At 64.0% G+C, this 56339-nt stretch carries 54 protein-coding genes and 1 riboswitch (2 of these 55 cut by a window edge); of the genes, 17 read left to right on the top strand and 37 right to left on the bottom strand.

Annotated elements, in window-relative coordinates; all coding sequences use genetic code 11:
* Nucleotides 1-95: the 5' portion of a LysR family transcriptional regulator gene (locus EN861_RS04250; protein ID WP_135862538.1), read on the bottom strand. Its footprint begins 796 nt before the window's first position; 95 of the gene's 891 nt are visible here — the first part of the coding sequence; its start codon is at nt 93-95; its stop codon lies beyond the left edge, outside the window.
* Nucleotides 96-191: 96 nt separating this feature from the next.
* On the opposite strand from EN861_RS04250, the gene EN861_RS04245 reads away from it, so the two are divergent.
* The gene (locus EN861_RS04245; RefSeq protein ID WP_127873317.1) at nt 192-1187 is read left to right on the top strand and encodes an aldo/keto reductase; all 996 of its coding nucleotides are present in this window, start codon (nt 192-194) and stop codon (nt 1185-1187) included.
* 211 nt (nt 1188-1398) lie between these two features.
* On the opposite strand, the gene EN861_RS04240 is transcribed toward EN861_RS04245, so the two are convergent.
* From EN861_RS04240 to infC, 7 genes are all read right to left on the bottom strand, one after another.
* On the bottom strand, nt 1399-2001 hold the full coding sequence (locus tag EN861_RS04240; RefSeq protein WP_135862536.1) for a nucleotidyltransferase family protein: 603 nt from the start codon (nt 1999-2001) through the stop codon (nt 1399-1401).
* 39 nt (nt 2002-2040) lie between these two features.
* Nucleotides 2041-4449 (bottom strand): phenylalanine--tRNA ligase subunit beta, encoded by a 2409-nt coding sequence (gene pheT, locus EN861_RS04235; protein WP_135862534.1) that lies wholly within the window; start codon nt 4447-4449, stop codon nt 2041-2043.
* A 43-nt stretch (nt 4450-4492) separates the two neighbouring features.
* Nucleotides 4493-5545: a phenylalanine--tRNA ligase subunit alpha gene (gene pheS / locus EN861_RS04230; protein ID WP_245511840.1), complete on the bottom strand. Its 1053-nt coding sequence runs from the start codon at nt 5543-5545 to the stop codon at nt 4493-4495.
* Nucleotides 5546-5850: 305 nt separating this feature from the next.
* Nucleotides 5851-6252 carry a 50S ribosomal protein L20 gene (gene rplT / locus EN861_RS04225; RefSeq protein ID WP_006201247.1) on the bottom strand — a complete coding sequence of 134 codons (402 nt, stop codon included), beginning with the start codon at nt 6250-6252 and terminating at the stop codon, nt 5851-5853.
* Between the two features lie 19 nt (nt 6253-6271).
* Nucleotides 6272-6475: a 50S ribosomal protein L35 gene (rpmI, locus tag EN861_RS04220; RefSeq protein ID WP_006201248.1), complete on the bottom strand. Its 204-nt coding sequence runs from the start codon at nt 6473-6475 to the stop codon at nt 6272-6274.
* A gap of 183 nt (nt 6476-6658) precedes the next feature.
* Nucleotides 6659-7285, bottom strand: coding sequence for an isoprenylcysteine carboxylmethyltransferase family protein (locus tag EN861_RS04215; protein WP_127873321.1), 627 nt, complete (start codon nt 7283-7285; stop codon nt 6659-6661).
* Nucleotides 7286-7526: 241 nt separating this feature from the next.
* On the bottom strand, nt 7527-8063 hold the full coding sequence (gene infC / locus EN861_RS04210) for a translation initiation factor IF-3 (RefSeq protein WP_010912915.1): 537 nt from the start codon (nt 8061-8063) through the stop codon (nt 7527-7529).
* Between the two features lie 220 nt (nt 8064-8283).
* Here infC and EN861_RS04205 point away from each other — a divergent pair, with 220 nt between their 5' ends.
* The 4 genes from EN861_RS04205 (at nt 8284) to EN861_RS04190 (ending at nt 11654) form a co-directional block, all read left to right on the top strand.
* Entirely contained in the window at nt 8284-9051 is a 768-nt protein-coding gene (locus EN861_RS04205) for an alpha/beta hydrolase (RefSeq protein ID WP_135862532.1), read from the top strand.
* A 2-nt stretch (nt 9052-9053) separates the two neighbouring features.
* The gene (locus EN861_RS04200) at nt 9054-10196 is read left to right on the top strand and encodes a benzoate/H(+) symporter BenE family transporter (RefSeq protein WP_135862529.1); all 1143 of its coding nucleotides are present in this window, start codon (nt 9054-9056) and stop codon (nt 10194-10196) included.
* 117 nt (nt 10197-10313) lie between these two features.
* Entirely contained in the window at nt 10314-10796 is a 483-nt protein-coding gene (locus EN861_RS04195) for a DUF2852 domain-containing protein (protein WP_015314375.1), read from the top strand.
* A 99-nt stretch (nt 10797-10895) separates the two neighbouring features.
* Nucleotides 10896-11654, top strand: coding sequence for a M48 family metallopeptidase (locus EN861_RS04190; protein ID WP_135862527.1), 759 nt, complete (start codon nt 10896-10898; stop codon nt 11652-11654).
* Nucleotides 11655-11693: 39 nt separating this feature from the next.
* Here EN861_RS04190 and EN861_RS04185 read toward each other — a convergent pair whose 3' ends face one another.
* On the bottom strand, nt 11694-11912 hold the full coding sequence (locus EN861_RS04185) for a hypothetical protein (RefSeq protein ID WP_135862525.1): 219 nt from the start codon (nt 11910-11912) through the stop codon (nt 11694-11696).
* 112 nt (nt 11913-12024) lie between these two features.
* Between EN861_RS04185 and EN861_RS04180 the strand changes: the two genes are divergently transcribed.
* The 5 genes from EN861_RS04180 to EN861_RS04160 all read left to right on the top strand — a co-directional run bounded on the left by EN861_RS04180 (nt 12025) and on the right by EN861_RS04160 (nt 17381).
* Nucleotides 12025-12684 carry a phosphoribosylanthranilate isomerase gene (locus tag EN861_RS04180; protein ID WP_127279845.1) on the top strand — a complete coding sequence of 220 codons (660 nt, stop codon included), beginning with the start codon at nt 12025-12027 and terminating at the stop codon, nt 12682-12684.
* A 91-nt stretch (nt 12685-12775) separates the two neighbouring features.
* Nucleotides 12776-14026: a tryptophan synthase subunit beta gene (trpB, locus tag EN861_RS04175; protein ID WP_135862522.1), complete on the top strand. Its 1251-nt coding sequence runs from the start codon at nt 12776-12778 to the stop codon at nt 14024-14026.
* 62 nt (nt 14027-14088) lie between these two features.
* Nucleotides 14089-14928 carry a tryptophan synthase subunit alpha gene (gene trpA, locus EN861_RS04170; protein ID WP_135862519.1) on the top strand — a complete coding sequence of 280 codons (840 nt, stop codon included), beginning with the start codon at nt 14089-14091 and terminating at the stop codon, nt 14926-14928.
* Between the two features lie 48 nt (nt 14929-14976).
* Nucleotides 14977-15903, top strand: a complete 927-nt coding sequence (gene accD, locus EN861_RS04165; protein ID WP_135862517.1) for an acetyl-CoA carboxylase, carboxyltransferase subunit beta — start codon at nt 14977-14979, stop codon at nt 15901-15903.
* A 152-nt stretch (nt 15904-16055) separates the two neighbouring features.
* The gene (locus tag EN861_RS04160; protein WP_135862515.1) at nt 16056-17381 is read left to right on the top strand and encodes a folylpolyglutamate synthase/dihydrofolate synthase family protein; all 1326 of its coding nucleotides are present in this window, start codon (nt 16056-16058) and stop codon (nt 17379-17381) included.
* 89 nt (nt 17382-17470) lie between these two features.
* Here EN861_RS04160 and EN861_RS04155 read toward each other — a convergent pair whose 3' ends face one another.
* The 15 genes from EN861_RS04155 to EN861_RS04080 form a co-directional block, all read right to left on the bottom strand.
* On the bottom strand, nt 17471-17884 hold the full coding sequence (locus EN861_RS04155; RefSeq protein WP_127280588.1) for a type II toxin-antitoxin system VapC family toxin: 414 nt from the start codon (nt 17882-17884) through the stop codon (nt 17471-17473).
* On the bottom strand, nt 17881-18129 hold the full coding sequence (locus EN861_RS04150) for a plasmid stabilization protein (RefSeq protein WP_127280589.1): 249 nt from the start codon (nt 18127-18129) through the stop codon (nt 17881-17883). Before EN861_RS04150 ends, EN861_RS04155 begins: the two co-directional genes overlap by 4 nt.
* 132 nt (nt 18130-18261) lie before the next feature.
* Nucleotides 18262-18543, bottom strand: a complete 282-nt coding sequence (locus tag EN861_RS04145) for a cupin domain-containing protein (protein WP_127280590.1) — start codon at nt 18541-18543, stop codon at nt 18262-18264.
* A gap of 131 nt (nt 18544-18674) precedes the next feature.
* Nucleotides 18675-18998 carry a thioredoxin gene (trxA, locus tag EN861_RS04140; RefSeq protein ID WP_015314366.1) on the bottom strand — a complete coding sequence of 108 codons (324 nt, stop codon included), beginning with the start codon at nt 18996-18998 and terminating at the stop codon, nt 18675-18677.
* 74 nt (nt 18999-19072) lie between these two features.
* A complete protein-coding gene (gene addA, locus EN861_RS04135; protein WP_135862512.1) occupies nt 19073-22579 on the bottom strand; it encodes a double-strand break repair helicase AddA in 3507 nt (1168 codons plus the stop codon).
* Nucleotides 22576-25710, bottom strand: coding sequence for a double-strand break repair protein AddB (gene addB, locus EN861_RS04130; RefSeq protein ID WP_135862510.1), 3135 nt, complete (start codon nt 25708-25710; stop codon nt 22576-22578). The genes addA and addB overlap by 4 nt, the downstream gene beginning before the upstream one ends.
* On the bottom strand, nt 25707-26429 hold the full coding sequence (locus tag EN861_RS04125; protein ID WP_189343573.1) for a nucleotidyltransferase family protein: 723 nt from the start codon (nt 26427-26429) through the stop codon (nt 25707-25709). Before EN861_RS04125 ends, addB begins: the two co-directional genes overlap by 4 nt.
* A 2-nt stretch (nt 26430-26431) precedes the next feature.
* Nucleotides 26432-27943: a tRNA (adenosine(37)-N6)-threonylcarbamoyltransferase complex ATPase subunit type 1 TsaE gene (tsaE, locus tag EN861_RS04120; RefSeq protein WP_127279619.1), complete on the bottom strand. Its 1512-nt coding sequence runs from the start codon at nt 27941-27943 to the stop codon at nt 26432-26434.
* Between the two features lie 8 nt (nt 27944-27951).
* Nucleotides 27952-30507, bottom strand: a complete 2556-nt coding sequence (locus EN861_RS04115; protein ID WP_135862505.1) for a PAS domain-containing sensor histidine kinase — start codon at nt 30505-30507, stop codon at nt 27952-27954.
* Nucleotides 30508-30695: 188 nt separating this feature from the next.
* The gene (ahcY, locus tag EN861_RS04110) at nt 30696-32096 is read right to left on the bottom strand and encodes an adenosylhomocysteinase (protein WP_127279621.1); all 1401 of its coding nucleotides are present in this window, start codon (nt 32094-32096) and stop codon (nt 30696-30698) included.
* A 173-nt stretch (nt 32097-32269) separates the two neighbouring features.
* Nucleotides 32270-32566 (bottom strand): HPr family phosphocarrier protein, encoded by a 297-nt coding sequence (locus EN861_RS04105; protein WP_127275650.1) that lies wholly within the window; start codon nt 32564-32566, stop codon nt 32270-32272.
* Entirely contained in the window at nt 32563-32964 is a 402-nt protein-coding gene (locus EN861_RS04100; protein WP_010912939.1) for a PTS sugar transporter subunit IIA, read from the bottom strand. Before EN861_RS04100 ends, EN861_RS04105 begins: the two co-directional genes overlap by 4 nt.
* Nucleotides 32965-33128: 164 nt before the next feature.
* Nucleotides 33129-33590 (bottom strand): HPr kinase/phosphorylase, encoded by a 462-nt coding sequence (locus EN861_RS04090; RefSeq protein ID WP_135862503.1) that lies wholly within the window; start codon nt 33588-33590, stop codon nt 33129-33131.
* Between the two features lie 19 nt (nt 33591-33609).
* Entirely contained in the window at nt 33610-35394 is a 1785-nt protein-coding gene (locus EN861_RS04085; RefSeq protein WP_127275653.1) for a sensor histidine kinase, read from the bottom strand.
* Nucleotides 35395-35418: 24 nt separating this feature from the next.
* Nucleotides 35419-36120 (bottom strand): response regulator transcription factor, encoded by a 702-nt coding sequence (locus EN861_RS04080; protein WP_010912942.1) that lies wholly within the window; start codon nt 36118-36120, stop codon nt 35419-35421.
* A 345-nt stretch (nt 36121-36465) separates the two neighbouring features.
* Between EN861_RS04080 and EN861_RS04075 the strand changes: the two genes are divergently transcribed.
* From EN861_RS04075 to EN861_RS04060, 4 genes are all read left to right on the top strand, one after another.
* Entirely contained in the window at nt 36466-38076 is a 1611-nt protein-coding gene (locus EN861_RS04075; RefSeq protein ID WP_135862499.1) for a phosphoenolpyruvate carboxykinase, read from the top strand.
* A 97-nt stretch (nt 38077-38173) separates the two neighbouring features.
* Nucleotides 38174-38611: an alternative ribosome rescue aminoacyl-tRNA hydrolase ArfB gene (gene arfB / locus EN861_RS04070; RefSeq protein ID WP_127275655.1), complete on the top strand. Its 438-nt coding sequence runs from the start codon at nt 38174-38176 to the stop codon at nt 38609-38611.
* Nucleotides 38612-38780: 169 nt separating this feature from the next.
* Nucleotides 38781-39410, top strand: coding sequence for an alpha-ketoglutarate-dependent dioxygenase AlkB (locus EN861_RS04065; protein WP_135862497.1), 630 nt, complete (start codon nt 38781-38783; stop codon nt 39408-39410).
* A 55-nt stretch (nt 39411-39465) separates the two neighbouring features.
* A complete protein-coding gene (locus tag EN861_RS04060; protein ID WP_245511985.1) occupies nt 39466-40689 on the top strand; it encodes a glycosyltransferase family 87 protein in 1224 nt (407 codons plus the stop codon).
* Between the two features lie 96 nt (nt 40690-40785).
* Here the strand turns inward: EN861_RS04060 and EN861_RS04055 are convergent, their stop codons facing one another.
* The 8 genes from EN861_RS04055 to EN861_RS04020 all read right to left on the bottom strand — a co-directional run bounded on the left by EN861_RS04055 (nt 40786) and on the right by EN861_RS04020 (nt 48583).
* Nucleotides 40786-42270 carry a nucleotidyltransferase family protein gene (locus tag EN861_RS04055; RefSeq protein ID WP_189343550.1) on the bottom strand — a complete coding sequence of 495 codons (1485 nt, stop codon included), beginning with the start codon at nt 42268-42270 and terminating at the stop codon, nt 40786-40788.
* Nucleotides 42270-42947, bottom strand: a complete 678-nt coding sequence (locus EN861_RS04050; RefSeq protein WP_135862493.1) for a glycosyltransferase family A protein — start codon at nt 42945-42947, stop codon at nt 42270-42272. Before EN861_RS04050 ends, EN861_RS04055 begins: the two co-directional genes overlap by 1 nt.
* A complete protein-coding gene (locus tag EN861_RS04045; RefSeq protein ID WP_135862491.1) occupies nt 42947-43699 on the bottom strand; it encodes a glycosyltransferase in 753 nt (250 codons plus the stop codon). The genes EN861_RS04050 and EN861_RS04045 overlap by 1 nt, the downstream gene beginning before the upstream one ends.
* A gap of 55 nt (nt 43700-43754) precedes the next feature.
* The gene (locus tag EN861_RS04040; RefSeq protein ID WP_189343549.1) at nt 43755-44507 is read right to left on the bottom strand and encodes a glycosyltransferase family A protein; all 753 of its coding nucleotides are present in this window, start codon (nt 44505-44507) and stop codon (nt 43755-43757) included.
* Nucleotides 44504-45553, bottom strand: coding sequence for a serine kinase (locus tag EN861_RS04035; RefSeq protein WP_135862489.1), 1050 nt, complete (start codon nt 45551-45553; stop codon nt 44504-44506). The genes EN861_RS04040 and EN861_RS04035 overlap by 4 nt, the downstream gene beginning before the upstream one ends.
* Nucleotides 45554-45586: 33 nt before the next feature.
* Nucleotides 45587-46018, bottom strand: a complete 432-nt coding sequence (locus EN861_RS04030) for a PqqD family protein (RefSeq protein ID WP_127873344.1) — start codon at nt 46016-46018, stop codon at nt 45587-45589.
* A gap of 139 nt (nt 46019-46157) precedes the next feature.
* Complete coding sequence (locus EN861_RS04025; protein WP_127873345.1) at nt 46158-47258, bottom strand: hybrid-cluster NAD(P)-dependent oxidoreductase; 1101 nt, start codon at nt 47256-47258, stop codon at nt 46158-46160.
* A 77-nt stretch (nt 47259-47335) separates the two neighbouring features.
* Nucleotides 47336-48583, bottom strand: coding sequence for an aromatic ring-hydroxylating dioxygenase subunit alpha (locus EN861_RS04020; protein WP_127873346.1), 1248 nt, complete (start codon nt 48581-48583; stop codon nt 47336-47338).
* 114 nt (nt 48584-48697) lie between these two features.
* Nucleotides 48698-48900, bottom strand: a riboswitch (cobalamin riboswitch).
* 494 nt (nt 48901-49394) lie between these two features.
* On the opposite strand from EN861_RS04020, the gene EN861_RS04015 reads away from it, so the two are divergent.
* The 3 genes from EN861_RS04015 (at nt 49395) to EN861_RS04005 (ending at nt 50188) form a co-directional block, all read left to right on the top strand.
* Nucleotides 49395-49595, top strand: a complete 201-nt coding sequence (locus EN861_RS04015; protein ID WP_127275665.1) for a DUF680 domain-containing protein — start codon at nt 49395-49397, stop codon at nt 49593-49595.
* A 73-nt stretch (nt 49596-49668) separates the two neighbouring features.
* Nucleotides 49669-49875, top strand: coding sequence for a DUF680 domain-containing protein (locus EN861_RS04010; RefSeq protein ID WP_127275666.1), 207 nt, complete (start codon nt 49669-49671; stop codon nt 49873-49875).
* A 64-nt stretch (nt 49876-49939) separates the two neighbouring features.
* Nucleotides 49940-50188 (top strand): DUF680 domain-containing protein, encoded by a 249-nt coding sequence (locus tag EN861_RS04005; RefSeq protein WP_127275667.1) that lies wholly within the window; start codon nt 49940-49942, stop codon nt 50186-50188.
* A 79-nt stretch (nt 50189-50267) separates the two neighbouring features.
* On the opposite strand, the gene ugpC is transcribed toward EN861_RS04005, so the two are convergent.
* From ugpC to EN861_RS03980, 5 genes are all read right to left on the bottom strand, one after another.
* Nucleotides 50268-51380: a sn-glycerol-3-phosphate ABC transporter ATP-binding protein UgpC gene (gene ugpC, locus EN861_RS04000; protein ID WP_127275668.1), complete on the bottom strand. Its 1113-nt coding sequence runs from the start codon at nt 51378-51380 to the stop codon at nt 50268-50270.
* Nucleotides 51381-51409: 29 nt separating this feature from the next.
* Nucleotides 51410-53074 carry an alpha-glucosidase gene (locus EN861_RS03995; protein WP_135862487.1) on the bottom strand — a complete coding sequence of 555 codons (1665 nt, stop codon included), beginning with the start codon at nt 53072-53074 and terminating at the stop codon, nt 51410-51412.
* Nucleotides 53075-53078: 4 nt separating this feature from the next.
* On the bottom strand, nt 53079-54233 hold the full coding sequence (locus EN861_RS03990; protein ID WP_127275670.1) for a carbohydrate ABC transporter permease: 1155 nt from the start codon (nt 54231-54233) through the stop codon (nt 53079-53081).
* 1 nt (nt 54234) lies between these two features.
* The gene (locus tag EN861_RS03985; RefSeq protein ID WP_127275671.1) at nt 54235-55248 is read right to left on the bottom strand and encodes a sugar ABC transporter permease; all 1014 of its coding nucleotides are present in this window, start codon (nt 55246-55248) and stop codon (nt 54235-54237) included.
* Between the two features lie 168 nt (nt 55249-55416).
* A protein-coding gene (locus EN861_RS03980; protein ID WP_127275672.1) for an ABC transporter substrate-binding protein crosses the window boundary here: on the bottom strand, nt 55417-56339 show its 3' portion. 433 nt of this gene lie beyond the right edge of the window; 923 of the gene's 1356 nt are visible here — the last part of the coding sequence; its start codon lies off the right edge, out of view — the gene reads right to left on this strand; it ends in the stop codon at nt 55417-55419.

Genomic DNA, 56339 nt, shown 5'->3' with positions numbered 1-56339 from the left:
GGCGCGATCGCCAGTTCCCTGGCCGCGCCGCGAAAACTGCCGCATTGGGCAACGGTTGCCAGCACCGCAAGCTGTGAGAGATGCGCTCGGTTCATTGATCTATTTCTTGGAACGACCCGTACTAAGAAGAGCCGATTATCGAACGGACCGCAAGGCATTATTTCTGCCGCATCACAACAAGGAGACGCGTGATGAAAACCCGCAAACTCGGTACTGAACTCGAAGTCTTTCCGGTCGGCCTTGGTTGCATGGGCATGAGCTTTGCCTATGGCGGCCAGCCGGAGGCCGAGGCGATCGCCACCTTGCACCGCGCCGTCGAGATCGGTGTCACCTTCTTCGACACGGCGGAGGTCTACGGCCCCTTCGAGAACGAGATCCTGCTCGGCAAGGCGCTGAAATCGGTTCGCGGCAAGGTGACGATCGCGACCAAATTCGGCTTCAAGATCCTGGAGGAAGGCACCGGCATGGATCGCATGGCCGGTGTCGACAGCCGTCCCGAGCACGTCAAGGCTGTTGCCGAGGCGTCGCTGAAGCGGCTTGGCACCGATGTCATCGACCTCTACTACCAGCACCGTGTGGATCCGAACGTGCCGATCGAGGATACGGTCGGCGCCATGGCAGAGCTGGTGCGTGAGGGCAAGGTGCGGGCGCTGGGCCTGTCGGAGGCGAGCGCCGCCACCATCCGCCGGGCACACGCCGTACACCCGATCGCGGCCGTGCAGAGCGAATATTCGCTGTGGAGCCGCGACCCTGAAGACGATGTCTTCGCTGTCTGCCGCGAGTTGGGCATCGGCTTCGTGCCCTACAGCCCGCTCGGCCGCGGCCTGCTCACCGGCACCATCGCCAAGCCGGAGACCTTGAGCGACGATGACTGGCGCCGTGTCCTGCCGCGCTTCCAGGCCGATGCCATGGCCGCCAATGCCGAGGTGATCGCCACGCTGGAAAAGATGGCGGCCGACAAGGGCGTCACCTCGGCGCAACTGGCGCTGGCCTGGGTGCTGCACCAGGGCGACTTTATTGTCCCCATCCCTGGTGCACGAAAAATCCGCCATCTCGAGCAGAACACGGCGGCGGCCGCGATCGAGCTAAGTGCGGCCGAGGTGGCGGCGATCGGCGATGCGCTGTCACCGGATAAGGTGATGGGCAAGCGCTATACGGAGGAACTGCTGACGCTGGTGAATGGGTAGATTTTTCGGCATCCGCTAGCTTTCAGACGCTGGCGCGAGGCGCCCCCTCTGTCCTCCGGGACATCTCCCCCACCAGGGGGGAGATTGGATGTCATTTCGGCCTTCGCCAATCGCCGACGTCGAAAGAGGGCGAGACCGCCAAGCTGCCGATCTCCCCCCAAGTGGGGGAGATGGCCGGCAGGCCAGAGGGGGGGCGCCTTGCGCCAGCGCCCTACCAAGGCACCACCGTAATCTCCGGCCAGTTCTCCTTTGCCCGCGCACCCTTCACTTCATGCGTCCGCTGGTTGTCCATCACCCGGTTCGGCGTGATGCGAAACGAGAAGAGGTCGTCGAGTCCGAACGGCGCCACCAGCTCCAATTGCCCATCGGCGCCGTAGCGCACCCCGACCGCATGTGTCTTCGAGGCGAAATAGCTGACGGACTCACTGGAACTCGTATAACGCGGGCAGGGCTGTCCGAACTTCTGCGGATACCACAGATGCACGCGGGCCTGGTTGCGCACTTCGACCGGCAGCGGCAGTCCCTCGAAATACCGAGCCGCCCGGCGGATCACCGCGTCCTCTGCCTCATAGGACAGGTCGGAGTCGTCGAAATAGAAGAGGTCGACATCCCTGATGCCGTAGCCCGACGACTTGCCGGTCAGCTGGTTCCAGACGCTGTTGTAGAGCGCGCCGGAAACCACCAGCCAATCCGGCAAGGCAAACGCGCGCACTCGTGCCAGCGTTTCGACAAGCAGCGGATCAGCCTCGACGATGCCGAGAAACGCACTTCGTTGTTTCTCAAACGGGAGCCCGGAATGACGCAGATGGTTCATCACCCTTTGGAGGGCGATTCGCCATCTACCCGCAATCCTTTATCCCCGCAGCACGCCACCCGTTTGCTTGCCGACATTCTCGACGATGCGCTTGGCCAGCGCCTCGAAATCCTCGTCGGTCAGTGTCTTCTCGACCGGCTGGATAGACACTTCGACGGCAATCGATTTTTTGTCGGCTCCGAGCGACCCACCCTCGAAAATATCGAAGACCGAGACGCCGGTGATCAGCTTCTTGTCGGCGGCCAGTGCGGCGCGAACAAGCGTGCCCGCCTCGACCGCCTTGTCCACGACGAAAGCAAAATCGCGCTTCACCGCCTGGAAGGCGGAGAGTTCCAGCTTCGGCTTGGTCTTGGTCGGCTTTGCCTTCGGCTCGGGCACGGCGTCGACGAACACTTCGAAGCCGCATAGCGGCCCGGAGACATCGAGCCCTTCCAGCGTCTTCGGATGGAACTCACCGAAAGTGCCGAGCACGGTCTTCGGACCGAGCTTGATGGTGCCGGAACGGCCGGGATGATACCAGGCCGGTCCGCCGGCCTCGATCTGCAGCCGTTCGACCGGCGCGCCGCAGGCTTCGAGTGCGGCGACCGCGTCGGCCTTGGCGTCGAACACCCCGACCGGACCGGAATTGCCGGCCCAGTTGCGGCCGGAGCCGTCGAGCTTGGCCGTGCCGCGGCGCACGCCGGCGGCGACGCGCCGCTGCTGGTCGGCGCCATCGCCCTCATAGGTGCCCGAGACCTCGAACAGCGCCACGTCGCCGATGCCCTTGTCGGCATTGCGCTGCGCAGCCGAAATCAGCCCCGGCAGCAGCGAGGGCCGCATGTCGGACATGTCGGCGGCGATCGGGTTGGCGAGTTTCAGCGCCGTCTGGCCGCCGCCGAACAGTTCGGCGTGCCTGGCCGGAATGAACGACCAGGTGACGGCCTCCATCATGCCGCGCACGGCAAGCGAACGCTTGGCGGCACGGGTGCGGATCTGCAGCGTCGTCAGGATCTTGCCGTTGACCATGTCATGCGCGCCAAGCGGCTGCGGCGCGATGTTGTCGACGCCATGGATGCGCATCACCTCCTCGACCAGATCGGCCTTGCCGTCGACATCGGGACGCCAGGAAGGCACGGTCACGTCGACGACGTCGCCCGATCCCTGCGCGTGGAATCCGAGACGCGACAGGATGTCGAGGCTCTCCGCCTTTGGCACTTCGATGCCGGTCAGCCGCTTCACTTCCGACAGCGGAAGGGAAACGATCTTTGGCTGATGCCCGGCATAGCCGGCCACCTCGGTCTCCGTGGGCGTGCCGCCGCAGAAGTCGATCACCAGCTTGGTCGCCAGTTCGACGCCCGGCACCATGAATTCAGGGTCGACGCCGCGCTCGAAGCGATAGCGTGCATCGGTGATGATGCCGAGCGTCCGGCCGGTGCGGGCCGTGGTGATCGGGTCCCAGAGAGCGGATTCGATCAGCACGTCCGTCGTGTTCTCGTCGCAGCCGGAATGCTCGCCGCCCATGATGCCGGCAATGGATTCGACGCCATTATCGTCGGCGATCACGCACATTTCCGGCGTCAGCGTGTACTCGCGCCCATCGAGCGCCTGGACCTTTTCGCCATCCCTGGCGCGGCGCACGACCAGATTGCCGGCGACCTTGGCGGCGTCGAAGACGTGCAGCGGCCGGCCGCGGTCGAAGGTGACGTAATTGGTAATGTCGACCAGCGCGCTGATCGGCCTCAGCCCGATGGCGATCAGCCGCTGCTGCAGCCATTTCGGCGACGGCCCGTTCTTGACGCCCCTGACCAGCCTGAGCGCGAAGCCCGGGCAAAGCTCCGGCGCCTCGATCGTCACCTTCACGGGGCACATGCCGCTGCCGACGTGCGGCATGATCGCGCCGCCGACGAGGCGGCCGAGGCCGCTCGCCGCCAAATCCCGGGCGATGCCAAAGACGCTGGTGGCATCGGGCCGGTTCGGCGTCAGATTGATCTCGATGACCGGATCGTCGAGATGGGCATAGGACGCAAAGCTGGTGCCGACCGGCGCATCCGCGGGCAGGTCGATAATGCCATTATGTTCGTCGGACAGTTCCAGCTCGCGCTCGGAACACATCATGCCGTGGCTTTCGATGCCCCTGATCTTGCCGACCGCCAAAGTGACGTCGATGCCGGGCACATAGGTGCCGGGCGCGGCGAAGGCGCCGATCAGGCCGGCGCGAGCGTTGGGCGCGCCACAGACGACCTGCACCGGCGGCTTGGCGTCACCGGTATCGACGGTCAGCACCCGCAGCCGGTCGGCGTCGGGATGCTGCACTGCCGTCAACACCTTGGCAATGACGAAGGGTTTCAGGCCTGCCTTGTCGTCGACATGCTCAACCTCGAGGCCGATCGAGGTCAGCCGCTCGACGATCTCGGCCAGCGTGGCGTCGGTTTCAAGGTGATCCTTGAGCCAGGAGAGGGTGAATTTCATTGGGCTGTTCCGTAATGGCTGGCGGCAGGAGTCTTCAGGGGTGTCACGCGCTCAAGCCTCCGAACAGCGTCGGCATGTCCAGCGGCCGGAAGCCGTAATGCGACAGCCAGCGCACATCCGCGTCGAAGAAGGCGCGCAGGTCCGGCATGCCGTATTTCAGCATGGCGATGCGGTCGATGCCCATGCCCCAGGCAAAGCCCTGGTATTCGTCGGGGTCGAGCCCGCCGGCCCTGAGCACATTGGGATGCACCATGCCGCAGCCGAGAATCTCCATCCAGTCGGAGCCTTCGCCGAAGCGCACCTCGCCTGGCCTTGAGCGGTCGCACTGGATGTCGACCTCGAGGCTCGGTTCGGTGAACGGGAAGAAGGACGGCCGGAAGCGCATCTTGACTTGCGGCACTTCAAAGAAGGCCTTGCAGAACTCTTCCAGCACCCACTTCATGTTGGCGACGTTGGCCGACTTGTCGATCACCAGCCCCTCGACCTGATGGAACATCGGCGAATGGGTGGCGTCGGAATCCTGGCGGTAGGTCTTGCCGGGAATGACGATGCGGATCGGCGGCTTCTGCTTCTCCATGGTGCGGATCTGCACTGGCGAGGTGTGGGTGCGCAACAGCTTGCGTTCGCCCTTCTCGTCCGGCTGGAAGAAGAAGGTGTCGTGCATCTCACGCGCCGGATGGCCCTCCGGGAAATTCAGCGCGGTGAAATTATAGTAGTCGGTCTCGATGTCGGGACCTTCGGCGATGGCGAAGCCGAGATCGCCGAAGATCGCCGCGATCTCGTCGATGACCTGGCTGATCGGATGGATGCGGCCGCGCTCGGCCGGCGACTGCCGCACCGGCAGCGTCACGTCGACCTTTTCGGCGGCCAGCCGGGCGGCGATCGCCACATCCTTCAGATCAGCCTTGCGGGCCGTCAGCGCCTCGGTGACGCGGTTCTTGAGGCCGTTGATGGCGGGGCCCTTGACTTGGCGCTCCTCGGCGGTCATGGCGCCAAGGGTTTTCAGCATCTCGGACACGGTGCCCTTCTTGCCGAAGGCAGCGATGCGCACGGCCTCGATGGCCGGCTCATCGGCGGCCGACGCGATCTCAGCCATCAGGGAATTTTCGAGCGTATCCAAGCCGGTAGTTGCGTCGTTCACGGTCAAACTCGCTACGTTGGAAGTCAGCTTTAAAGTGAAAGTCACTTCTAAGTTGAAAGTTCAGGCATCAGAGACAAAAGAACCCGCGCCGGCCGTGCCAGCGCGGGTTCCCCAAATCAGAATTGCGAATGCTTGGGAAGCGCTGGGCTCGGAGCCCGATCCCGAAAAGTTGCAGACTTTTCGGAAAAGATCGCGCTCCTCGCTAATTTCCCTGGAGCATGATGTTGTCCAAAAAGTCAGAAACTTTTTGGCATCATGCTCTAGGCGACAGCGCTTTCAAAAGCGTTCGGCGTGGTGTTCTTCAGGTATTCGAGCGCGACCTTGGCCTTGGCGACCAGGGCGGCGAAAGCCTGAGGCTCGTGGATGGCCATGTCGGACAGGATCTTGCGATCGATCTCGATGCCGGCCTTGTTCAAACCGTCGATGAAACGGCCATAGGTCAGGCCGTGCTCGTGGGTCGCGGCGTTGATGCGCTGGATCCACAGCGCGCGGAACGAGCGCTTGCGGTTCTTGCGGTCGCGGTAAGCGTACTGCAGCGACTTTTCCACCGCCTGCTTGGCGATGCGGATGGTGTTCTTGCGACGGCCGTAAAAACCCTTGGCGGCTTTCAGGACCTTCTTGTGCTTGGCGTGCGAGGTGACGCCTCTTTTTACGCGTGCCATGTCATGATCTCCTTAAAACTTAAAGGCCGTTCGGAAGAAAATTCTTGATGACCTTCTTGCCATCCGGTTCAGCCAGAACCATCGTGCCGCGGGCATTTCGAATGAACTTGTTGGAACGCTTGATCATGCCGTGACGCTTGCCGGCCGCAGCCGACAGGACTTTACCCGTACCTGTGATCTTGAACCGCTTCTTGGCGGCCGATTTGGTCTTCATCTTGGGCATTTTGCTACTCCGTATTGTTGGCGCACGATCGCGCTTCTTGTTCGCTCCGGGCCGACCAAAGCCCGAAAAGCAAATGAAACCGCCACGGCATGCCCTGCCGGGCGGTTTTCTTGGAACGGCGGTGCTATAGATCAAAGATGGCGCGGGCGCAACACCTCAGGCCGTGCGACGCACTGTCCCCTCTCAGGGCAGCCTGAACCACACCGGCAGCACGCCCGACAGTTGCGCGCCGTCGATCAGTTCGAAAGCCGGCAGCGCAATGAGAAACACCAGCCCGTCGAGCAGTGTGGTCAAAAGCAGGCGCGGCTTGAAGCTGCCGGTGTCGCCTTCCTGGTAGAGCGAAAGCTTGGGGAAGAAGCGCGGCACGCGCGCCAGATAGTCCGCATAGGGTGCGCCGAGCGCCTCCTTGAGGAATTTTTCTTCGCGCAGGATGACGATATGGAAGGCACCGGCGCACAGAACCGCGAAAAGGATGATGCCGGAGAACGAGCCGATCTGCGCGCCGACGCCGGCGGCGGCGACGGTTGAGAACACGTAGAGCGGATTACGGGTGATCGAGTAGGGGCCGCCGGTCACCACCTCGGACGACTTGCGTCCGCCTATATAGAGCGTCGCCCACAGGCGCCCGACGATGCCGAGGAAAATCAAGAGCACGCCGAACATCTCGATCGATTCATGGACCGGCGTGTCCGGCGGGAAGGTCGACTGGCCGAAAAGCAATGCCAGAAACAGCACCACCACGAGCACGGCAAGCACCAGCCGGCGCATCTGCTGGTAGTTGCCCAGCCCGTGTTTGTATTCTGTGTCCAAGATTGGGATCCGATCGTCGAGGAGCCTGGCCGGCGATCGCAGCTCTAGCCAGGAATAGGCGTCCCGCCGGTCGTCGGGACGCCTCTGTAGCACAATTCAGGCGGATTTTGGCGCGATGACGAGGCCTGACGTCATCGTGATCCAAGCGGGTTCCGCAAAAGTGCCCACGGTTTTGCGGTGAGAACCCGCGACAACCATGGAAACTATGCAGACGACGCGTTGCGAAGCGACCGGAGTCTGCTTAGCGCGGCGCCAACACCATCATCATCTGGCGACCTTCGAGCTTCGGCTCGGCTTCCACCTTGGCGATGGTCGCCACTTCCTCGCGCACCTTGTTCAGAAGCTGCATGCCGAGTTCCATATGCGCCATCTCGCGGCCGCGGAAGCGCAGCGTCAGCTTGACCTTGTCGCCTTCCTCGAAGAAGCGGCGAACCGCCTTCATCTTGGTCTCGTAGTCATGGCTGTCGATGTTCGGGCGCATCTTGATCTCCTTGATCTCGATGACCTTCTGGTTCTTGCGCGCCTCGGCCGCCTTCTTCTGGTTGGCGTATTTCAATTTGCCGAGATCGAGGATTTTTACGACGGGGGGCACCGCGTTGGGCGATATTTCGACCAGATCGAGCCCGGCCTCTTCGGCGAGCAGCAATGCGTCGTTGATGGAAACATCGCCGCGGTTCTGGCCTTCGGCGTCGATAAGCTGGACCCGGGGAACCCGGATGTCACGGTTGGAGCGCGGCCCATCCTTGGTCGGCGCCGCTGCTTTGAAAGGTCTGCGAATGGTCGTGGTCTCCTTGGCCGTTTCGTTCAGGGTTCGTATGAATCTGTGTGCGGACGCGCCAATGTGGGAAGCGCGCGGCGCAAGTCAATAGCACAGCGTTCTCAAGAAATCACCTGATCACGAGCCTGTGCCAAGCAAAGAAACATCGCGAGCACTTTCCGCCTTGCCTTTGGCCGTGCCAAAAGCGAGGCGTGAAAAAAACCAGGACCGCCCCACAGCCATGACCGCCGCTCCGACCTTTCTTGATGTTGATGGATCCGATATCGCCGTGCGCCATGCGGGTGGCGCGACGCCCGGCATCGTCTGGCTCGGCGGCTACAAGTCGGACATGCTGGGCACGAAGGCCGAGACGCTGTCGGACTGGGCGGCACGGGAAGGCCGGGCCTTCCTGCGCCACGACTATTCGGGCCATGGCGAATCCGGCGGCGCCTTCGCCGACGGTACGATCTCGAAATGGCTTGCGCAAAGCCTTGCGGTTTTCCGGCATTTCGCCAAGGGCGATCAGGTCCTGGTCGGCTCGTCGATGGGTGCCTGGATCGCGCTGCGCATGGTGCAGGAGTTGCGCAAGGCGGGCGATGCAAGCGTCGTCGGCCTGGTGTTGCTGGCGCCGGCACCCGATTTCACCAGCGACCTGATCGAGCCGGTGCTGACCGAGGCGCAGAAACGCGACCTCGCCGAAAAGGGGTTCTTCGCGGAGCCGTCGGACTATTCCGCCGAGCCTTACGTCTACACGCGCGCGCTGATCGACGACGGGCGCGAAAACCGGGTGATGACCGGGCCGATCGACACGCATTGCCCGGTTCACATCCTGCAGGGGCTGGCCGATGCGGACGTGCCATCGAGCCACGCGTTGAAGCTCGCCGCCCTGCTGCCGGCCGACGATGTCACGCTGTCGCTGATCCCCGACGGCGACCATCGCCTGTCGCGCCCGCAGGATCTCGACATGCTGGTGCGGGCGGTCGGCGACATCGCCGGACGAGGCAAGTGACGATGCGCCTTTCCATCCCGATCTCCGCTTTTGTCGCGGCAATCGTCGGTTTCGGCGGCACGCTGGCCATCGTCATCGCCGCCGCCAAGGCGGTCGGCGCGACGCAGGTCGAGACGGCGAGCGGTGTGACGGCGATCTGCCTGGCCATGACGGTCGAGTGCCTGTTGCTGTCATGGCGCACGAAAATGCCTGTCATCACTGCCTGGTCGACGCCGGGCCTGGCACTGGTCGCCGCCTCGAGCGGCTTTTCGATGGGCGAGGCCGTCGGCGCCTATATCGTCACGGGCGTGCTGTTGGTCGCGACCGGCCTGTTTGGGCCGCTGACCCGGCTGATATCGAGAATACCGGCTTCGGTCGCCTCAGGCATGCTGGCCGGCATCGTCGTCACGTTCGCCATCAATGCCATGAAAGCCATTCCGGCGGACCCCTGGCTCATCCTGCCGCTGATCGCGGCATTCTTTGTCATCCGGCTGTTCAATCCGGCGCTGTCGGTACTGGCGGTGCTGGTCGGCGGCGGCCTTGCCGCCTTCCTTACCGGCCGTGTCGGCGGCTTGCCCGCGCCCGAACTGTCGACGCTGACGTTTATTGCTCCCCATTTCACCGCCAAGGCGATTATCGGGCTGGCGCTGCCGCTTTATCTCGTCACCATGGCCTCGCAGAACCTGTCGGGGCTGGCGGTATTGCGGGCGGCCGGCTACCACCCTGAACCTGGGCCGCTGATCGGTATCACCGGCCTGTTTTCGCTGCTGTCGGCGCCGTTCGGGGCCGGAACCACCAATCTGGCGGCCATCTCGGCGGCCATTTGCACCGGACCTGACGTTCATCCCGACCCCGCCGAGCGCTGGAAGACGGGTCCGTTCTATGCGCTTGCCTATCTGATCTTCGCGATTTTCGGCGCTTCGCTGGTGGCGATCTTCGCCGTCCTGCCGCAGAGCCTGATCGTGCTGGTGGCGGGCCTGGCGCTGATGGCCTCGCTGGCCAACGCGCTGGCGATTGCGCTCAAGGACGAAGGCAACCGCATGGCCGCCACCGTCACCTTCGTCGTCACCGCCTCCGGGCTGACGCTGTTCGGCGTCGGCGCGGCTTTTTGGGGCCTTGTCGCCGGGCTGGTCGTGCTTTTCCTCGATATGCTCAAAAAGCGATAATCATTTCAGAACCTTGTTCGGTTTTGGCGGACATTGTCTTGAATCGCCGTTTTCGCCTTCCCATTTCGATTCCACGCAGCCGGTCCTGGCTGTCTCCAACCGAAGGAATGGGAGAAAATGAACACATCTGCATTGATCCGCCCGGCCTGGACGCCGGCGACCATCGCGTTGATGGTGATCGGCTTCATGGTGTTCTGGCCGCTCGGCTTCGCCATGCTCGCCTACATCATCTGGGGCGACCGGCTCGAGGGCTTCAAGCGTGACGTCAACCGTGCGACCGACGGCATCTTCGCCGGCTGCCGCCGTGGTTCCGACAAGGCCGCGCGCTGGGGCAATGGCTCCGCTCGCACCGGCAACGTCGCTTTCGACGATTGGCGCGAAAAGGAGCTTGAGCGTCTGAACGAAGAGCGCCGCAAGCTCGACGAGATGTTGACCCAGTTCGACGAATACGCTCGTGAATTGCGCCGCGCCAAGGATCAGGACGAGTTCGACCGGTTCATGGCCAACCGCAACAAGTCGACGGCTCCGGCGAAAACCGACCCGAGCACCGGAACGGCCCCCACCAAGCGTGGCAAAGGCTCGAACCTGCTCGACGACTGAGGCCCAGCGACAGGGCCAAGGTATGATGACGGCGTCGCGCGAGCGGCGCCGTTTCTTTTTTGTTCTATTCGTTTTCCTCGAATCGCGTATCGTCCGGCCATGACCATCGGGTTCTTCCGCAATCTGACGAAGCCCAAGCCCACGCCTGCCGTGGAACGGGAATACTGTGTCGCCGGGCGCACGCTGCCGCTCAAGATCGTCGAGAGCGCCAGAGCAAAGCGCCTGACGCTGCGTATCGATTCCGGCGGTCAGGGCCTGCGCATCACCGTGCCGCCGGGCCTGCGCCGCGGCGAGGTGGACAGGTTCCTCGACCGCCACCAGGACTGGCTGGAGCAGCGCCTGGCCAAGGTGCCTGCTCGTCCTCAAGTAAGACCAGGTATCAAGATCCCGGTGCGCGGCGTGCCGCACCGCGTTGTCCACGAACCGTCAAAGCGCGGCACCGTCACCATATCGCGCGACGAGCGCGGCCCGCTGCTGATCGTGCATGGCGAGCGCATCCATCTGCCGCGCCGCATCGCCGATTTTTTGAAGCGCGAGGCCAAGAAGGATATCGAGAAGCTGGTGGTCAGGCATACGGAAGCGCTCGGCAAGCGCGCCAAGGCGATCCGCTACAAGGACACTTCCAGCCGCTGGGGCTCCTGCACCTCGGAAGGCAATCTGTCCTTCTCCTGGCGCATCATGATGGCGCCGCAGCCTGTCATAAACTACCTCGTCGCGCATGAAGTGGCGCATCTCAAGGAGATGAACCACGGCCCGAAATTCTGGAAATTGTGCGAAAAGCTCTGCCCCGACACGGACCGCTGCAAGGATTGGCTGAAGCGCAACGGCGGCGCCCTGCAGGCGATCGTTTTCGAATAGGGATAGCGGACGGCGGCGTTTCAGCTACCGGCCACGCACTCAATCGTCATTCGCCGCATTGAGCTCATCCGGCCGCAACCCTTCATCGCCATGATGCGGCCAGGGCAGAAAGTTGCGGTCGAAGGCATCGCCGCCAAAATAGTCCAGAGCCCGATGTGCTTCGGCGCCGTTGAAGGCGGCCTTGTCCATGAGATGCGCGATGACCTCGCGCGCCTGCGCGATCTTCTGCTTCAGTTCGGCAACGGTCTGGTCGGCCATGGCTGTGCTCCCGCCTTGCATGCTGTCCATCCATAGGTAGCGCCTTTGGCCTTGCCGGCAAACAGCATGCTTTTTCTCGACTCTTGGCGCTTTTCATGTCAATTCCCGCGCCATGGCGCTCGATATCAAGATCTGCGGCTTGAAGACCGACCAGGCAGTGGCTGCGGCCCTTGCCGGCGGCGCCAGCCATGTCGGGTTCATTTTCTTCGCCAAAAGCCCCCGCTATGTCGAACCGGCCGAAGCCGGCCGTCTGCGCGAAGCGGCGCGCGGCAAGGCCCTGGCGGTTGCCGTCACCGTCGACGCCAATGACGCCTTCCTCAATGAAATCGTGGAAAAGATGCGGCCCGACATGCTGCAATTGCACGGCTCCGAAACCCCCGAGCGAGTGGCCGAACTGAAAGCCCGCCATGGCCTGCCGGTGATGAAGGCGTTGCCGCTCAGCGAGGCTGCCGATCTCGAACGGATAAAGCCGTTCGTCGGCATCGCGGACCGCTTCCTGTTCGACGCCAAGCCGCCGAAGGGCTCGGAACTGCCGGGCGGCAATGGCGTCGCCTTCGACTGGCGTATCCTTGCCGGCCTTGACGCCGGGATCGATTACATGCTTTCCGGTGGGCTCAACGCCGCCAACATCGGCGATGCCCTTCGGCTTGCAAACCCGCCCGCAATAGACATTTCCTCGGGCGTGGAGAGCGCGCCGGGCGTCAAGGATCCGGCGCTGATCGAACAGTTTTTCCGGGCCGTCAGGGCCGCGCGGGACGACCGCGCCGCCTGAACAAATTTCGAACCCTGAGCATGTCCCGGAAAAGCGGGAACCCGGTTTTCCGACAGGGACATGCTCAAAGTACAGATCTAGGAGATCGGCGATGAACAAGCCGGCGACACCCAATTCCTTCCGTACTGGACCCGACGAGCAGGGCATGTTCGGCATTTTCGGCGGCCGTTTCGTTGCCGAAACGCTGATGCCCCTCATCCTCGACCTGGAGAAAAACTGGAACGAGGTCAAGAACGATCCGGATTTCAGGGCCGAGCTGACCGATCTGTCCACCCACTATGCCGGGCGGCCGTCAAAGCTGTATTTCGCTGAAGGCCTGACGAAGCATCTTCGTGACGTTTCCTCGGCGAAGGGCCTCGGGGGCGGCGCGAAAGTCTATTTCAAGCGCGAGGATTTGAACCACACCGGCTCGCACAAGATCAACAATTGCCTCGGCCAGATCCTGCTGGCCAAGCGCATGGGCAAGAAGCGCATCATCGCCGAGACCGGCGCCGGCCAGCATGGCGTGGCGTCCGCGACCGTCGCCGCCCGCTTCGGCTTTCCCTGCGTCGTCTATATGGGCGCGACCGACGTTGCCCGCCAAAGCCCCAATGTCTTCCGCATGAAGCTGCTAGGCGCCGAAGTGCGGCCGGTGACCGCGGGCCACGGCACGCTGAAGGACGCCATGAACGAAGCCCTCCGCGATTGGGTGACCAATGTCGAGGACACCTACTACCTGATCGGTACCGCCGCCGGCCCGCATCCCTATCCGGAACTGGTGCGCGACTTCCAGTCGGTAATCGGCACCGAGGCACGCGCGCAGATCCTCGAACAGGAAGGCCGGCTGCCCGACACCATCATCGCCGCCGTCGGTGGCGGTTCCAATGCCATCGGCATGTTCCATCCCTTCCTCGATGACAGGCAAGTCCGCATCATCGGTATCGAGGCCGGCGGGCGCGGTCTCGACGGCATCGAGCATTGCGCCTCGATGAATGCCGGCTCTCCCGGCGTGCTGCACGGCAACCGCACCTATCTCCTGCAGAACGCCGACGGCCAGATCATGGACGGCCATTCGATCTCGGCCGGCCTCGATTATCCCGGCGTCGGTCCGGAGCATTCCTGGCTGCGCGATTCCGGCCGTGTCGAATACGTGCCGATCCTCGACGACGAGGCGCTCGAAGCCTTCAAGCTGACGACGCGCGTCGAAGGCATCATCCCGGCGCTGGAATCGGCGCACGCCATCGCCCATGCGGTCAAGATCGTACCCGCCATGGACAAGGACCAGATCGTCATCGTCAACCTGTCCGGCCGTGGCGACAAGGACGTGCACACGGTGGCCTCGATGCTGGGCATGGAGATCTAGGCCCTTTGGACAGTTTCGATTTGGGAGTTGATTATGAGCAAAATTCGTCCAAAGGGCCAGACATGACCACCCGCATCGACCGCCGCATGGCGAAGCTGAAGACCGAGGGCCGCCCGGCGCTCGTCACCTATTTCATGGGTGGCGACCCCGACTATGAAACCTCGCTGTCGATCATGAAGGCGCTGCCCAAGGCGGGTGCCGACGTGATCGAGATGGGGATGCCGTTCTCCGACCCGATGGCCGACGGCCCGGCGATTCAGGCCGCCGGCCTGCGCGCGCTGAAGGGCGGCCAGACGTTGGTGAAGACGCTGAAATTGGCGTCCGACTTTCGCGCTGGCGATGACGAAACGCCTATCGTGCTGATGGGCTATTACAACCCGATCTACATCTACGGCGTCGACCGCTTCCTCGTCGACGCCAAGGCGAGCGGCATCGATGGGCTCATCGTCGTAGACCTGCCGCCGGAGATGGATGAGGAGCTGTGCATTCCGGCGCTGAAGGCCGGCATCAACTTCATCCGGCTGGCGACGCCGACCACCGACGACAAGCGCCTGCCCAAGGTGCTGCAGAACACGTCCGGCTTCGTCTACTACGTCTCGATGACCGGCATCACCGGTGCGGCACTCGCCGAAACCGGCAAGGTGGCGTCGGCGGTCAAGCGCATCAAGGGTCACACCGACCTGCCTGTCTGCGTTGGCTTCGGCGTCAAGACCGCCGAACAGGCGCGCGTCATCGGCGCCAACGCCGACGGCGTCGTCGTCGGCACGGCGATCGTCAACGCGGTCGCCAATGTGCTGGGGCCGAAGGGCGAAAAGACCGCCGATCCGGCCGAGGCCGTCGCCACGCTGGTCAGCGGCCTGGCGCAAGGCGTGCGCTCGGCCCGCCTTGCTGCTGCCGAATAGTTTTCCTACGTCTTTACCCAACTCTTCGTCAGGACAGGAGCCGAAGCGATGAACTGGATCACCAATTACGTTCGCCCGAAGATCAACTCGATGCTCGGCCGGCGTACCGACATGCCCGAGAATCTCTGGATCAAGGATCCCGAGACCGGCGAGATGGTGTTCCACAAGGATCTGGAATCCAACCAGTTCGTCATCCCGTCCTCCGGCCATCACATGAAGATCTCGGCCAAGGAGCGGCTGAAATTCTTCTTCGATGACGGCAAGTACGAGACCCTGGACAACCCCAAGGTCATGCAGGATCCGCTGAAATTCCGCGACGAGAAGCGCTATGTCGACCGGCTGAAGGACGCCAAGGGCAAGACCGGCCTGGAAGACGCCATCATCAATGCGCTGGGGACCGTCGAGGGCCTGCCGGTGGTGGTGACGGTGCAGGATTTCGCCTTCATGGGCGGCTCGCTCGGCATGGCGGCTGGCGATGCCATCGTACATGGCTTCGAGGTCGCCTTGCAACGCAAGCGGCCGCTGATCCTGTTCGCCGCTTCCGGCGGCGCCCGCATGCAGGAAGGTATTTTGTCCCTCATGCAATTGCCGCGCACCACGGTCGGCGTCGACCGGCTGAAGGAAGCCGGCCTCCCTTATATCGTCGTGCTGACCAATCCGACCACCGGCGGCGTCACCGCCTCCTACGCCATGTTGGGCGACGTGCACATTGCCGAGCCCGGCGCGCTGATCGGCTTTGCCGGGCCGCGTGTCATCGAGCAGACCATCCGCGAGAAATTGCCGGACGGCTTCCAGCGCGCCGAATATCTGATGGAGCATGGCATGGTCGACATGGTGGTGTCCCGGCTGGAGATGCGCCAGACGATCGCGCGTCTGCTCAAGATGCTGCTCAAGATGCCGGAAGAGCAAAAGCCGCTGGAACCGGAAATCCTGCCGCCGGCCGTGCTTGCCGCCGAAGCCCGGCCACAGGCTTGACGCTACGATGGCCGGAGGTGAGCCCGGCCTGGCGCGACATTGGCCGCCGCGAACAGCGATTGCGCGCCGCCCATGACGCGCTGTAGCCTTTTGATAGCCGTGGTCATTGCGGGAGCGATTCTGGCTCTCGGGCCATGCGCCGGGATTGTGCCATGACGACGCTTGCCGCCGACCGCGAAATCGAAGCCCTGATGGCGCTTCACCCGAAAGGCTTCGACCTTTCGCTCGATCGCATCACGCGGCTGCTGGAGCGGCTGGACAATCCGCAGGATTTGCTGCCGCCGGTCATCCACATTGCCGGCACCAACGGCAAGGGCTCCTGCGCCGCCTTCTCGCGGGCGCTGCTGGAAGCTTCCGGCCGCCTCGTCCACGTCCACACTTCGCCGCATCTGGTCAGCTGGCACGAGCGCTACAGGCTGGCCGCCGAGGGCGGCGGCAGGCTGGTCGACGATGACATCTTCGCCGAGGCCATCGCCCGAGTCGCCAAGGCCAATGCAGGCCAGAAGATCACCGTCTTCGAAATCCTCACCGCCGTCACCTTCATCCTGTTCTCGGAACATCCGGCCGATGCCGCCATCATCGAGGTCGGTCTTGGCGGCCGCTTCGACGCCACCAACGTCATCGCGCGGCCGGCCGTGTCGGTGATCATGCCGGTGTCGATGGACCACGAGGCCTATCTCGGCGACCGTGTGGAGCTGATCGCCGCCGAAAAGGCCGGCATCATGAAACGCGGCTGTCCCGTGGTCATCGGCGCCCAGGAAAGCGAGACGGCGCTGCAGGTGCTGATCGACACCGCCGAGCGGCTGGAATGCCCGACCCTCGTCTATGGCCAGGATTTTCTCGCTTTCGAGGAAAACGGCCGCATGGTCTACCAGGACGATGATGGCTTGATGGACCTGCCGTCGCCGCGCCTGCCCGGTCGCCACCAGTTCGCCAATGCCGCCGCCGCGATCGCCGCGGTCAAGGCCGCCGGCTTCGAGATCAGCCACCGCGCCGCCGAGAAGGCGATGACCAGTGTCGCCTGGCCCGGCCGCATGCAGAAGCTGGGGCAGGGCAGGCTGGCGGAACTGGCGCCGAAGGGCGCCGACATCTGGCTCGATGGCGGCCACAATCCGGGCGCCGGCGTGGTCGTCGCCGAAGCGCTGGCCGAGCAGGAAGAAAAGAACCCGCGCCCGCTGTTCCTCATTTCGGGCATGATCAACACCAAGGACCAGAGCGGCTATTTCCGCGCCTTCAAGGGCTTGGTCAGGCATGTCTACACGGTGCCAGTGAGCCAGAGCGATGCCGGCGTGCCGAACGACGAACTGGCGGTCCGCGCCACGGAAGCCGGACTGACGGCCGAACCGGTAAGCTCCGTCGCCAGCGCGCTCATGCTGCTGCGCGACACCTGGGACGGCCCGCCGCCACGCATCCTGATTGGCGGGTCCCTCTATCTGGCCGGTGCGGTGCTGGCTGAAAACGGCACGCCGCCGACCTGAGGGCGGCTACAGTTTCGACGCCTTGCATCTTTAGACGCCTGCGGCGGAATTCTGCTATCTCGCTTTTGACCGAAAGATCCGAGGGCGGTTCAGAAGTCCCACGGCGAGATTAGGTCAAGGCTGGTGGCACTAAAGTCATTGAGATTGCGCGTTGCCAGTCGACCACCATTCACCCGCGCTATTGCCGCGATCATGCCACCGGGAGCTGACATGCCGCGGCCTTGGCGCGTGGCGAACCCCATGATCTCGCCATAAGCCAAGGCAGCTTCTTCCGTCAGCCCAAAAATCCGGTCGGCAAATCGATGGCGCCATCGTGAAAGTCCCTGCTCCAGCCGATCGGCTCGCTCATCGGGCCGTATCTTTTGAATGCCAAAGGCGATTTCCGCAATCGTCACCGTGGGAAGGGCCAGTTCGGCGTCGTTGCGGACGAGCCACGCCAGCACGGCCGGGTTCGGCGCCTTCTTGAAGGACTCCGAAATCACGTTGGTATCGACGAAAATCAAAGCTCAAGCCCTGAATGAACCTGGCGAGCTTCGTGAATAACTTCCTCCAGATCGATGTCGACGCCGGCGCTCGCGATCAGGCTGGCATAGAAGGTTGATGCGGGTTCGCGGCCCGCTTCACGGATTTCGTATGATTCAAGCGCACGTTCGACCACATCGGCTATCGAACGATTTTCGCGACGAGCCAGTCTGTGAGCCAGGTCGCGTGCTTTTGCGCTGCGGACTGAGAGCTGTGGTTCGGCCATGTCAAACTCCCGTTTGGAAAGAGATATAGACCGATCAGCACCTGCCATCAAGATGGCAGGGGATGGCATGCCAGCACATCGTGCCGATCAGTCGATGAATCTCCCGGTGTAACTATCGGCGAGCGAATGGCCCTATTTCAGCTCGATCTCGATAAAAGCGTACTCGCCGTCATTGGCGCTGATGACGTCGTGTTCGACGCCCTCCTTGCGGAAATAGGGGGAACCTTTCTTCATATCGGCGAAGGTTTCACCGTCCTTGGTCACCAGCTTCAGCTTGCCGTCCATCAGCGGCACCACGACATAGTCGTGGCCGTGGCGATGCCAGCCAGTGTTGTCGCCCGGCTGGAAGCGGTATTCGGTGACGATGACGCGCTCATTGTCGATGAAGACTGTGGCCTTGGCGGATCCGGTCATTTCTCTCTCCTGCTTCTGCCGCCAACAGAAGACATGGAGGGCGCCGATGTGAGTGCCAGAGCGGCGCACCGATGGCGCCAACAAAAAGCCCGGCGCGATGGCCGGGCTCAATGCTTCGAATTCAAATGGTATCAGGCGAGATTGCCATTGACCCAGTGCGACAGCGCGGTCTTGGGCGCGGCGCCAACCTTGATGTCGGCCACTTCGCCGCCCTTGAAGATCATCAGCGTCGGGATCGAGCGCACGCCAAACTGGGCGGCAAGCTCGGGATTCTCGTCGATGTTGAGCTTGGCGATCTTGACCTTGGCGCCGAGTTCGGTGGCGATGTCCTCAAGCGCCGGTGCGATCATCTTGCAGGGGCCGCACCACTCCGCCCAGAAATCAACCACGACCGGTACCTGGGCATTGAGCACATCGGCCTGGAAATTGTTCTTGTCGACCTTGACGGTGGTCATGCGGAAATCCTTTCGAAATTTTTCGTCGCACCAAATGTGGTGGTTGCCGCGCCCTTCTTCAAGCAGTTCTTGTGTCACGCTCCCGTGAGTCGGGCAAGGGCGTCGTCCATGGCCCGGGCCGGGAGCTCGATCAGCCTCGGCGCTTCGGTGAACAGCAGGGCCGCCTTGATTTCCCGCCCTGGATAAAGCGGCTGCAGCAGGGCGCGATAGAGCGCGAGCTGAAGCAGATAGGCCGGGGGGACCTCGGCCGGGGAGGCGGGTGCGGGCCGGTTGGTCTTGTAGTCGACGATCGAGACCGTATCCGGCGTCACCGCCAGCCGGTCGATCTTGCCGGAGATGGAGCGAATTTTGCCCTTGACCTCCAGGCTGCCCATGATCGCGACCTCTGCACGTGACGAGGGCGCGAACAGTTGACCGAGGCCGGGGTCGGCAAGGATGGCCATGACCGACGCCAGGGCCTTTTCACGCTCGGCTTGCGGCCACCCCGCACCCGTTCGCGAGAGGTAACGCTCCGCCGCACTTTGGCGGCCGCTCTCGGCCATGCCGGGCAGCATCTGCAGCAGTTTGTGCAAGGCGAGCCCGCGCATCACGGCAAAACCCGGCTCGGCATCGGCGTCTAGCACCGGCGAGGCCTTGTCGACAACCGCTTCCTTGCCTTCCTCGATCAGCGCCGAGGCGCCCGATGGCGACAACGGTCGCGGCAGGTCCTCGAAAGGCGGCAAGGGCCGGAACAGGGTCGCCGGCAGCGGGCCGAAAGCATCGGCTTGCCGCGCCTGTTCACTGACGCCTGGCGCGACCGGCGGCAAGTTGGTGACATGGAAACGATGCACCGGCTCGCCGCCGGCGGGGTGCGGACGCTGTTCGCTTTCCGGCGCACCGATCAGCGCGCGGCTGACGATCGAATGCCAGGTTCCGGTGTTCGGCGCCCGCTTGCCGTGATAACCGCAGACGATCAGCCGGTCCTCCGCGCGCGTCATGCCGACATAGAGCAGCCGGCGGTATTCATCGTCGGCGAGTTCGCGGGCGCGAGCAGCCGCCGTTTTCGAAAAGCCGTTGGCGACGTCGCTGGCCGAACGCCAGAGATAGCCCTTGCCGTCCCAATGCCTGCCCGATCCCTCGAAAGGCATCAGGCGCGGCAAATGCTGGTCGCTGAAGGGAGCGGAACCGCCGTCGACCAGGAACACCACCGGCGCCTCCAGGCCCTTGGCGGCGTGCACGGTCATGACCCGGACCTCGTCGCGGGTCTGATCCATCTCGCGCTTGATCTCGGGGCCGGCGTTTTCCAGCGTCGACAGGAAGGCTTCCAGCCCGGGCAGGCCGGTCCGCTCGTCCGCAAGGCAGAAGCTCAGGAACTCATCGAGAATATCGCCGGCTTCCGGCCCGAGCCGGGCGACCATCTTGCGGCGCACGCCATCGCGCGCCAGCAGGCCGGCATAGAACTCGAACACCGGCTTGAAGGCGGCCTCATCAGCCCAGAGGTCAAGCTGAGCGACGACCTTTGCGAGGGCTTCGTCGTCGCCGGCTTGCTGGCGCAGCGATGCCGCCAGCGACACGCCGGCCGGCCTCTGCGCGGCGAGCGTGAACAGCCTCTCCTCCGGCAGGTCGAAGATCGGGCTGCGCAGGACGGCGGCGAGCGACAGGTCATCCTGCGGCTGGATCAGCAGATGGCCGAGCGCGATCAGATCCTTGACCGCGATATGGCCGGGCAAGCTCAGCCGGTCGGCGCCGGCGACCGGAATGTCGCAACGCTTGAGCGCGCGGGTCAGCGCGTGGACGAAACTGTCGCGCTTGCGCACCAGCACCAGCACGTCGCCCGGCCGCAGCCGCTTGCCACGGCCCTCGATGATTTCGCCCATGCCGATCCACCCGGCAATGGTGGCCGCGACATTCTCGGCGACGCGCACCGCCGGCGCATGGGCATGGTCGATCGCTTGCGTCCAGTCGTCGGGCTCGTCGACGGCTCCGGCACCGATCGACGGCCACACCTCGACATAGCCCGGCGCATCGGTGCGGATCGCCTTGTGGTTCAGCGGATCGGGGTCGTGGCTGATGCCGCGCCGCACGGTCGGATCGGCAAAGACGCGGTCGACGGCGGCCAGCACATCGTCCGTGGAGCGGAACGACCAGGTCAGCTTGAGGTCGGCGAAGGATGCATCGGCCTCGCGCACCCGCCCGGCGAACAACAGCCGGCTGTCGGCGAAGGAGTCCGGGGCGGCACCCTGAAAGGAATAAATCGACTGTTTCTCGTCGCCGACGGCAAAGACCGTGCGGTGGACCCGATCGCGCGCACCGAAGCCGGCAAAGAATTCTTCCGCCAGCCGCTTCACCACTTCCCATTGATCCGGGCTGGTGTCCTGCGCCTCGTCGAGCAGAATGTGGTCGATGCCCTGGTCGAGCTTGTACTGTACCCACGGGCCGGCATCGGGCCGCGCCAGAAGGTTCACCGTGCGCGTGATCAGGTCGTTGAAGTCGAGAAAGCCGCGGCTGCGTTTCAGCACTTCGTAGCGCGCGATCAGCCAGTCGGCGATGGTCAAGGCCGCGCGTGTGCCCTCCAGCATCCGGAACAGCGCCAGCCGGTCGACGGTCTCCATGATGGCGCCGGCCGCCGAGAGATAGCGCTCGGCCAGGTCCGGCAGCCGGTCGGCCAGCGCCTTCTTGAAGGCCTTTGCCGGATCATAGGGATCGCCATCGGTCTTGAGGAAGGCTCTTGCCAGGAGTTGCAGCCGACGAACGGGATCGCCCTCGGCGAAAGCCTGGCGCGCATAGGGCAGGATGTTGTTCAGCACCGATCTGGCGTCGGTGGCTTCGGCTGCCTGGACAAAGCCGGCAAAATAGTCCGGCAGGAAGCCGGGCAGCGGCCATATCGACGCCGCTATGCCTTCCGCGGTCTGGCCGGGGCGGAAATGGAACTCATCGAACAAGGGCTGGAAGCCGTCGCGCCCGACGGCATCGAGGAAATCGCGCAACCCGTCGCGCTTGCGCACGATCTCGCCGAGCAGGGCGTCGAGACCAGCTTCGCCGCCGCGCTCCAGGACAGTGGCGAAGGCCTCGGCCAGGGCCCTGTCGCCGGCGGCCGAGATCATCTCGCGGCGCGCGGCGGCAAAAAGCGAGGCCTCCATCTGGCTGTCGAGCATTTCGAAATGGGCGGGGATATTGGCTTCCAGCGGGAACTGATGCAGCACGGATTCGCAGAAAGCGTGGATCGTCTGGATCTTCAGCCCGCCGGGCGTTTCCAGGGCCTCGGCGAACAGGCGGCGGGCTCTGCGCATGGTGCCGCGATCGGGCCGGCGCCCCTCCAGCGCCTCGACTTTGGACGCCAGCTCCGCGTCGCCAAGCGTCGTCCACTCCGACAGCGTGGAAAAAACCCGGTTCGACATGTTGGCGGCCGCGGCGCGCGTATAGGTCAGGCACAATATCTTCGACGGGTCGGTGCCGTTGAGCAGCAGCCGGATGACGCGCTGGGCAAGCACATGGGTCTTGCCCGATCCCGCATTGGCCGACACCCAGGCGGAATTGCCGGGATCGGCGGCGCCGGCCTGGCTCGAAGCCGTGTCGGTCGGGATCGGATAGGCTTTCTTCATGCCTCTCCGCCCTCGTCCCCGGCGTCTCCGCCGGCGGACCATTCGAGTACGCGGGCGAGGTGGTCGTAGTCGCCGTCGGTTTCGCCTTCGCGAAACGGCAGCGCGCGCGACAGATAGCCGGTCGCCGGGTCGGCATAATGGATCAGCAGCTTTTCCAGCCGCGCCCAGGCCTCTTCGGCGAGGTCGGCCGCGGTGCGTGGCTGGCGGTTGTGTTCGAGTATGGACTCCTCGAATACCTCGCCATTCGGCTTCAGCCTGATGAAGGCCAGTTGCGACGGCTCGCGCGCCCCCAGATCCTTGAACGCGCCACGCCTCAGCAGCGCGCCTTCCAGCGCCAGTTGCGGCGCCAGCAGCGTATGCGCCTGGGCCTTCGAAGGCGAGGAACCCGTCTTGTAGTCCAGAATGTCGGCCATGCCGCCGGCCAGCAGGTCGACCCTGTCGGCGTAACCGGACAGCGTCACCCCGGACTGTCCGACGACGGTTTTCCCAGCCCTCTCCTCGGCATGCCGCTGGACCACCGCATCGGCGCGCGTGCGCTCCCATTCGATGATGTTGGCGGCGAGCTTTTCGAAACGCGGCCACCACACGGCCTCGACATCGGCCGGAAGCGCCGCCTCGGCAAAACAGGCACGGCCGGCGGCGATGAGCCCGGCCAGCGCGTCCGGCGCGCGCGGGTCGGCCACCTCGGAGGAGAAGAGATGCAGGATGGCGTGAAACAGCGTGCCGCGCTCGGCCGCGCCCGGATCACGGATGAGCGGATCGAGCGGCATCAGGCCGAGGATCCTTCGGGCGTAGATGGCGTAGGGGTCGCGGCGCAGCGTCTCGATCTCGGTGACCGAGAAATGGCCCGGGCGAACCGGCAATGGCGGTTTCGGCTGCGGCCGCGGCGCGAAATCCCGCTTCGGCCCTGTGTCGAGCGCGCGTGCCCAGGCAAGCAATTCATCGCCGCGCCGGCGCAGCGCTGTCGCCTGGTCGTTGCCGATGAAGGTGAGCAGCCGCTGCAACCAGCGCGACGGCACGGCGGGCGCGTCGCCGGCGCGCGCCGAGCGCGCCAGCAGCACCTTCCTGGCACCCATGGCCATCTGGAAGTCATGCGCGGCGAGGCCGATGCGCCGCTCCGGCGGTTCGAGATCGATGCCGGTCTTCATCAGCCGCGACATGAAGCGGTCGCTCTCCGGCTTGCGCGGCCAGACCCCTTCGTTGAGCCCACCGATGACCAGTGTGTCGACATGCTGCAGCCGGGCTTCCAGCGCGCCCCAGATGGCGATGTTCCTGTCGGTGCCTTGCGCCGGCTTGACGGTCTCGGGCGCGATCAGCGCCTCCATCACGTCAGGCCATTCGATTGCCGCGAACGACAGCGGCGCCGAAGCCGCGACCAGCCCGCGCAAAAGGTCGGCGAGCTTTTCGCCGGCATCGCCGGCGTAGAGTTCGCCAAGGCCGCCATCGGCGGAACTGCCGAGATTCTCCAGGGCAACGACGCTGGTCTCGACCAGCGCGGCAAGGCCGGCTTCCGCCTGGCCCCGAAAGGCTGAAAGCGGCGCCAGCGCTTGCTTGAGACGTTCAAGCAAATTCCGCGCGCCTTCGATGGAGCGCACGGTCAGCCGCGCAAACCAGAAGGGCGGCCGGCTGTCATCGCCAAGGCCGGTGAGGCGGGCTTCGAAAAGGTCCGGCAGCGACGCAATGTCGGGGCGGCCGGTGCCGCCGCGCAGCGCCACCAGTTCGACCAATTCCGCCGCGTGGCGCACATCGCCGCGTTCCAGGCCGAGGCCGAGCAATGGATGCTTGAGCAGCGACAACAGGCCGACCGGATCTCCCGGCCGGAACACCGCCTCGAGCGCCAGCCTGAGCAGGCTGGCCGCCGGCGTGTTGGAAAGCGGCGTGCCGCCGGAATCGTCGGCAACGACACCGAAGCGCTTGAGCTCGACACTGACGCGGCGCGCCAGGGCGCGGTCGCCGGTCACGAGAGCGGCCCTTTGGCCGGGTTCTTCCACGGCCTGCTTGAGTGCGACCGCGATCGCGACGGCCTCGTCGCGCTCGCTTGCCGCTTCGAGCAGCGTCACGTCGGCGAAGGCGGCGGCAATATCGGACGCTGAAAACCCGTTTCGCGTCTCCGCCCACAATTCGGTGGTCTCGGCCGGCCGCAACGCCTCGCCGACAAGGGCCGCGCGGAGCGCGAGCTTCGGCTCGGCCGCGCCGATCTCCTCGACATCGCCGCGCAGCACGCCAATCTTGCCGATCAGCTTCGCCAGGCCGTATTGCGGATGGCCAAGCACGGCTGGACGCGCGCCTGGCGCCACGAGCGCCTGGAAGGAGGCTTCGTCCAGTAACTGGTCGAGCCCGGGCAACACGATGGCGCCACCGGTGAGGCCGGCGATGGTCGCAAGCAGCTCCGCCGTGGCGGGGATGGAACCGGTGGACCCCGCGGCTATGACCGGCCCGGCGGGCGGATTGCGCCGCAGCCGCGCGGCCTCGGCGCGGATCAAGGCGCTGCGATGCGCTGCCGGGTTGGAGCGGTCGCTTTCTTCGAGGAATTTCGGCCAGGCATCGGTGACGATGCCGAGGAATTCGAGCGTCACCTGCCACCATCCGGCAAGGTTCCCGCTCACCAGGCCGGCAAGTTTGGCCCAGTCGGTGCCTTCCGTCTCGATCTCGTCCATCAGTCCGGTCAGATCGCGCGCCAGCCAGATCGCGTCGGCGGTGGAGGCAGGCACAACGATCTCCTCGGCGAAGAGCGCCGCGACATGGGCGGGCAACCGGCGTTTCCACGCCCGCACCAGCGGCGTTAGCAGCAACAGCCGTTCGGTGGCGGCGATCGGCGGCGCCAGATCGATTGCCGCCGATGGCTCGGCCTCGAACAAGGCTTCATCCTCGTCGAATTCGCCGAGCGGACGGATCACCGGCAGGATCGCCGAACCGCCGCCGCCACGCGCCTTCAGGCTGTCGACGAACACGCCGCGCAGGGCACGTGCGGCACGGCGCGTCGGCACATAGATGGTGACGTCGGCCAGAGCGAGCGGATCGCCGTCGAAACGAAACCCGGGGACAAGCCGGCCGGCAAGCAGCGCCTCGGCCAGCGTCGGCAGAAACGGCGCTCCGGAGGGAATGGAAAAAACGCGGCTTGAGCCGCTCATTGCGATCCGATGAGTGCGCCGGCCACCGCGTCTTCGGCGAGCGGAATGGCGTCGGGCGTGCCGACGGTTATCCAGTGGCCATGCATCGGCATGCCGAACAGGCGGCCGCGGGCAATCGCCTTGTCGAAATAGGCGTTGAGCGAATGCGGTTCGGCGGTTGCGTCCTTGAACAGGCGCGGATGGATGATCGCGGCGCCGGCATAGATCAGGCCGGCAGGATCGCCTTTCGAACGCCGCAGCGCGCCGTCCGGCGCCACCAGGAAATCGGTGCTGCCACAATGGCCTGTCGCCTGATGGAGATCCGCCAGCATCAGCAGAATATCCATTTTCGCCGCGTCCCATGCAAGGGCGAGCCGCCTGAGATTGAGCGGGCCGTGGTCGATCCAGAATGTATCGGCGTTGAGGATGTAGAACGGCTGTTGGCCGAGTTCCGGCAGCGCCTTGACGATGCCGCCGGCGGAATCGAGCAGCCGGTCGCTTTCATCGGAAATGACGATGCGCGGCGCGCGGCGCGCGGCGACATGGGCGACGATCTGTTCGGGAAGGTAATGGACATTGACCACCGCCGTGCCGACGCCGGCCGCGGCCAGGCTGTCGAGGCCCCAGTCGAGCAGCGTCTTGCCGGCGATCCGAACCAGCGGTTTGGGGATGGTGTCGGTGATCGGCCGCATGCGCTTGCCAAGCCCCGCGGCAAGTACGATGGCGATGTCCGGTCTCATTGTCACAGCGCTCGTTCCTCCAGCAACCCGTGCGCGCCGTAGAAATCTCGCAGCTCGGCGAGCGCGGGATGCGACAGCGCCCGCCTGAGATAGTCGCGGATGCGCGGCAGGTGCTTGAGATAATAGGGTTTGCCGTCGCGTTTTTCGAGGCGCACGAAAATGCCCAGGATCTTGGAATTGCGTTGTGCGGCCATGATTGCGTAGGCTTCGAGGAAGCCTGCTTCATCGAAGCCGCCGGCTTTGTGACGCGCCGCGACATAGGCAGCAAGCGTCCGCTTCTCGATCTCGGGCGGGATGGTGACGCGGGCGTCCATGGCAAGCGAGGCGACATCATAGGCGGCGGGACCGATCAGCGCGTCCTGCACGTCGACGATGCCGAGCCGGTCGAGGCCGGACCGCTCGCCGCGCCAGATGATGTTGGGTGAATGGAAGTCGCGCAACATCAACGTGTATTCGCTGCCTTGCAGCCGGTCGAGAAGCGCGTTCCATGTCCTGTGGTAGCCGGAACGCAGCGCGTCGCTCGCCGGGCCGCCCGATATCGCCGGCACGTACCAGTCGATCAGCAGGTCCGCCTCGATCAGCATGGCGTCGCGATCGAATGGCGGCACGTCATGGACGACGCCGGGTGCCGCCTCCATGCGGGGCGGCCAGGTCTTGCCATGCATCATGGCAAGCAGTTCGGCCGCTGCCTCGTAGCGTTCGGCGACTGGCTCGCCATTGCCGGCGAGAAAGCCTTCCGAGCCCAGATGCTCGAGCAGCAGGAAGCCCTGGTCGAGATCCTGCGCGTCAATCCTGGGCACCGCGACGCCGGCAGCCTGCAGCGCACGGTCGATGGCGACGAAAGCCGACACCGACTGCGCGGTGTGGGCGATCACGGCATAGGGCTTGCCGTCGCGCACGGGAGGGCCGAGCACCAGCCGCGGCGAATTCATCAGCACTCGCGGCGCCTCGCCGGCAAGCGAGACGATCTCGTAGGAGCGGGCCGAGGCATCGCCGATGAAATGCCGGCGCCGCGCTTGCCCCCATCCGGCGTTGTCGAGGAAGCCGCGCATGGCCAGCGAGCGCGCCACACGGTCGAAGCTCGCGCCTTGCCCCGACAGGCGCGCCAGCCGGCCCTCGCCGTGCTGGACGAGTTCGATCAGCACCGTCGTCTTGGGCAAATAGCCCTCAGCCCGTTCGGGCCACTCGATGAGGGCGGCACCTTGCGCGATTGCTTCCTCGAAGCCGAGCTCGTCGAGCTCGGCCGCCGAGGACAGGCGGTAGAGATCGAAATGATGGACCGGGATGCGTGTGTCGTAGCTCTGAACCAGCGTGAAGGTCGGGCTCGGCACTTCGAGATCGGCATCGTCGGCCAGTGTTCGGATGAGCGCTCTTGCCAGCGTCGACTTGCCGGCGCCGAGATCGCCCTTGAGCGCCAGCACGTCGCCGACGCGCAGCGCCAGCGCCAGATCCTCGCCCAGTCGCGCCGTCTGGGTCTCGTCGGCGAGCAAACGCTCCAGCACCGGTTCCGTCATCGAGCGCGCTACTCGGCCGCTGCGCGGATACCCGGCATGTCGGGAAAGGTGCAGATGACGGTCGTGCCCTTGTCCTTGCCGGTTTCGATGCGAACGGCGCCGCCATGCAGTTCGACAAAGCTCTTGACGATCGACAGGCCGAGGCCGGCGCCGCGGCGGCGGCCGCCATTGGTGCGCGGCTCGAAGCGGCGGAACACCGAATCGAGCACATCAGGCGGCATGCCGGGCCCGTCGTCGTGAACCGAGAACTCGACTTCGTCCGCCAGCTGGCGGCAGGCCAGCCGGATGGTGCTGGCCTCCGGCGCGTAATTGGCGGCGTTGCTCAGCAGATTGTAGAGGATCTGGCGGATGCGGGTTTCGTCGCCATGGAACGTCTTCGGCGCGGCGGCGGCGTCGACCGCAAGCCGGATCGAATGCTCCTCCAGCCGGTCGGCGACAAGCTCGGCGGCGGCCGCGATGGTGCGGTCGACATGCACTTCGGAAATGTCGAGCTGCATGATGCCGGCATCGACGGTCGCAAGGTCCAGTATGTCATTGACGATGGTCAGCAGCACCGAGGAGGACGAGCCGACATGCTCGACATATTCGCGCTGCTTCTGCGTCAACGGGCCGGTTGCCGGCAGCGACAGCAGCTCGGTGAAGCCGATGATGTTGGTCAGCGGCGAACGCAGTTCATAGGACACATGCTGGACGAATTCGTTCTTGAGCTGGTCCGATTTCTCGAGCGCCTCGTTCCTGTCCTTGAGCGCGCGTTCGACGTGGACGCTGTCGGTAACGTCGACGAAGGTCATCATCACTTGCCCGTTGGGCAGCGGAATCACGGCGTACCGCAGCACGGTGCCGTTGTTGAGCTCGGTCTGGCCGTGGCGGTCGCGGCGCTCGTCGTCGAAGCCGGTGATGGCGGCGACGAAGCCGGGCCAGGGGCTCTCGACCGCTTGTCGGTCGGAGAGCTCGCGTATGGCCGATACGTGCACATTGGGCTTGGCGGCTTCCGCGTCCAACCCCCACAGCGTGGCGAAGGCCGGGTTCGACAGGCGCAGCCGGCCGTCGGGGCCGAACACCGCGACGCCTTCCGCCAGATTGTCGAGCGTTTCGCCCTGGACCCGAACCGCGGTGCGGTAGCGGCTTTCGAGATCCATCTTCTCGGTCAGGTTCTCGAACACCCAGGTGACGCCGCCCTTGGGTTGCGGATTGGCGACGACACGGATCGTCTTGCCGTCCGGCAGATGCCACCAGTGCTCCTGCGATTCGACGGCGCGGTAGGCGCCGAGCAGGCCTTCCTTCCAGCGGCGCCATTCCGGCTGTTCGGCGATCTTGCCCTCGCTGCGCAGCCGGTCGAGCAAAAGGGCGTTGTCGGGCGCGCTGTGCAGGAAGCCGCTGTCGAGCCCCCACAGTTTCTGGAAAGCCTGGTTGAAGAAGCGCAGCTTCTCGTCGGTGTCGAAGATGGCGACCGCGGTGTTGAGCTGGTCGAGCGTATCGGCGTGGCTGCGCACAGTCCGCTCATATTCGCCGCGGATGGCCTCGATGGCGCTGGTGTCGCAGGCAAGGCCGGCCGAACCGTCGGCGCCGGCAAAGTCGGTCACGGCGAACACGCGGCGGTCGCCTTCGATCACCGTCGACAGCGACTGCTCGAACACCGGATGCGATTTGTGCTGCGTGGCGATGGCGTCGCGCGCCTGGCCGCCGAGGAACTCCTTGGCGCCGCGCACGGCGGCTTCCGCGCTCTCGGCTTCGACGGCGTCGGCATAGGCCCGGTTCACCCATTTCAGGCGGCCATGCTCGTCACGCAGCCATGCCGGCATCTTCAGCGCTTCGAGCAGGCCGATCATCGTGTCATGGTCAGCGGCCAGCCGCTGGTTGTCGATCTTGAGCCGGGCCTGGCTGCGCTGTGTCTCGGACAGCGAGACAAACCGCACCAGCACATGGGCCGCGCTCTTGCGGCCATGCACCTCCAATGGAGCGCCGGCCTGGGATTCGATCACCAGGTCGAACGGCCTGCCTTTTTCGCGCAAACCCGCCACGGCATGTTCGAGTGCCGCCGCCGAACGCGGCATCAGCCAGCGGCCAAAGGCGAGGAACGCGGCCCGTTCCTCCGGCGCGCCGCTTTCGGTCGGCAATGTGCCGATGAGTTCGGGCTTCTTGTTTTCCGAGGCCCAGACGACGACACGCTGGTCGCGCAAATTGAGCAGCGCTTCCGAACGCCGCAATGCCGCGCTGACATCGGCGACGCGGCTTCTCAGCTCGACATTCTCCGCCGAGGTACGCGCTCGTTCGCGGATGAGAACGATGGCCGACAGGAATGCCGTACCCGTTACGCCGACGAACACCGCCAGTTGTACGACCTCGACGGTGCTGATCGAAAGACCGGCCACCGCGGCGCCGACCGCCTGGGCATGCGCGACCGCCCCCTGCAAGGGGCAGGCAAGCGCGGAACCGGCAAGGAGCAATCCCGCACGGGCGCGCCAGGAAAGGCGCTCGCCGCGTGTGGCGCAGCCCATGGTCCCTGAATCATCGTGGCCGCCGGAAACGGCCTGTCCCGCGTGAAGCGGGTTTTCCCCCGGCATGTCTTGGTCCTCTTCGCCGCCTGAATGCAAGACCGCCCTGACGCGTGCGCCGGTCCTCGCCCCTGGACCCGCGAATCACAACAATAGCGCCTGCTGGAATCGGCGTGAAGAATCATTCGGCGCAAAAATAAAGCCGGGCGAAAAGTCAATCGCCCGGCATCAATATCTTGTAGTAAATTCGGCTTTGGTTAATAGCGGTAGTGTTCCGGCTTGAACGGACCCTGCGGCGTGACGCCGATATAGGCGGCCTGCTCGCCCGACAGCTCGGTCAAGCGGGCGCCGAGCTTGTCGAGATGCAGGCGCGCGACCTTCTCATCGAGATGCTTGGGCAGCACATAGACTTGGTTCTGGTACTGCTCACCCTTGGTGTAGAGCTCGATCTGGGCCAGCACCTGGTTGGTGAAGGATGCCGACATGACGAAGCTCGGATGGCCGGTGGCGTTGCCGAGATTGAGCAGGCGGCCCTCCGACAGGAGGATCATCCGCTTGCCGTCCGGGAAGGTGATCATGTCGACCTGCGGCTTGACATTGGTCCACTTCAGATTGCGCAGCGACGCGACCTGGATCTCGTTGTCGAAATGGCCGATGTTGCCGACGATCACCATGTCCTTCATCGAGCGCATATGGTCGAGAGTGACGACATCCTTGTTGCCGGTGGTGGTGATGACGATGTCGGCGGTCGGTGCCGCATCTTCCAGCGTGACCACTTCAAAACCGTCCATCGCCGCCTGCAGCGCGCAGATCGGGTCGACTTCGGTGACCTTGACGCGGGCGCCCGCGCCCTTGAGCGAGGCCGACGAGCCTTTACCGACATCGCCATAGCCGCAGACGACCGCGACCTTGCCGGCCATCATCGTGTCGGTGCCGCGGCGGATGCCGTCGACCAGCGATTCCTTGCAGCCATATTTGTTGTCGAACTTCGACTTGGTCACCGAGTCGTTGACGTTGATGGCGGGGAAGGGCAGCAGGCCCTTCTTCTGCAGCTGGTAGAGCCGGTTGACGCCGGTAGTCGTCTCTTCGGTGACGCCGCGGATCGCTTCCTTCTGCTTGGTGAAGAAGCCCGGCGAAGCCTTCAGGCGCTTCTTGACCTGCGCGTAGAAATATTCCTCTTCCTCGCTCTGCGGATTGGACAGCACGTCCTCGCCGGCCTCGGCGCGGGCGCCGATCAGGATATACATGGTGGCGTCGCCGCCATCATCGAGGATCATGTTGGAGAGGCCGCCATCGGCCCACTGGAAGATCCTGTCGGTGTAGTCCCAGTACTGTTCGAGGCTTTCGCCCTTGACGGCGAAGACCGGAATGCCGGCCTCGGCAATCGCCGCGGCGGCGTGATCCTGGGTCGAGAAGATGTTGCAGGAAGCCCAGCGGATATCGGCGCCGAGCACCTTCAGCGTCTCGATCAGCACCGCCGTCTGGATGGTCATGTGCAGCGAGCCGGTGATGCGCGCGCCCTTGAGCGGCTTCTTGGCGCCGAATTCCTCGCGGCAGGCCATCAGGCCCGGCATTTCGGTCTCGGCTATATCGAGTTCCTTGCGGCCCCAGCCGGCAAGCGAGATGTCGGCGACCACATAGTCCTTGCTACCCGTCATGGCAGTGCTCCGATGCGAATTGTTATGCGTGCGAATTGTTTGCGGATGCGCCCGTGCCGGAAGACATTTCCAAGGGCGCGAATTGCCGGTCTGACTAGCAGATCAGGTTCCACACGACAATGGGATATAAAGAAATCTTTATTCGTGCATGTCCCGGAGGGCTGATTTCGGGGTCAGCACTCTTCGCCGAAACGGGAGGCGACAAGCTGCTCCAGCGCATCCATGACCTCGAGCGCCTCCGGGCCGCTGGCGGTGACGCGGATCGAGTATCCCGGGCTGGCGGCCAGCATCATCAGGCCCATGATCGACGTGCCGCCGACCTGGACGCCGTCCTTCTCGACATGGACAGAGGCGTTGAAGCCGCTGGCGAGCTGGACGAATTTCGCCGAGGCGCGCGCATGCAGGCCGCGCTGGTTGACGATCGGAAACTCCCGGACGATCTGGTCTTTTTCCGGGAATATCGCGTTCATTTGCTGCTCAGAAGCTGGCTGGCGACATTGATGTATTTGCGGCCCGCGGCCTGCGCTTCATCGAGCGCCGCCGCCATGTTGTCGCCCTTGCGGATCGACGACAGCTTGATCAGCATCGGCAGGTTCATGCCGGCGATCACTTCGGTGCGGCCGGACTCCATCACCGAGATGGCCAGGTTGGATGGCGTGCCGCCGAACATGTCGGTCAGCACGATCACACCTGCCCCTGTATCGACACGGGCGACCGCGTCGACGATGTCGCGGCGACGCTGCTCCATATCGTCGTCGGCACCGATCGCCACGGTTTCGAAATTGTCTTGTGGCCCGACGACATGTTCGACGGCATGTCGGAACTCGGTGGCCAGTTGACCGTGCGTTACAAGCACGAGTCCGATCATTCTTTGGTGGCTCCCGTCATCGCCGCTTCACAGGCGCATTTTATGCTCGCCAGCCAATCCAGGCGGCGGGAGCGCTATCTTGTCGACGCGCGGCCCGTTGACAAGCCCAAAATTGCGCCGGCCCATGCCATTTTGACGCATTGCAGCAAAAAACCCAGGGCGGATCATAGAAAAGGCGCGATCGACAGCCGCGCCATGATGGCCGGCAAGGCCGTGGCGGCGTTGCGCTCCGCAAGGTCGATACGCGGCACCGGGCAGCCTGCGACCGGCTCACTGAGTTCCTCCTGGAAACGGGCCATTTCCGCCTTCGGCACAAGCCGCACATGCAGGTCGATCACGCCGCCCGGCTCGAATGGTAGCGGGCGCGGCATGAACCCAGGCACCTCGGCGAGACCGGCGATGGTCGGCGGCACGCGGCAGACCAGCCGCCCGGCGTGTGCCGAGGCAAGCAGCCTGTCGTCGCCGATCAGCCGCGAGAACAGCGCGCGCGCCCGGCAATGGTCCAGGAGCGTCAGCGCCAGTGTCGTCTTGCCGGCCCCGGACGGGCCGGTGATGAGGACGCCGCGATCGCCGATCAGGATCGCGGTTCCGTGGATGTTTTCAGGCTGCGCGGCGGCTTCGGGCATGGTTATATCAGGGCCAAGGTCATCCCTCGGCCGGCAGCGTCACGACGAAGCGTGCGCCCTTGATCTCGCCGGGCTTGGTGCCGGGAATGTTTTCAGCGGTCAGCGTGCCGCCATGGGCCTCGACGATCTGCCTGGAGATCGACAGGCCAAGCCCCGAATTCTGGCCGAACGCCTCGCCGGCCGGCCGGTCGGTGTAGAAGCGTTCGAAGATGCGGTCGATCGTGTCGGCGCGGATGCCGGGCCCATTGTCGTCGACGGTCAGGATGTTGAACTTGCCGGCGCGCGCCAGAGACAGGCTGATGTGGCCATGATCCTCGGGCACGAAGGAGCGGGCGTTCTCGATCAGGTTGGTGATGACCTGGCCGATGCGCAAGTCATGGCCGACGACGACATAGCCCTTGGCGCCCTGTGGCAGCTTGGCAACCTTGAGCTCGATCTCGACCGCCTTCTTGTTGCGCGTCGTTTCACGCGAAACAGCGACGAGGTCGGTGACGAATTTCTTCAGGTCGACGGTTCCCGCGTCCTCGCGCGCCAGTTCGGCGTCGAGGCGGGAGGCATCGGAAATGTCGGTGATGAGGCGGTCCAGCCGTTTGACGTCATGCTGGATGATCTCCATCAGACGTGCGCGCGAGGTATCATTTTTCGCCAGGGGCAATGTTTCGACGGCGCTGCGCAACGACGTCAGCGGGTTCTTCAGCTCATGCGAAACATCGGCGGCGAAACTCTCGATCGCCTCGATGCGCGCATAGAGCGCGTTGGTCATGTCGCGCACGGCTATCGACAGATTGCCGATCTCGTCCTGGCGGTCGGAAAAGTCGGGGATTTCCTCGCGGCTCTTGACGCCGCGGCGCACCCGCACGGCCGCCGCCGACAGCCGGCGCAGCGGGTTTGCGATGGTGGAAGCCAAAAGCATCGACAGGATTGCGGTGACGAGCGCCGCGATGCCGAAGACGCGCAGGATCGCCTTGCGTTCGGCGGCGACGATCTTGTCGATATCGCCGCCTTCGGTCGACAGCATCAGCACACCGAGAACGGCGCGAAAACGCTGGATCGGCACCGCCACCGAGACGATCTGCTCGCCCTGTTCCGAGACACGCACGATGGTCGACGGGCTGCCGGTCAGCGCCTTGACCACTTCCGGAAAGGCGGCGCCGTTGCCGCCCGGCTGTTCGTGATAGACCGGCAGGTCGGTGTTGCGGAAGAAGTCGAAGATGAATTTCTGGACGCGCTCGACAAGGTCGGGTTCTTCCTCTTCGACCGGCGGCAGGTCGTAGCGCAGGATCTGGCCGCGCGAATAGAGATGGCGTGAATCGAGCAGCAGGTTGGCGTCGCGGTCATAGATGCGGGCGCGCGTGCGGGTCGGCGAGATCAGCCGCCGCAGCACCGGCGCCACGCGCTCCGGGTTGATCGGAAAATCCAGATTGTCGAGCTGGTCCGAGCCGGGTCCCAGGCTTTCGCCGGCCTGCAGCTCGAGCAGCTTTTCCGGGTCGATGCTGATCGAATCCGTCTCGACCGTCGCCGACGCCGCGATGGCGCCGGCGATGATCTCGCCCTGCGTCATCAGGCTTTCGACGCGCGCGTCGATCAGACCGTCGCGGAAGGTGTTGAGGTAGAGGATGCCGGTGACGAGCACCGCCAGCCCGGCGAGATTGAGGAAGAGGATACGCCGCGTCAGGCTGGAAAAGATATGGTGGCCGAGGAATCGGCGCATAGGCACCGTGAATTTCGACACGAAGGACGGCATGATGCGCGACGGCCGCCTGGCAGCGGCCGCCGGTCTGCTTCGTTGTGCTTCCACTGCCATCGAATAGCAGCTCCTGCCTAGGCTTTACGCTTCGCGGAACCGGTATCCGACTCCGTAAAGGGTTTCGATCATTTCAAAGTCGTCGTCGACGGCCTTGAACTTCTTGCGCAGCCGCTTGATGTGGCTGTCGATCGTGCGGTCGTCGACATAGACCTGCTCATCATAGGCCGAATCCATCAGCGCATCACGGCTTTTTACCACACCGGGGCGTTGCGCCAGCGAATGCAGGATCAGGAACTCGGTGACGGTGAGCGTTACCGGCTCGCCCTTCCAGGTGCAGGTATGGCGCTCCTGATCCATGACGAGTTGGCCGCGTTCGAGCGAGCGAGCCTGCTGGCTGGGCGCTTTTGCCGCGGCCTCGCGGGCACTGGCCCGGCGTAATACGGCGCGCACCCGCTCGACCAGCAGGCGCTGCGAGAACGGTTTGCGGATGAAGTCGTCGGCGCCCATCTTGAGACCGAACAATTCATCGATCTCATCGTCCTTGGAGGTCAGGAAGATCACCGGCAGGTCGGATTTCTGGCGCATCCGGCGCAGAAGCTCCATGCCGTCCATGCGCGGCATCTTGATGTCGAGGATGGCGAGATTCGGCGGCCGCGCCGCCAGGCCTTCCAGCGCGGACGCACCATCCGTGTAGGTCTCGACACGATATCCCTCGGATTCGAGGGCGATCGACACCGACGTCAGAATGTTGCGGTCGTCGTCGACAAGCGCGATTGTTGCCATTTCAAGCGGCTCCCTCATGAGCTGTCCCTTCTTTCGTAGAGAAGGGGCTTTTGCAGGACAAATTAGGTACAAAATGTGGCGTAGGCCTTGTCCGCTGTCACGAGCAAGGGTGCCGCCGGCCACAATTCAACCTCGACACGGATTGGACGAACGAACATCGCCAATCCTTTGGGCAACCACGAAACTTTTCGCATATATAAACGATTTAAACAACTTTCAAAATATTTAAATCGATTAATGATTTGATATCATTTGGCTTTTCTGGTTCTGACCATGCTGGCCTGCTTGGCGGGTGTGCCGGAAATACGCCGGCAAAGATGCGGCAAATCTTGAGAAAGGTCTCCAATGTCGGAAATCGGCAAACGCAATCGTGCCTGCGCGATCGATCGTATCGGTCTGAAAACCTCCGGCATGGTGCGCTACAATTTCGGCGCGGCCGCCCTCTATGAGGAAGCGATCCGGCGCGGCGAAGCCCGGCTGACCGCCCATGGCGCGCTCGTCGCCGAGACCGGCCAGCACACTGGCCGCTCGCCCAAGGACAAGTTCGTCGTTCGCGACGGCGCCACCGAGCCGCATGTCTGGTGGGACAACAACAAGGCGATCTCGCCGGCTCAATTCGACGTTTTGCTCGCCGATTTCCAGGCCCACGCCGAGGACAAGGATCTCTATGTACAGGATCTGGTCGGCGGCGCCGACGAGGAGCTCAAGCTGCCCACCAGGGTGATCACCGAATTTGCCTGGCACTCGCTGTTCATCCGCAACCTGCTCATCCGTCCCGACGCGGCCGAACTCGAACAGTTCGTGCCCGGCATGACGATCATCGACCTGCCGTCCTTCCGCGCCGATCCCGCCCGCCATGGCAGCCGCACCGAAACGGTGATCGCCGTCGACCTGACCCGCATGATCGTGCTGATCGGCGGCACCTCCTACGCCGGCGAGATGAAGAAGTCGGTGTTCACCATGCTCAACTACCTCCTGCCGGAGAAGGGCGTGATGCCGATGCACTGCTCGGCCAATGAAGGACCGGCCGGCGATGCCGCCATCTTCTTCGGCCTGTCGGGCACCGGCAAGACGACGCTGTCGGCCGATCCGTCCCGCACATTGATCGGCGACGACGAGCATGGCTGGGGCCCGCACGGCATCTTCAATTTCGAAGGCGGCTGCTACGCCAAGACGATCAAGCTGTCGGTGGAAGCCGAGCCGGAGATCTTCGCCACCACGCAACGCTTTGGCACGGTGCTGGAAAATGTCGTGCTAGATGCCGACGCAGTGCCGGATTTCAATGACGGCAGGCTCACCGAAAACACACGCTGTGCCTATCCGCTCGACTTCATCCCCAACGCCTCGAAGACCGGGCGCGCCAGTCATCCGAAGAACATCATCATGCTGACCGCCGACGCTTTCGGCGTGATGCCGCCGATCGCCCGGCTGACGCCGGCGCAGGCCATGTATCATTTCCTCTCCGGCTACACGGCCAAGGTCGCCGGAACCGAAAAAGGCGTCACCGAGCCCGAGGCGACCTTCTCGACCTGTTTCGGCGCGCCCTTCATGCCGCGCCATCCGTCGGAATATGGCAACCTTCTGCGCGAACTGATTGCCCGCCATGGCGCCGATTGCTGGCTGGTCAACACCGGCTGGACCGGCGGCGCGCATGGCACCGGCAAGCGTATGCCGATCAAGGCGACGCGCGCGCTGCTCGCTGCCGCCCTCGACGGCTCGCTGAAGGCAGGCGCTTTCCGCACCGACGCCAATTTCGGCTTCGAGGTGCCGGTGGCGGTGCCGGGTGTCGACAGCGCCATTCTCGACCCGCGCTCAACCTGGGCGGACAAGGCGGCCTACGACCGGCAGGCGGCAAGGCTGGTCGGCATGTTCGCCGTCAATTTCGAGAAATTCGAAAGCCATGTCGACGCCGTGGTGCTGGGGGCAGCACCTCGCATGCAGGAAGCGGCGGAGTAATCGCCAAGCCGCTCAGCATCATTGCCGCGTGGTTCCAGTGAAGGCCCGGTTTCGATCGGGCCTTTTCTTTTTCGGTCTGCCGCGCCATGACTGCGGCATGCCGATCGACGACGACATCATCATCTCAGGCGAGGCCGTGATCCACCCGGGCGACTTGCACGAGGATTTCATCCGCTCGTCCGGTCCCGGCGGCCAGAACGTCAACAAGGTGGCGACGGCGGTGCAGCTTCGCTTCGACGCGCAGAACGCCGAGGGCCTGTCGGACCGTGTGCGCGAGCGGACCATAAAACTTGCCGGCCAGCGCGCCACCAAGGACGGTGTCATCGTCATCGAGGCCGGACGCTTCCGTACCCAGGAACAGAACCGCGCCGATGCGCGGGCCAGGCTCACGGCACTGGTCGCCAAGGCCGCCGAACCACCGCCGCCGCCGCGCAAGAAGACGCGGCCGTCGAAAGGCGCGGTCGAGCGGCGGCTCAAGACCAAGGCCGGGCGATCGACAGTGAAGAGGCTGCGCGGTCGGGTGGAGAACGATTAAGCAGCACGCCAATCGTGCCCGTCAACCGCCTTTGGCCAATCGGGCAAACGAATTCACCGCGCGTTCTGCCCGGGCAATTTCAGTGAAAAACGACGACGGCTTTCGGGTCGCCCTCTGCCTGTGATGGTGGCATCTTGCGGCTCCGAACATTAGCAAGGTGAACCAGTCCATGCTCGTTCTGCCCAAAGGCGTCCGCCACATGCCGGCCCATCTGTCCCGCGCCGTCCAGGAGACGCTGGTCGAGGAGGTGAGGAGCATCGTCCAGCAAGCGCCGTTGTTCGTGCCGGCCATGCCGCGGACCGGCAAGGAGATGAGCGTGCGCATGACAAATTGCGGTCCGCTCGGTTGGGTCACCGACAAGGAACGCGGCTATCGCTACCAGCCGACGCATCCGCTGACCGGAGAGCCATGGCCGCCTATCCCCGACAGCCTGCTCGACCTGTGGCGGCAGGTGTCGGGCTATCCGAATCCACCGGAGGCCTGCCTGATCAATTTCTACACGCCCGACGCAAAGATGGGCCTGCATCAGGATCGCGACGAGGCCGATTTCTCGGCTCCCGTCGTCTCTGTCTCGCTGGGCGACGACTGTCTGTTCAGGGTCGGCCAGACAACGCGCGATGGCGCTACCAAATCGTTCAGGCTGAAAAGCGGCGATGTCGTCGTGCTTGGCGGCGAGGGCCGTCTTGCCTTCCATGGCGTCGACCGCATCTGCCCTTCGACCTCGGCGCTGCTCAAGAACGGCGGCAGGATCAATCTGACGCTGCGGCGGGTGACGAAGCCCGGCGAGACCTCCACATAAGCCGATCTTAACGCGCGTCGCTTATCAAGGCGGACAGGGTCTTGGAAACAGCGCAATGGCACAGGCCGATCAGACTGCCCGCAATCGAGCCGATTTTCGGTTCGCGGCACTTGTGCTGTGCACCGGAATCCTGATCGGGCTGCGCTACCATCTTGCCTTGTGGACCTTCGACGAGCACGGCTTCTCCGAACTCAGCGACCGGCTGCCTTATTGGGATTTCACCAATCTGTGGGCCGGCGGACGCATGGCGCTCGACGGCCATGTAGCCTGGCTGTTTGACGTCGACAGCTATCGCGCGGCCTTGCGGCGGATGTTTTCGCCCGATCTTCCCAACCAGGAATGGAGCTACCCGCCCAGCATCCTGATCTTCGGTGCGCCGCTCGCGCTGCTGCCGATCTTTGCGGCCTATTTCATCTGGACTTTCGGCACCGTCTTCTGCCTGTGGCTGGCGGTGCGGCCGCTGAAACTGGGCACGCTGGCCGAAGCGGCCGTCCTTGTGTGTCCAGCCGTCTTCGTCAACGCCATCTTCGGCCAGAACGGCGCCCTGACCACCGCTCTTCTCATTGGCGGACTGGCGGTGGCGCCGAAGCGGCCAATCCTGGCCGGGCTGCTGTTCGGTCTGCTGACGATCAAGCCGCATCTGGGCATTCTGGTGCCGTTCTGCCTGCTGGCCAGCGGCAACTGGCGTGCCATCGCCGCAGCGGCTCTGTCATCGGCGGCTCTGTTCATTTTGACCGGGCTCTCACTCGGATTCGACGTCTGGCATCTGTTCTGGACCGAAACCCGCCCCCTGATGACGGCGATCCTGGAGGCACCCTATCCGCAACCCTACCAGGCCAATGCCGCAACCATGTTCTTCCTGGCGCGCGCATGCGGCGCCGGGCTGACAGTGGCCTATGCGATGCAAGCCGCTGCGACCATTGCCGCAATCTGCGCCGCCATCTGGGGCTGGTTGCCACGGCGGCAGGTCGTGCATGGCGAAAGAGTGGTCCTCACCGCCGTGCTGGCAACGGTCGCGACGCCGTACGGCTACAGCTACGACACCGTCGGTCTCGCCGTTGCCGTCGCCTACCTGTTTTCGAGGCGCGCCAGCATGCCCCGGATTTTCCTGGCGCTCGTCTGGCTCTATCCTGCCATCGCTCATCTGGTGAACGGCATCGGGCTTGGCATCGGCGTGTTGGTGCCCTTGTCGCTGTCGGCATGGATGCTTGCCGACATAAGGGCTCGCGAACGCGTGACCTCGACGATAGCTGACGGCCGGATATCATCGCCACGGTGAACCATTGCCGTGCCCTCGGCTCTCTTCCGCGGGGTGTCCATCGGGCTCGATCCGCTCGTGCCGCCATCGCGACCCAGGGGGGTGAACTCCGATATCTCAGCGCAGCGGCGAAAAGGTCGCCGAGACCAGATGGAAAGGCAATGCGCCATAGGCGGCGACCGTCGCCTGGTCATCCCATTGGCGGAATTGCCGCGACGGCCGCGCCTCCAGCGTCAGGGCATGCTGCCGGCCGTCGACTGTAACCTTGCCGCGAAAGCGCAGCACCCGTTCCCCACCGGACCGGCTGATGGCCATCGCACGCAGACGCGCGACGTGGTCGTCATCCCGGTTGATCTCCATTTCGATACGGCGCCGGACCGGCGGAACGCTGATCCTGACCGTGATGTCCAGCATCATCTCCCCTGCCGTCGGCGGGCAAGGTATGGTCTGCGAGAATACCAGGGGCGACGGTACTTCCGGCTGCTCGCGGCGGGCCGGCCCGTCGCGCCATGCTTTTCCGCGCCATGCCCTGGCGGGCGGCTCCTGCCGAAGCCGGCCGCTCTTGCGTCGCAGACGCAACTGCTTGGCAAAGCCGCGCGACAACCAGACCAGCCTGCCGAAGTCGGTCCGTGGCTTGGCTTGCAGCATGGCCGACCAGCGCGAAAGGCCTGTACGGTCGGCCATCTCAAGCAGGCGCGCCAGCACCCTGTCCGGCGCCGCCACGCCTATTTCGAGCGCGAGATAGGAGAGCGCCACCGCTGCGGCAACGGCAAGGCCACGCCTGGCGACAACGTCGAGGAACACGTCCCAGTCGACGTCGCCGACGCGAATGGCTACCGCGCAATCGACCAGCCAATCGCTGTGCGTGTGGGCGTCGAGCCCGCCATGCGCGATGGCCAGCGCGATGCGGTCCGCCGGCGACGGCACCAGCACGCCGACACCACTGAATTCGGCCGCCGCCGCCCGCCGCCAGATCGCCTGGTCGTCCTCGTCGCTCTGCTGGGAACCGTCATAGGCAAGCTGGTGCAGGTCGATGTCGCCATAATTGCCCTTGAAGAAGTTCATCGACCGCAACGACGCCAGTCTTGTCCTCAGATATTGCGGGCTCACACCGGTGGCGATCTGCCAGTCGCGGTCGCGCAGCACGTCGAACGCCGTTCGCATGTCCTGCGGCCGCACCAATATGTCGATGTCGTGCGCCACCCTGCCTCGCTGCGCCGACGCGTCCAAGGCAATGCGGCTGGCACCCTTGATCAGCATCACCAGGCATCCCGCGTCCGTCATCGCCTGCAGCGCCGGTTCGGCCTCGCGCATCGCCATGCGCGACTTGGTCCACAGCATCTTTTGCAGGCCGACAAGACGTGGATAGGCGGAATGGCCGGCCAATTTCCGGCCGAACCGGTCGCAGATGGCGGCAAGCAGCCGATGCTCCCTGAAGGAGACGAGATCGATGTCGTTGGCGCTCAGCCACTCCATCGCGCAACCGGCGGCCGCGTCGTCGTCGGCAAGAAGCGCGGCCTTGAGCAACTGGTCGAGCCCGCCCGTCGGCCAGGGCCAGCCATAGTCCGGGAAACGGCGGCTGATGCGGCGGATGCGCGCCATCAGCCCGCGCCGGTCTTGTTTCGGACCCGTCGCAACATGGCCAGCCGCGCCACTTCGAGATAGCCGCGGTCGCGCGTCGCATCGCGTCCGTACGACAGGCTGCCGGGCCTGATGCGGCGCAGCGCCAGCACCTCTTCCATCATGTCGAAGGCAAGGCCCGCCTCGCGTGCCCGCGCGATCCAGTCGATCATTTCGCCGCGACCGCCCGGCGGATCGACAACCGGCCCGACGGTCTCGGCGACCTCGCGCCGGATCAGCATCGTGGTCCGCGACCAGCCGGGCACGACCGCGTCCTCGGGTGCATCGGGCCGGTCATTGCGGAAGTTTCGCAAATGGCAGAAGACGCCCGATGTGCCGGGCAATCCTCGCAGATATGCAAGCTGATCCTCGATCTTGGTCGGCAGCCAAAGGTCGTCGGCGTCGAGCGTCGCGATGAACGGCGTCGACAGCGCGGCGATGCCTCTGGTCGTGGCGCTGCCCGGTCCGGCATTTGCCTGGCGCAGCAATTGCAGCGGCAGGTCCGTTCCGCCGATCGCCGCGGCGAGATCGTCGGTTGATCCGTCGTCGACGATCACCACCAGGTCCGGCCGCACCGTCTGCGCCGCAACCGATCGCAGCGTCTCGGCGATGGTGCCGCTGGCGTTGAAGGCCGGTATGACGACGCCGTATCCGTCCATCACAGGGCACGCCAATCTGACAGTTTGTCGAGCTCGAAGATCCCTTCGATCGGCCGCAGCGACGGGTCGGCCTTGCGCCGCTTCATGGATTTGTAGATAGCGCGCAGGAATTCCCGCGACTGGACGTCCTCTTGCCTCGTCATGTTGCCCGCATGCCGTCTGTAATAGAGCGCGACCGTGTCGGGAAGCACGTATCTGGGGCCGATCTCAAAACCGCGCAGCAGGTAGTCGGTATCTTCGGCCTGGACGAAATCCTCGTCGAAATCGCCTATCCGCGCGACGAGGCGGCGCGCGAAGATCGCCGCCGACAGGTGAATGCCGCGAACCGTGATGCTGTTGCTGTCCGCCATGGGCTCCAAGGTCCCATCATCGATTTTGTCGACCAGCATCATCCTCGAATAGGTCAGGTCGAGATCGGGATTCTTCCGGAAAAGCTCGACATCGGCTCCGAAGCGCCCCGCTGGCGAGATGTCGTCCGAATCGAGGAACGACACCAGTTCCGCCTCGGGCTTGAGCTGCCTGAGCCCGCTGTTGCGCGCTCGGGTCACCCCCATGTTTTCTTGCCGGAACAGCCGGATGCAGGAATGATCATCCATCATCGCGCGCACGGCCTCGACCGAGCCGTCGGTCGAACCGTCGTCGATGACGATGATGTCGAGATCGGCGGCATCGCCTTGCCTGAGCAGCGAGCGCAGCGCGGCGCCGACATAGGCCTCGCGATTGTAGACCGGCATGATCACGCTCAGCCTCATCCTCGGCCCCGCGGCCGCTGCTGCACCACCCGTTTTGATCGCGAGATATCCCGCATCAAAACAGCCGCCAGTCGGGCGTGCTCTTGAGCTCGAAAATGCGGGGAATCTCACGCAGGGACGGGTCGGCCCTGCGTCGCCGGGTCGAATTGTGGATCGCCCGCATGTGGTCGCGGAGCCGGCCCTCGCGCTTCCGGGTGATATTGCCGGCGTGGCGCCTGTAGTAGATCGCGACGGTCTCCAGAAGACGGTAATTCGGACCCGTTTCGAAGATGCGCAGCAGATAGTCAGTGTCCTCGCACTGGTCGAATTCCTCGTCGAAACAGCCTATGCGATCGACAAGCGCCCGGCTGAACAGTCCGGTGCTCATTGAAATGCCGCGCAGCGTTACAGTGCGGCTGCCCGCTACCGGCTCCATCGTGTCATCGTCTATCTGCTCGGCCAGGGTCATCAGGGAGTAGGTCAGGTCAAGGCCCGGGTCGGCCTCGTAGCAAGCCAGATCCGCCTTGAAGCGCCCGGCAAGCGAGATGTCGTCGGAATCGAGGAACGACACAAATCCGGCATCCGGCGGCAACTGTCTCAGCCCGGCATTGCGCGCCCTCGCGACACCCATATTGGGTTGCAGAAACAGGCGGATGCAGGGCGCCTCGCGCATCGTCGACCGTACTGCCTCCACCGAGGCGTCCGTGGAGCCATCGTCGATGACGATGATGTCGAAGTCGGCGTCAGCGCGCTGCCTGATCAACGAGCGCAGCGCCGGGACGACGTAGCGCTCGCGATTGTACACAGGCATGATCACGCTGAGCTTCACCGGGCGCCTCGTGTCAGGACGTCCTCGATCGTGCCGGCGATCTCCGCCGGGTCGGTGCCGAGGGACAAACGAAAGCACGGCAGGCGGCGCGTCAATTCGCTGAAGAAGCGAAAGCCGCTTTCGCGTTCGCCCGGCATCTGTGCGATGCCGGACGGCGCCAAGGCAATCATGGCATCCCTGCGCGACACCGGCATGATCGAACTTGCTCCGCCACCGCTAATATGTGGCACCATCAGCGCAACGATGTCCAGCATCGCGGGCACCGGCCCAGGCGCGATCTCATCGACGTGAAACATGTGCTTGCCCTGCCAGTTCAGCGGGCCTTGCGCCGTTAGCCGCTTTTGCAGGCCCAGCCGCGTGAAACCTTGCGCGTCCTGCTTCAAGGTCGAGAAAAGGGGCCGCGCGGTCACGCCTCCGGCGAGATCGATCAGCACATAGTCGTCGCCGACACTGTCTAGTCCGTTGAGCAGGCCGGCGGCGACGGTGCCGGATTTCCCGGCTCCACGCGAGCCGGCAAGGAGGATACCCTTGCCATCGATGCCGAGCGTGCCGGCATGGGTCAGCCGCATGCCGCGTGCGGCATATTCCCAATGCAGGAAGGCGCGCAGCGGTGCCCCCGGCTCCCAAGGCGGAAAGGCATCGGCCGAGGCCATCAGCTGTACGCCAACGCAACGTTGGGGATCGTAGATCTGCCAGAAATCTAGATCGTGGAAATAGTGGCCGCGTAACCCGGCTTCGGCGAGCCGTTTGGCAAAGCCGTGCTCGGTGAAATGCGCGTCGCCCCATCGCGCCGGCTCCGGGATGCCGTCGATGCCGGGATGAGCGATGAAGATGCGGCAGGTGGACGGTTCCGGCTGATCGTGAGCGGCCTCGACAAATGCATGGCTCAGGGCGTCGGCGAGCACACCGTGACCCAGATGCACGGCCAGTTCCAGCCCGGGCAGCCGAACCCGCCGGATGGTCGGATAGCGCGAGGCAGCGCCTTCAGCGGCGGCGATGAGATACCGGGCGTAGTCCGGCAGGGTTTCGAGCGTGACGCGCGGCATCAAGCGCCTTCCATCACGGCTGCGGCCGGCCGATCAGGAAGCCTGCTTGACCGCCGGCCAGCCAAGGGGTTCCTCGACCTCATGGATGGGATCAACGACGATCAGGTCCGCGAGGTCGTCGTGGATGCTGACATTGAGCGGCTCGCTGGTGGCGGCAAGCTCGGCTTGCAATTCGCCCGGCAGTGGCTGCGCCGCCGCTTCCGAACGCACCAGCAAACCCAGTTCGAGCAGCTGCGATATGAAGTGTTCGAGTTCGGCGTGGCTTATTGTCGAGCCGCCCGCGGCCAGCCCGATCAGAGCCTGGGCGTCCGCTCCGGACGAAAGCACCTGCCACGCCTTGCTGCCGGAATCGGAGAAGCCGAAATATTTGCCATTGGCAAGGTTGAGCACCACGGCCTCGCCATCGAAGGATTCGAAAACGATATCCCGGCTCGCAACCGCATAGGCATGGGATTCATGCTTCATTGTTGCCCCGCTTTACATCCCTGCCCGCCAGCAGGACCGCTTCCACCGACAACGCCTGTAGACTTTCGGTCGTTCCTTGGCAAGGTAACCTTGCCGGCAAGGCGCCGACATTTCCGGGATCAGTCGAAGGACGGGCGGATCAAGCCTCGATTTCCAGCGCCGACAATGGCTTGGAACAACAGGCCAGGATGAAGCCGTCGTCGATCTCATGATCGAGGATGCCGCCATTGTGACTCATCTCGACGCTGCCGGAGACTTTCTTCACCTTGCAAGTTCCGCACAGGCCGAATTCGCAGGCCGCCGGTATCCGCACGCCCGAGGCGCGCGCGGTCTGCAGCACGGTCTGGCCGGCGACGCAGTCGGCGTCGACATCCGAAAGCGCGAAGCGGATCGGCGTCGCGGCTTCGACGGAAATTGCCGCGCCGGCTTCAGCCGGCGCGGCAAACGGTGCCGGGACTTCGTCCACGGTCGGCGCGGCAAAGCTTTCCTGATGGTACTTTGCCATGTCGAAGCCGGCGGCTTCGAGCATGCCGCGCACGGCGCGCATGAAGGGATCGGGCCCACAGCAGAAGATTTCGCGTTCGCGGAAATCGGGTGCCAGGAGCGGCAGCCGGATGGCGTCGATGCGGCCCATATGGCCGTACCAGCCCTCGCGGCTCGACCGCTCCTCGATCATGAAGCCGAGCGACAGGCCAGGCATGTGGCCCCCGAGCAGTTCGAGTTCCTTGCGGAAGATGATTTCTTCCGGGCGCCGCGCGCAGTTGACGAAACCGACATCGGTCCATGGCGCACAGTCGTTCAGCCAGCGCAGCATCGACATCATCGGCGTCACGCCGGAGCCGGCCGAGACGAACAGATATTTCGCCGCCGGATGGCTGTGCAGTGAAAAGTCGCCGCCCGGTCCATAGGCCTTGACGTGCGAGCCGGGCGCCAGGTGATCGAACATCCAGCGTGTGCCGATGCTGCCCGCCTGCGCCTTCACCGTCACCGCGATCGAGAACGGCCGCGACGGCGACGACGACAGCGTGTAGGTGCGCATCAGCGGCCCATCCGGCGTCGGCAGTTCCAGCGTCACGAACTGGCCCGGCTTGTAGCGGAACCAGGTCTGGTTGTCGGACCGGAAGGTGAAGGTCTTGACGTCGGGCGCCTCGTCGCTGACACCGGTCACTTCCAGCACCTGCAGCCTGTCGTTCCAGGGCGCCATCTGGTCGAGATGGCGATAGAGGCCAAGGTCGGTCATCGCATTCATCCCTGCATACCTTTCATTTTGCGGATGTCGTGATCCCAAAACCGCTGCACACTTTTGGGTGACATGCGCTAGGCGACGCTGCGCAGCGCCGGCCGCCCGCCTTCGGCCAGGCGCGGACCGATGAAGCGGGCATACCAGTCGACGAACTGGATGACGCCGCCTTCATGCAGCTCCGAATACGGGCCGGGTTCATAGGCCGGCGACAGGATACCGAAAGCGTTCTCCTCGACGATCCGGCGGTCCTGGTCGTTGGTCTCGGTCCAGACATGGGTGAGTTCGGCGAGATCGTAGTCGACACCCTCGACCGCGTCCTTGTGCACCAACCACTTCGTCGTCACTGCCGTTTCGGTGGCGCTGACCGGCAGCACGCGGAAGGTGACGGCATGATCAACGAGGATGTGGTTCCAGGTCGTCGGGTAGTGATAGTGCATCAGCGTGCCGATGCGGTCGGCCGAAACGCTGTCGGACAGGTCCTTCCTCACCGCCCGCTTGCCGGTCATCGTGTAGCTCTGGGCGTCGCGCAGCAGCGGCGCGCGGGTGGCGCGGTATTGCCCGGCCGGGTCGATGCGGAATTTGCTGGGCAGGCCAACAGCTTCGCACTTCGCCCAGTGCGCCAGCATCTCCGGATCGCTGTCGGCGCCTTGCACGCCGGTCACGGTCGGTGCTTCCGGGAAGGTCTTGCACAGTTCGGGATGATTGCCCGCGCAATGATAGCATTCGCGGTTGTTTTCCCAGACCAGCTTCCAATTGCCCTTCTCGATGATCGTGCTCTCGAAGGCGATCTTGGCCTCGCTCAGCCGGTGCGGCTTGAGATAGGGCTCGATCATCGCCCGCATCGGCGCGAAGTCGGCCGGCTCCTTGGCCAGGCAGATGAAGACATAGCCGGCGACGCTTTCGCAGGCGACCGGCTTCAGCCCGAACTGGCTCTTGTCGAACCCCTCGGCCATCTGGCGGGCGAACAGCAGGCGCCCGTCCAGCTCATAGGTCCACTGGTGATAGGGACAGACCAGTTTGGCGGCCATGCCCTTGTCGCTGTTGCAGACGCGGCTGCCGCGATGGCGGCAGGAATTGTGGAAGGCGTTGATCTTGCCCTGCTGATCGCGCACCAGCACGATAGGATAGTCGCCGATCTGCACGGTGATGAAGCTGCCCGGCTTGGGCAATTCGCAATCATGGCCGATGAACAGCCAGTCGCGATACCAGATCAGCTCCATGTCGAGCTTGAAGTAGTCCGGGTCGGTGTAAAAAGGCTGTTCCAGCGAAAAGCCTTGTCTGCGGCTGTTCAAGAGCCTCAGCATGTCGTTGCGCGCGTCCATGTCCTGTCCTCATTTTCAAGGACTGAACTGGTGGTGATTGAGGAAGGACTGGACGCAGATCGGCGCAAAGCCGGACAAACACCATCCGCCTCTTGACCGCCCACCGCGATCAGTCGAGTTCTAGCCATCTCGGGCTGGTTTCCGGGCTCTGGAGTCGTCCTTACGGACCATCGCGACACCTTCCCAGGCTTACGCCCAGTGGTCTCCCGTTGCGACTTGAACTCCACCACCGTTGCGGGGGCAGCGCCGGAATCTGACCGGCTTCCCAATTCTCCGCTCCGTCGTCACGCAGCGGCACCTGAGATGCCTGATCTAATCACGGCAGGGTTTGCGACATCGGCATGAAAGCGACATCGCATCCATGCGGCGCGACACGCATGCTGGAACGTCGTGACAGGGGTCGCATCATCAAATCGCCTTCTGTCGCCAGGCGCGCCGGCACCGTTTTTTCGACCCCTTTGCCGGGGGCGAAAAGGTTAACAGTTTCGAAAAGTGACTATTAGCAGATTCTAAAATCGAACCGAACGGTTCGTTTCTGTTGACGGTGCGTGCAGGACGGTGTGAACGCCGAGCCTCCGATACAGTTGGTGATCGGGGTGCCATTTTTAGCTAACTGATTGATATAACGACAGAAAATAACAGATGTGGAAATCACTGGCACAATTTCAAGTGGTAGAGTCATGGTCCACGCTGAACAACTTCGTGATTGGAAACAGCAGAGGTGCTCTCCCACATCGGGGCGGTCCGAACGACGCGATTTTAATCCCAAGACACGCCGCTAGACGGACGGAAAAATACTGGAGTACCCAAAATGAAAAAGATTGTTCTCACTGCCGCCGCCCTTCTGGCCATTTCCGGCAGCGCCTTCGCTGGTAGCGACCATTACGGTTCGAACGCCGCCACCCCCGCTGCCACTGTCGACAGCTCGTACACCGCTTCGACCAGCAAGTCGGAGCCGGCTGCTCAGACGCCTGCCCAGGGCGCCGACCACAATCTCTTCGGCAACAACTAACAGCCGATCCCCGGCTTGCGGCGGGGCGACCCTGCCGCGCGGGGTGGATGCCACAAATTCAGGAGTACCTAAAATGAACAAGATCCTCATTGCCGCCGCCGCCGTCCTGGCCCTCTCCGGCAGCGCCTTTGCCGGCAGCGACAACTACGGTTCGAGCGGTGCCAACCAGGCGGCTGTCACGTCGACCGACAACGCGAACACCGCATCGATCGGCAAGTCGGCTCCGGCCACCGAGGCGCCTGCCCGGCCGGGTAGCGATCGCAACCTCTTCGGCCGTTGACGCCTGTTGCGAGTGGCGGGCTCGCTCGCCACTCGTGGAATTCAAGACGTTAGGAGTATTGGAAATGAACAAGATCCTCATTGCTGCCGCCGCCGTTCTGGCCCTCTCCGGCAGCGCTTTCGCCGGCAGTGACAACTATGGCTCCAATGGCGCCAATCAGCCCACTGCATCGTCGACCGTCAATGTCGATACGTCGCATACGGGTTCGGTCCGCAACAGCGACTCACCCATCTACAAGCTGCTCAACTCGTCCGGCGACGTGCAGAAGTCCGCCCCTCACGGCGCAGACCGCAATCTCTTCGGCAACAACTAACCAGCCGTCGTGATGTATAAAAAGAGAGCGGCGGGCCAGCCCGCTGCTCTCTTTTTTTGTTGTCGAGACATGGCTGGCCTCAGGCGGCTTTTGCTTCCGCTTCGTGCAGCGCGAACGACCGTCCATCCGCATCGAAGATATGAAGGTCGCCGGCATTGGCGGTCAACTGCAGCGTCGAGCCGCGCTTGATCTCGACATTGCCCGGCAGCTTGGTCACCAGCGGCAGGTCGGCCCGGCCGATGTCGATATAGACCAACTGAACCTCGCCGAGTTGCTCGACATAATCGACCGTCCCCTCGAACAGATAGTCCGCACCACTGGCGATCGCGAGATCTTCCGGCCGCACGCCGAAGCTGACCGCCGCTCCCTTTGCCGAAGCAGGCGTCGCGATCGGCACCGTCGCCTTGCGGCCGCCGACATGGCTGATGATGGTCGGATTGCCCGTCTTGTCGACCGTGGCCGGCAGGATGTTCATGGCCGGCGAGCCGATGAACTGGGCGACGAATAGGTTGCCGGGGTTCTTGTAGAGCTCCATGGGCGTGCCGACCTGCTCGATGTGGCCATCCTTTAGCACCACGATGCGGTCGGCCAGCGTCATCGCCTCGACCTGGTCGTGGGTGACATAGATCATGGTCGTGTTGGGCATCGATTCCTTGAGCTTGGCGATCTCGATACGCGTGGCGACGCGCAGTGCCGCGTCAAGGTTCGACAGCGGTTCGTCGAACAGGAACACTTTTGGATTGCGCACGATGGCGCGGCCGATGGCGACACGCTGACGCTGGCCGCCCGACATCGCCTTGGGCAGGCGGTCGAGATATTTGGTCAGCTGCAGGATTTCGGCGGCCTGCCGCACCCGTTTGTCGATCTCGGCCTTGCTTTCCTTGCCGATCTTCATCGAGAAGGCCATGTTGTCGTAGACTGTCATGTGCGGATAGAGCGCGTAGGACTGGAACACCATGGCGATGCCGCGCTTCGATGGCGGCACGTCGTTGACCACCTGGCCGTCGATCTTGAGTTCGCCCGAGGTGATTTCCTCAAGCCCGGCGATCGAGCGCAGCAAGGTCGACTTGCCGCAGCCCGACGGGCCGACGAAGACGATGAATTCGCCTGATTTGATGTCGAGGTCGATGCCGTGGAGAATGTTGAGATTGCCGTAGGACTTCTTCACTTGTCTCAAATTGACATCGGCCATTGATTTCCTCCCAGTGGTTCCTCAGATGTTCAGCCTATGCGCCCGAACCAGACGCCGTAACCGCCGAGTTCGACCGTACCGGTGCTTGCCTGCCCGGAAAATCCGTGTCCCGCCAAAGGTTGCAGGGTTCGGTTGCCGAGGTCAACCTTCGCTGGCGCAGCGCCCAGATTGAAGACGCAGACGATCTCCTCATTGCCCGCCCGGCGGGTGAAGGCGACGGTGTCGCCCTGGCTTTCGATGAAGCTGATGTCGCCCTTGGCCAATGCCGGATGGGCGCGGCGGAAGGCGAGAAAGCGCCGGTAATGCTCAAGCAGCGAGGTTTCGTCACCTTGCTGCACGTTGACCGCCTGTGACAGGTGGCTGGCCGGCACCGGCAGCCAGGGCTTTGCCTGGGAGAAGCCGCCATTGCTGGCATTGCCGTCCCACACCATGGGTGTGCGGCAGCCGTCGCGGCCCTTGAATTCCGGCCAGAAGCGGATGCCGTAGGGGTCCTGCAGGTCCTCGAAGCGCAGGTCGGCCTCGCCGAGCCCGAGTTCTTCGCCCTGGTAGATGCAGACCGAGCCGCGCAGCGACATCAGCAATGCCGAGATAACCTTGAGATAAGCGGTCGGGTCGGCTTCGCCGGCGGCCCAGCGCGAGGCCGGGCGCATCACGTCATGGTTGGAAAACGCCCAGCACGACCAGCCGTCGCTGGCCACCTCGCCAAAAGCCTCCAGCACCGAGCGGACCTTGGCGGCGCTGATCTTTTCCGGCGCCAGGAAGTCGAAGGAATAGCACATATGCACGCGCTTGCCGCCCGCTGTATAGGCGGCGACCACGTCCAGCCCGCGCTGCGAATCGCCGACTTCGCCGACCGCGGCGGTCGCCGGATACTCGTCGAGCAGCGCCCGGAAACGCTCGAGGAAGGCGAGGTTCTCCGGCCGGCTCTTGTCGTAGATATGATCCTGGTAGTTGTAGGGATTGACCGCCGGTGCGGTCTGGTCGTTGCGCTCTTCCGGTGGCAGCGGCGGGTTGTTTTCCAGCCCCTGGCTGTGGAAGTAGAAATTGATGGTGTCGAGGCGGAAGCCGTCGACGCCGCGCTCCAGCCAGAAGCGGGTGACGTCGAGCAGCGCGTCCTGGACTTCCGCGTTGTGGAAGTTGAGGTCGGGCTGCTCGGCCAGGAAATTGTGCAGGTAGTATTGCTGGCGGCTGGTGTCCCATTGCCAGGCCGAGCCGCCGAAGATCGACAGCCAGTTGTTGGGCGGCGTGCCGTCGGGCCTTGCGTCCGCCCAGACATACCAGTCGGCCTTCGGATTGACGCGGCTCGAGCGGCTTTCCTTGAACCAAGGATGGATGTCGGCGGTATGCGACAGCACCTCGTCGATCATCACCTTGAGGCCCAGCCGGTGCGCCTCCGCCGTCAGTGCGTCGAAATCCGCCAGCGTGCCGAACATCGGGTCGACGTCGCAATAATCCGAGACGTCGTAGCCGAAATCCTTCATCGGCGATTTGAAGAAAGGCGAGATCCAGATGGCATCCGCGCCAAGGGCGGCAATGTAGGGCAGCCTGCCGATGATGCCTTTGAGGTCGCCGATGCCGTCGCCATTGGAGTCCTGAAAGCTGCGTGGATAGATCTGATAGATCACCGCGCCCCGCCACCAGTCGCGGTCGATGGCGGGGTCTGGTTTCGAAGTCGCCTTCAAAGCCGATTGCATTGTCTCAACCTCCTTTCACCGAGCCGGCCAGCAGCCCGCGGACGAAATAGCGCTGCAGCGAGAAGAAGACGATCAGCGGCACGATGATGGTGATGAAGGCCGATGTCGTCAGGATCTCCCAGTTGCCGCCGCGCGAGCCGAGCAGCGCATTGAGCTTGGCCGTCAGCACGATCTGATCGGGCGCCGTTCCGAGGAAAACCATTGCCACCAGCAGATCGTTCCATACCCACAGGAATTGGAAAATGGCGAAGGAGGCAAGCACCGGGAAGGACAGCGGCAGCACGATCTTGACGAAGATCTCGAAATCGCTGGCGCCGTCGATGCGCGCCGATTCCATGATCTCGCGCGGCAGGCCGGCGATATAGCTGCGCAACAGGTAGATGGCGAAGGGCAGGCCGAAGCCGGTATGCGCCAGCCAGATGCCGAGATAGGTCTTGGACGGCACGCCGAAGAAAGTGCCGACGCCGTTGTAGAGCCTGAGCAGCGGGATCAGCGACATCTGCAGCGGCACCACCAGAAGGCCGATGATGACCGCTATCAGCAAGGCGCGTCCGGGAAACCGCATCCAGGCCAGCGCGTAGGCGGCAAAGGCCGCGATCAGGATCGGGATCACGGTCGCCGGGATGGTGACCGTCAGCGAATTCATGAAGGAGCGGCCGATGCCTTCGGAGAACAGCACGGTCTGGTAGTTGTCGGTGGTGAATTTCGGCGGCGCCGACGAGGCGTAGTAGACGCGCTGGCCGCGATCGCCTTCGAAGGCCTTGGGCGATGCCATGACGAAGCTGCCGTCGGCATTGACCTGCAGGGTCACGCCGTCACCGAGGTCGGCTGATGTGCCGGCCGGATATTGTGTAGGTGCTGCTGCCTTGACGCCGAAGGCGCTGATGTTGCGCTTGACGCCGTCGCCGAAAATGTTGCCCTCGAGGACGAACTTGCCGTCCTTCTGGGTCTGCGCCGAGGCGGCCGGCAGGCGCCCGGCCTCGGTCTGGCTGGAACTGGCGAACGAATTCCACCAGCCCGAGGCGACGATCTGGTCCTTGTCGCGCAGCGACGAGACGAGGATGCCGAGCGTGGGGATGGTCCAGATCGCCACGAAGACGAGCACCGCGATATGGACGCCGAAACGGCTTGCGAAGGAATTTCCGGTCGCCACGGCCATATCAGTGCCCTCCCGTCTCTTTGTTGGCCTGGCGGATGTTCCAGATCATGATCGGAATGACCGCGATCATGATGATGATGGCAATGGTCGCGCCGCGGCCGAAGTCGCCGCCGCCGCGGAACATCCAGTCGAACATCAGATTGGCCAGCACCTGGCTGTTCCATTGGCCGTTGGTCATGGTCAAGACGATGTCGAACACCTTCAGCACCAGGATGGTGATGGTGGTCCACACCACCGCGATGGTGCCCCAGATCTGCGGCACCATGATCTTCCAGAAGATCTGGAACGGGTTGGCGCCGTCTATGACGGCGGCTTCCAGCGTTTCTTCGGGGATGCCGCGCAGCGCCGAGGACAGGATGACCATGGCGAAACCGGTCTGGATCCAGATCAGGATGATCATCAGGAAGAAGTTGTTCCAGAACGGCAGCGATATCCAGACCTGCGGCTGACCGCCGAAATGCTGGATGATGGCGTTGAGCAGGCCGATCTGGATCTGGCCGTCGCCACGATATTCGTAGATGAACTTCCAGATCACGCTGGCGCCGACGAAGGAGATGGCCAGCGGCAGGAAGATCAGGCTCTTGGCGATCGTGCCCCACCATATCTTGTCGGTAAGCACGGCGATGATCAGGCCGAGGAAGGTGCAGGCCGCCGGCACCACCGCCAGCCACAGGATGTTGTTCATGATCGCGTTTCGCAGATCCGGATCGCGCAGCGCCCATTCGTAGTTGGCGAACCCGACGAAACTCGTGCCGCCGCGGTCGAAGAAAGACAGCCACAGCGTCGCGATCACCGGATAGATCAGGTAGATGGTCAGGATGATCAGCGCCGGACCCACGAACAGCCAGGGCCGCACCAATCCCTGCCGGCGCAGATTGTTAACGGCGGCCGTCCCGGACACCCCGCGCGAGGGGAAGATCAAATCGAGCAGTTTGTTGGCGCCCCAGAAATAGGCGACGCAGCCGCCGACGCCGATGATGATGACGAATATTGCCGAGAAAATCTGAGTCGCCATGGGTCCCTCTCCCTGCGCATGACCGGCCAGCGATGCTGGCGATCGGATGCACCGACTTTCAGTTATTCGGAACAATCGAAACGTGAAGGCTTCCGGCGAGCACTGCCGGTCGGATCCGGGCCGTGGCCCGGATCCAGCAGGAGGATTGGAAGGTGTTAGGTCGCCCCGCTATTTGATAGCGTCCCAGCTCTTCTGGATGTCGGTGGCGACATCCTGGGCGGACTTGCCGCCGACCAGGTCGATCATGCCGGTCCAGAACGAGCCGGCACCGACCTTGCCGGGCATCAGGTCGGAGCCGTCGAAGCGCACCGTCGTGGCGCCGACCAGGATCTCGCCCTGCTTCTTCAGCGCATCGCTGCCATAGGCGTCCTTGTTGGCTCCCTTGAAGGGGGTGACGAAGCTCTTCTGCGCCATCCACAATTCATGCGCGAGCGGCATCTGCAGGAATTTGATGAATTCGCGCGACGCCTTGGAATCCTTGGTGATCATCACCAGCGTTCCGGCCACTTCCAGCGGCGTTCCCAGTTCCGGCTTGGAGGCGTAAGGCGGGTAGGGGAAGAAGTCCGCATCCTGGCCGAGCTTCACGCCCTCCGGGAAGAAGGAGGGGATGAACGATGCCTGATGGTGCATGTAGCACTTCGGCGGCACGGTGAAGAGTCCCTTCGGGCTGTCGCGGAAGTCGGTCGCCGCGACTGCCTTGGCGCCGCCGTCCACCATCTTGTCGTCGGTGGCGATCTTGCCGAAGATGTCGATGGCGTTGACCACCGCCGGATCGGTGAACGGGATCTCGTTCTTCACCCACTTGTCGTAGACTTCGGGCGGCTGCGTGCGCAGCATGATGTCCTCGACCCAGTCGGTCGCCGGCCAGCCCGTCGCGCCGCCCGAACCAAGCCCGATGCACCACGGCTTGCCGCCATCGGCGATGATCTTCTTTTCGAGCTCCGCCAGTTCTTCCTGCGTCTTCGGCACCTTGTAGCCGGCTTCCTCGAAATTGTCGGGCGAGTACCAGACCAGCCCCTTCACGTCGATCTTGTAGGGAAAGGCATAGAAGCCCGGCTTGCCGTCCTTGCCGTTGTAGGTGCCGAGCTTGG

The sequence above is a fragment of the Mesorhizobium sp. M8A.F.Ca.ET.218.01.1.1 genome (assembly GCF_004791165.1).
Classification (GTDB): domain Bacteria; phylum Pseudomonadota; class Alphaproteobacteria; order Rhizobiales; family Rhizobiaceae; genus Mesorhizobium.
Note: the sequence above shows the minus strand (reverse complement) of the source record. Positions and strands in the feature narration are given on the sequence as shown.

Coding starts and splice junctions, on each gene's coding strand:
- addA (WP_135862512.1), bottom strand. CDS start 22,579: ATGAAGAAAGCCTATCCGATCCCGACCGACACGGCTTCGAGCCAGGCC.
- EN861_RS04060 (WP_245511985.1), top strand. CDS start 39,466: ATGGCACAGGCCGATCAGACTGCCCGCAATCGAGCCGATTTTCGGTTC.
- EN861_RS04125 (WP_189343573.1), bottom strand. CDS start 26,429: ATGAGACCGGACATCGCCATCGTACTTGCCGCGGGGCTTGGCAAGCGC.
- EN861_RS04200 (WP_135862529.1), top strand. CDS start 9,054: ATGCGCCTTTCCATCCCGATCTCCGCTTTTGTCGCGGCAATCGTCGGT.
- EN861_RS04185 (WP_135862525.1), bottom strand. CDS start 11,912: ATGGCCGACCAGACCGTTGCCGAACTGAAGCAGAAGATCGCGCAGGCG.
- EN861_RS04005 (WP_127275667.1), top strand. CDS start 49,940: ATGAACAAGATCCTCATTGCTGCCGCCGCCGTTCTGGCCCTCTCCGGC.
- EN861_RS03995 (WP_135862487.1), bottom strand. CDS start 53,074: ATGCAATCGGCTTTGAAGGCGACTTCGAAACCAGACCCCGCCATCGAC.
- EN861_RS04090 (WP_135862503.1), bottom strand. CDS start 33,590: ATGCCCGAAGCCGCCGCGCAGCCTGAAAACATCCACGGAACCGCGATC.
- EN861_RS04080 (WP_010912942.1), bottom strand. CDS start 36,120: ATGGCAACAATCGCGCTTGTCGACGACGACCGCAACATTCTGACGTCG.
- pheS (WP_245511840.1), bottom strand. CDS start 5,545: ATGGCTGAGATCGCGTCGGCCGCCGATGAGCCGGCCATCGAGGCCGTG.
- ugpC (WP_127275668.1), bottom strand. CDS start 51,380: ATGGCCGATGTCAATTTGAGACAAGTGAAGAAGTCCTACGGCAATCTC.
- EN861_RS04100 (WP_010912939.1), bottom strand. CDS start 32,964: ATGATCGGACTCGTGCTTGTAACGCACGGTCAACTGGCCACCGAGTTC.
- trpA (WP_135862519.1), top strand. CDS start 14,089: ATGACCACCCGCATCGACCGCCGCATGGCGAAGCTGAAGACCGAGGGC.
- EN861_RS04055 (WP_189343550.1), bottom strand. CDS start 42,270: ATGGCGCGCATCCGCCGCATCAGCCGCCGTTTCCCGGACTATGGCTGG.
- EN861_RS03985 (WP_127275671.1), bottom strand. CDS start 55,248: ATGGCGACTCAGATTTTCTCGGCAATATTCGTCATCATCATCGGCGTC.
- rplT (WP_006201247.1), bottom strand. CDS start 6,252: ATGGCACGCGTAAAAAGAGGCGTCACCTCGCACGCCAAGCACAAGAAG.
- trpB (WP_135862522.1), top strand. CDS start 12,776: ATGAACAAGCCGGCGACACCCAATTCCTTCCGTACTGGACCCGACGAG.
- EN861_RS04105 (WP_127275650.1), bottom strand. CDS start 32,566: ATGAACGCGATATTCCCGGAAAAAGACCAGATCGTCCGGGAGTTTCCG.
- EN861_RS04145 (WP_127280590.1), bottom strand. CDS start 18,543: ATGACCGGATCCGCCAAGGCCACAGTCTTCATCGACAATGAGCGCGTC.
- EN861_RS03990 (WP_127275670.1), bottom strand. CDS start 54,233: ATGGCCGTGGCGACCGGAAATTCCTTCGCAAGCCGTTTCGGCGTCCAT.
- EN861_RS04085 (WP_127275653.1), bottom strand. CDS start 35,394: ATGGCAGTGGAAGCACAACGAAGCAGACCGGCGGCCGCTGCCAGGCGG.
- EN861_RS04240 (WP_135862536.1), bottom strand. CDS start 2,001: ATGAACCATCTGCGTCATTCCGGGCTCCCGTTTGAGAAACAACGAAGT.
- EN861_RS04245 (WP_127873317.1), top strand. CDS start 192: ATGAAAACCCGCAAACTCGGTACTGAACTCGAAGTCTTTCCGGTCGGC.
- EN861_RS04050 (WP_135862493.1), bottom strand. CDS start 42,947: ATGGACGGATACGGCGTCGTCATACCGGCCTTCAACGCCAGCGGCACC.
- EN861_RS04030 (WP_127873344.1), bottom strand. CDS start 46,018: ATGAAGCATGAATCCCATGCCTATGCGGTTGCGAGCCGGGATATCGTT.
- EN861_RS04045 (WP_135862491.1), bottom strand. CDS start 43,699: ATGAGGCTGAGCGTGATCATGCCGGTCTACAATCGCGAGGCCTATGTC.
- EN861_RS04020 (WP_127873346.1), bottom strand. CDS start 48,583: ATGGACGCGCGCAACGACATGCTGAGGCTCTTGAACAGCCGCAGACAA.
- EN861_RS04035 (WP_135862489.1), bottom strand. CDS start 45,553: ATGCCGCGCGTCACGCTCGAAACCCTGCCGGACTACGCCCGGTATCTC.
- EN861_RS04075 (WP_135862499.1), top strand. CDS start 36,466: ATGTCGGAAATCGGCAAACGCAATCGTGCCTGCGCGATCGATCGTATC.
- addB (WP_135862510.1), bottom strand. CDS start 25,710: ATGAGCGGCTCAAGCCGCGTTTTTTCCATTCCCTCCGGAGCGCCGTTT.
- tsaE (WP_127279619.1), bottom strand. CDS start 27,943: ATGACGGAACCGGTGCTGGAGCGTTTGCTCGCCGACGAGACCCAGACG.
- EN861_RS04160 (WP_135862515.1), top strand. CDS start 16,056: ATGACGACGCTTGCCGCCGACCGCGAAATCGAAGCCCTGATGGCGCTT.
- accD (WP_135862517.1), top strand. CDS start 14,977: ATGAACTGGATCACCAATTACGTTCGCCCGAAGATCAACTCGATGCTC.
- EN861_RS04205 (WP_135862532.1), top strand. CDS start 8,284: ATGACCGCCGCTCCGACCTTTCTTGATGTTGATGGATCCGATATCGCC.
- EN861_RS04115 (WP_135862505.1), bottom strand. CDS start 30,507: ATGCCGGGGGAAAACCCGCTTCACGCGGGACAGGCCGTTTCCGGCGGC.
- ahcY (WP_127279621.1), bottom strand. CDS start 32,096: ATGACGGGTAGCAAGGACTATGTGGTCGCCGACATCTCGCTTGCCGGC.
- arfB (WP_127275655.1), top strand. CDS start 38,174: ATGCCGATCGACGACGACATCATCATCTCAGGCGAGGCCGTGATCCAC.
- trxA (WP_015314366.1), bottom strand. CDS start 18,998: ATGACCACCGTCAAGGTCGACAAGAACAATTTCCAGGCCGATGTGCTC.
- EN861_RS04065 (WP_135862497.1), top strand. CDS start 38,781: ATGCTCGTTCTGCCCAAAGGCGTCCGCCACATGCCGGCCCATCTGTCC.
- EN861_RS04195 (WP_015314375.1), top strand. CDS start 10,314: ATGAACACATCTGCATTGATCCGCCCGGCCTGGACGCCGGCGACCATC.
- EN861_RS04015 (WP_127275665.1), top strand. CDS start 49,395: ATGAAAAAGATTGTTCTCACTGCCGCCGCCCTTCTGGCCATTTCCGGC.
- EN861_RS04190 (WP_135862527.1), top strand. CDS start 10,896: ATGACCATCGGGTTCTTCCGCAATCTGACGAAGCCCAAGCCCACGCCT.
- pheT (WP_135862534.1), bottom strand. CDS start 4,449: ATGAAATTCACCCTCTCCTGGCTCAAGGATCACCTTGAAACCGACGCC.
- EN861_RS04025 (WP_127873345.1), bottom strand. CDS start 47,258: ATGACCGACCTTGGCCTCTATCGCCATCTCGACCAGATGGCGCCCTGG.
- EN861_RS04180 (WP_127279845.1), top strand. CDS start 12,025: ATGGCGCTCGATATCAAGATCTGCGGCTTGAAGACCGACCAGGCAGTG.
- rpmI (WP_006201248.1), bottom strand. CDS start 6,475: ATGCCCAAGATGAAGACCAAATCGGCCGCCAAGAAGCGGTTCAAGATC.
- EN861_RS04010 (WP_127275666.1), top strand. CDS start 49,669: ATGAACAAGATCCTCATTGCCGCCGCCGCCGTCCTGGCCCTCTCCGGC.
- EN861_RS04150 (WP_127280589.1), bottom strand. CDS start 18,129: ATGGCCGAACCACAGCTCTCAGTCCGCAGCGCAAAAGCACGCGACCTG.